Genomic DNA, 57,671 nt, shown 5'->3' with positions numbered 1-57,671 from the left:
TTCTCCATCAATGGCGCTGTTAAAAGGCAACAAAGTCGTGCACTTTGTGCCCCGCGAGCAAATTGAAGGCCAGGATCTCGGTGCGATTATCGCGAATTTAACGACCGCGTTCGATCAGCATTGCCAGTGATTGTCGTCACCACCTCCCAGCGTGCCGATGCCCGCGTGAAGGCAAGGGCAGCGGCGCTCGCTGAGCAATTTGGTGCAGCCTTTATTGAACGAAACAAGCAGCCAGTCAGCAAACTGGCTGCTTTTTACGAGTGTCCGGTGCTGCTCGTATCAAAGGAGCGGCTTGAGCTGCATGATGGAAGCGGGGCGCCTTTTTTCTTTCATCCGGGCTCGGCTATGTTTCGCGTCAAGCGGCTGACCGGGGGCGGAGAAGATGAGCTCGTGAACGTATGCGGCCTTGCGGGCGGCATGTCGTTTTTAGATTGCACGATGGGTCCGGCTGCCGATAGTATTACGGCTTCTGCGGCTGTCGGAGAAGCAGGGCGGGTTCAAGCGGTAGAAGCAAACCCGTTGATCGCGCACATCGTCCGGGAAGGACTTGCCTCCTGGACAGACGGTCCGGCGCCGCTGCTTGAAGCGATGAGGAAAATACAGGTTCAAGCAGCGGATTATCACACGTATTTAAAAGGGGTGCCGGATGCGTCATTTGACGTCGTTTATTTTGATCCCATGTTTGAAACCGCAGTCGATTCAAGCGGAATTGCACCGCTCCGGTCATTCGCTTCCTATACAGACTTAACGATAGAAGCCGTTCGTGAAGCAAAGCGGATTGCGAGGCGCCGCGTGGTGCTGAAGGATCATTTCCGCTCTGAACGGTTTGCGAAGCTCGGTTTTACCCAGCAGATCCGCAAAACGTCGAAGTTTCATTTTGGCACAATTGAACGCTAAAGCGCCGGTTAATGTCATGAACCAATCAACGGACCGATCAAAAGCCCCGCTTTTGTATCGGTCCGTTTTATTATGTGATAAACGAAGATTTGTAAAGACTTGAACCGAAAAAACCTTCTTGGTATGATGCGGAAGGGAAAGAGAAAGCAAGTGAACGATCCACTGAGATCGGAAGGGAGATACAGGTGAGCAGAAGTGAACAGCAATACCTTGATTTGTGCCGGGATATTTTACAAAGCGGCAATAAAAAAGAAGACCGGACCGGTACGGGTACGATCTCCGTATTTGGCCGGCAGATGCGCTTTAATTTAGCGGAAGGGTTTCCGCTTTTAACAACCAAGCGCGTCGCTTTTAAACTGATTGCCTCTGAAATGCTCTGGTTTTTAAAAGGGGACACGAATATCCGCTATTTACTCCAGCACAACAATAATATTTGGAATGAATGGGCCTTCAAGCGCTGGGTGGAAAGTGCGGAATACGAAGGACCGGACATGACCGACTTCGGCCGGCGTGCTCTAGCGGATGAAGCCTTTGCCGTGCAGTACAACGAGCAGATGGCGCTGTTTAAGGAGCGTATCCTCGAAGACAAGGCTTTTGCCGCAGCGTATGGCGAGCTTGGAGATGTATACGGGCGCCAGTGGCGGGCGTGGAAAACGTCACAGGGCGAAACCATTGACCAAATTGGCGATGTGATCGAGATGATCAAAAAAACGCCCGACTCCAGACGCTTGATCGTCTCTGCCTGGAACCCGGAGGATGTGCCGTCCATGGCACTGCCGCCATGCCATACGATGTTTCAATTTTACGTGGCCGATGGAAAACTTTCCTGCCAGCTTTACCAGCGTTAACTTGTGGGCGCCTTTACAGAGAAATCTGTAATGAAAAACTCTGCTAAACAGGGAACCTCTTGAAAAACCAAGACAATCCTGTGCTAAGTTTTATTCCCTTACACAAGGAATAAATAAATGCCAAACGACTATCCCATATGGGAGTAGAATCCAAGCGATAGGGATTCGAAACGCAGAGGGTCTTAAATAGACCGTGATATAGTCTCATCTGCATAGTGATATGCAGCAGTTCCTCACCGGGAACGGGTTAAGGGTAGCGACCTTGGCTGAAGATTTTGTCAGGAGATGTTTTTTTAGGAATTCCATTTAACATTGCCGGCTATTCGCTGCTGACGCACTTGATTGCGAATGAATGCGGCTTGGAAGTGGGCGAATTTGTGCACACGATTGGCGATGCGCACATTTATACGAATCACATCGAGCAGGTCCAGACGCAGCTCTCACGTGAGCCAAAAGTATTGCCAACACTTGACGTAACAAAAGGAAAATCATTGTTTGATATCGAGCTTGATGACATCAAGCTGACAGGATACGAGCCGCATCCAGCGATCAAAGCGCCTGTCGCAGTGTAAAAACCGGCCTCGTGCCGGTTTTTTCATAGTGTTGAAAAACAAAGAAATCGAGGAGAAGCTCATTTTTAAAAAGTTTATGTGGTGTTTTCTTTTTTAGCTTGCTAGAAAGTGGAAAGCCTCCCCTTTTGAAAAACAGCGTCAGTGGACTGCGGGCTGGCGGCTGTGCTTTCCTGTGGGGCAAAGGATGAACCAGCCATCGCTTCGCGCTGTCTGGTTCATCCTGTTCGCTCGTCCCGCAGGAGTCTCCGCCGTTGTATTTCTAAAAAACAATGAGGTTGAAAAAGTTTTTTTGTTACTTGAAGCAAAAATGGGAAAACGTATTGGGTTTTACTAGCTTCTCTTCCTCCCCACAAAGGCGGCAGGCGCGAGGCGTAGACTCCTAAGGGACTAGCGGGACAGGTGAGATCGGCTTTGCCGCGAAGCGGTAAAGACGAGCTCACCGCCTGCCCCTTGGAAAGCGGAGCCCCGCGAATGCCGATCTTCCTATGCTTCGCCTAAGAACGGTCACGCATAGGGATCAAACCAGACCGAAAATGTCCATAAACAAACTTTAATAGAATGGTGAAAACCGGCCCCGTGCCGGTTTTTCTTTGTTTGAGCATTTCCCTGCACGGGTAAGGAAAAGAAATCTTAACCCGAGGAGGGTGATACGATGAGCCAGACACTGCATATTTTAGGAGAGGGACGCAAGGTCATCAAAAAATCAGTGGACGAATTTGCGCCGGATCAAACGGTTTCTACCATTGAATACGATGACGGCACCATTGTCACCATGACGGTAACGGACGGTGATATTAAAATAGCCTGCAATAAACAGCTGGACATTCAACCGGACGGGCAAACGGCTAAAATGATCGAATAAAGCATCCGGGCGGTTGCTTTTTTCATATGATGGATGGAAATATGGTACGATGTGAACGAGAAGGAAACGAAGGAGAGACAAACAATGATTTCATTTATTTGGGCACAGGCGAAGGGCGGCGTCATCGGCCGCGATAACGATCTACCGTGGCGCCTGCCGGAGGATTTGCGCTTTTTTAAACGAACGACGCTTGGATACCCGATTGTGATGGGGAGAAAAACATTCGCGTCTTTTGGAAGCAAGCCGCTGCCAAAGCGGGAAAATATTATACTGACGACGGATTCTGATTTTCACCAGGAAGGAGTTAGTGTTGTTCATTCAAAGGAAGAAGTACTGCAGCGGGCCAAAGACCAGGACATTTTTATTATCGGCGGCGCCAATGTATTCAAGCAGTTTCTTCCAGAAGCAGACCGTTTATATGTAACAAAAATTGAAGCGGAATTCGAAGGGGATACAGTCATTGACTTTATTCCATGGGATGAATTTAAAGAAACCTCCTGTACAAAAGGAGAAAAAAACGAAGAAAATCCATACGATTATTTCTTTTGTGTGTATGACCGGACGACAAGGTAACCTGCCTTGTCGTTTTTTTATGGGCCATTTGTTGCGCAGTATATTTAAAAAATTCTTGCTTTTCTGTTATTATTCGACGATAATAAAAATTAATTTACTACATAAAAGCGTTTTAGCAAAAAAGAGGGGGCATTTTAGGGATGAGTAAATGGAAATGGATGATGACAACGGGTGCAGCGGCCATGATGCTGGCAGCATGCGGGGGTGAAGAAGAAGCCCAAACAGATTCAGGCGGTTCAACAGAAGGGGATACATATAAAGTAGGGATTACACAGTTTGTGGAGCATCCATCGCTCGATAACGCATACAAAGGGTTTCAGGAAGGGCTGGAAGAAGCGGGCGTTTCTGTGGAGTTTGATGAGCAAAATGCACAGGGTGACCAAAATAATAACCAGACGATCGCCCAGAACTTTGTAGCGGATGACGTGGATTTGATTTTCGCTAACTCGACGCCAAGTGCGACAGCGGCGCTGAATGCAACAAAAGATATTCCGATCGTATTCACATCGGTAACCGATGCAGTCGCAGCTGGACTAGTGAAAGATACTGAAGCGCCGGGCGGCAATGTAACGGGGACACTTGATTTGCATCCTGATGCTATTTCCAACACGGTGAAATTCATGAGCGAAGCGGTAGAAGGCAAAAACGTCGGTGTTATTTACAACGCAGGTGAACAAAACTCAGTGGCACAGGCGGAGCAAATTGACTCGATTTTAAAAGAAAATGGTTTGAAAATGACGCCGGTCACGGTTTCCACTTCTTCTGAAGTGAAGCAGGCAGCAGAAAGCCTGGTCGGCAAAGTTGATTCGTTTTATATTTTCACAGACAATACCGTTGTATCAGCACTAGAATCAGTGATTCAAGTAGCCAACGATGAAGATATCCCGCTCTTTGTCGGCGAAAAAGATTCGGTTGTGCGCGGCGGCTTTGCGGCGTACGGCTTTGATTATGAAAATATCGGCAAGGAAGCCGGCAAGATGGCGGCACAAATTTTAAAAGGGGAAGCAAAAGCGGGTGATCTTCCGGTGCTTCCGCCGCAGGATTTAAAGCTTGTGATCAATGAAAAAGCAGCAGCTGAAATGAATATTGACATTAAAGATGAATGGAAGCAGGATGCAGAGATTGTAAAATGAGTGGAAAAGGTGCGCCTTCACCGGGCGCTCTTTTCTTGTATATAGGGGGATTTCTTGATGATGACAGCAATGTTTGGCGCCGTGGAATCGGGCGTCATTTATGCGATTATGGCACTGGGTGTTTATTTGTCATTCCGGGTGCTGGATTTTCCGGACCTGACCGTAGACGGAAGCTTTGTAACAGGCGGAGCGGTTGCTTCTATTATGATTGTGAACGGGAGCGACCCATTTATCGCGACGATCGTGGCCCTGTTCGCCGGTTTTCTGGCGGGGTGTGTCACTGGGATTTTGCATACAAAAGGCGGCATTAATCCGCTTTTGTCCGGTATTTTAATGATGATTGCTCTGTATTCTATTAATCTACGGATTATGGGCAAGCCGAACGTGCCGCTTCTGGCCGAGGAAACGGTGATCACGAAAATCAACGGCTGGTTTGCCTCTGAGTGGAGCATTTTGCTGTTTATGCTCCTCGTGACGCTTGTGATTAAAATCGTAACGGATGTATTCCTGAAAACCGAAGTGGGCCTGAGCCTGCGTGCAGTTGGAGACAACGAAGGCATGGTGCGGAGCTTTTCGGCGAACACAGGCTGGATGAAGGTGCTCGGCCTTGGCCTTTCAAATGCCCTGGTTGCGTTCTCTGGCGCTCTTGTGGCGCAGTACAACGGATTTAACGATGTGGGAATGGGAATTGGGATGATTGTTATTGGCCTTGCTTCGGTTATTATCGGCGAAGCGGTTGTCGGCCATTCCTCGATTGCCCGTGCAACGCTTGCGGTGGTTATCGGGGCGATTTTATACCGGATGATTGTTACGCTGGCTCTCCGGATCGAATTTTTAGATACCGGTGATATGAAGCTCATTACGGCCATTATCGTTATTATCGCTCTTGTGCTGCCAAAAGTCGTCGACCGGCAAAAAGCAGCAGCACGAAAGAAAAAACGGCTCCAGCAGTTGGGAGGCAGCAGCCATGCTTGAAATGAATCAAATCTTTAAAGTGTTTTATGAAGGAACGCCGGATGAAAAGATCGCTTTGAACCGGGTCAGCTTATCGATGAAGCCGGGCGATTTTGTTACTGTCATCGGCTCGAATGGCGCAGGAAAATCCACGCTCATGAATGTGATTTCCGGAAAGCTGACACCGGACATGGGAACGGTCACCATTGACGGAACAAACATGACGTCGCTTGCAGAGCACAAGCGGGCATCCAAAATTGGCCGCGTGTTTCAGGACCCGATGGCAGGAACAGCCCCGACTATGACGATTGAAGAAAACCTGGCTCTTGCCTACAACCGGACGAAAACACGCACGCTTGCTTTTGGCGTCACAAAAAAACGGCGTGATTTTTACCGGGAAAAGCTGGAGATGCTACATCTAGGCTTAGAAAACCGGCTGCAGGCAAAAGTCGGCCTGCTTTCAGGCGGAGAGCGGCAGGCGCTTTCTCTTTTGATGGCGACGTTCACCGATCCGAAAATTTTGCTTTTGGATGAGCATACGGCGGCGCTCGACCCGTCGAGAGCAGAGCTGATTACAAATTTAACAAAAGAAATTGTCGACAAGCTCGGCCTGACAACATTGATGGTTACCCATAATATGCAGCAGGCGCTCGACCTTGGCAACCGGCTGATTATGATGGACAAAGGGCAGATTATTTTCACGGCGAACGAAGCGGAAAAGCGCCGGCTCACAGTGGAAAAGCTGCTGGCAGAATTCCAAAAAATAAAAGGTGGCGGAGGGTTAAGCGACCGGTCGCTGCTATCTTAAAAAGAAGGGGACTTTTGTCTCCTTCTTTTTTGATGAAAAGTGTTAATAATGTGGGAAGAACGGATAAAGAATAGTAAAATAAAGCATAAGCATGTTGAATGGCAGGAAAGAAGGAATGGATATGGGCAGGATTAAAATTGTAACAGACTCGGCACTTGATATGACGAGCAATGAGCTCCAAAAAATGGGCATTACCATGGTGCCGCTTACTGTGTTAATTGATGGAAAAACGTATTTAGATACGGTTGATATTTCGGCGGAGGAGTTTTTAGATAAAATGGCTGCCGCAGCCGAGCTGCCAAAAACATCACAGCCGCCTGTCGGCCAGTTTCTTGAGGTATATAACCAGCTTGGTGCAGACGGAAGCGAGATCATTTCGATTCATATGACGGGATCCATGAGCGGAACCTATCAATCAGCGAAGCAGGCGGCCGAGATGTCTTCGTCCAATGTTACCGTTATAGATTCCCGCTATATTTCAAAAGCGCTTTCCTATCAGGTATTGGAAGCAGCTCGGATGGCTTCTTCCGGCCACAGTGTCACAGAGATTACCGCTCGTCTGGAAGAAGTAAGAGATCAAACAAAGCTGTACATTATGGTCGATACACTGGAAAACCTGATCAAAGGCGGACGGATCGGACGAGCAAAAGGGTTTATCGGCTCTCTTTTAAACATTAAGCCGATCGCCAATTTGGATATTGGCGCGCTGTCACCGGTGACGAAAGTCCGGTCCCATGCGAAAGGGCTGCGTTTTTTCACGGACCAGCTCGCAGAGGAGCTTGCCGGCAAAGAGCTTGTTCATTTTTCGATTATGCACGCCGGCCGCAACAGTGCCGCGTTTTCGGAAAAGCTCAAGGAAGAAGTAGAGAGAATGACAGGCTTTACCGGAGTAGAGGTTGGGGTGACGGCACCTATTATTTCCACCCACGCAGGCCCGGGAGCAGTCGGGATTATGTATCAGGCAAAATAACGCAATAAAAAAACAGGAGCCGGCTTACAAAAAGCGGTTCCTGTTTTTTTTATATGAATCTATCGGTGGATGAAGCGGCAAAGGACGAAGTGTTACTTGAATGCACCGCGGCATTTTGTCATCGGACTGCGCCTGCTTTAAGAAGCGGTACATCGCTTTTCCACCTGCTGAATTGGCTGAATGAATGGTGATCCGCTCCGCGAACAGCTGGTGCTCGACCATAAGCTGAACGAGAAGAAAGCCATTCCTGCTTTTACTGACTAAATCATGATCGAGCGATAAATGGCCGATAGCATGATTTTTTAACAAATCAAAACATTCGTCAATGGTTTCAACGAGTGTATGGTCAGGAGGACATGTGCGGTAGTCGTCGAGAAAAACGTTGATACTCATGGTACCTCATCCTCTTGTTTGACGTACCCAAATTATACCACAGTTAAACCAATTAAACGAGGAAAAGAAAAAAGCGCTTTGTTTAAGCGCCTCATTCTGTTGAAATATGAGGTTGTCGGGCTGCATCATCCTCAGAATCTATGACTGTTCTTGGTCGAAGCATAGAAAGATGGGCATTCACGGGGCTTCGCTTTCCAAGAGGCAGGCGGTGAGCTCGGCTAGTCACTGAGGAGTCTGCGCCCCGCGCCTGCCGCTCTTATGGGGAGGAAAGGAAGTCAGTGAAACCCGGTGTGTTTCCCTTTCTTTGCTAGAAAGAACAGAAATACTCTTTCCTTTCAACCTCCCTATTTTTCAGAAGTACAAAGGGCGGTGGGCTGTCGGCGCAGAATTCCGCTCCTGCTATTAGCGAAGCCGCCAGCCCGCAATCCACTGACGCTGTTTTTCAAAAGAGGGGCTTTCGGACAAGCTACAAAAGAAAAATTTCACATACACTTTCGCTTTTACAAAAGAGCCGGTAAGCGAAGCCTGTTAGACTTCGCGGATAGCATTTTATCACTTTAAAAGACGCCATTCCTATTCATCGTTAATTTTTCCACATCAGAGAAAATATTTTTCATATAATAAGAGAAAGGGGTGACGTTACGTGGCAATAGGGGTAGCACTGGCCATTTCTATTCTCGGCTCAATAGTGGCTTATCAGCTAAGTATAGGAAAGTCGAAAAAAAGAAAATTAATCACCTGGGGCGTCACCACCATGATAGTAATAGCTCCGTTTTTGTCTTTTGCCATCGGTTTAACTGTTGCATTTATTGTTCAAAATGGTTGGGCTGCGTTACTGATGTTATATCTGTTTCCTATCATCTTTCTTGTAGGACTTGTTATGGTATTGGCAGCTGTCTTCAAGGAAAAAGAAAGGGAAACGGTATAGCCACTTCTCTTAAATATGAAAGAAAGACCGCCGTTTATACGGGCGGTCTATTTTCATTACTATTATCGGCTTTATTTACACCGCTTTTTTAAAAGAAAAATATCATCATCGTAACTCGATCATTGGCCTGCAGTCCGAGGCACTTTGTTTAAGCACCTGGAAGGGGAGTTGGAGTTGGTTCTGCGTAGCCTTCGCTGTACGTATGATCAATATAAGACCGAATGTCACTCGGTGATTTTCCTTCTTCGGTCATGGCTGCTGTTGTGGCGGCAATATCAAGGCAAACACCGCAGCGCGTCCCGTGGTCATCCCATGTAATTTCGTCACCGTTTCGCTCGGCGATAAAACAGTTTAAGTTGCTTCGGTGGCCGGCAGATTCACCGCAGCCGCAGTAGCACGGCATTTGATCCAGCACGTCTGCATGTTTGGCAGCCGCTCGGTACACCGCCCGCATGTTGTCGTCTTTATTATCTAAAAAAGACGGTAAAGTGTCAGCCGAAGCTGTTACTTCCTGTAGATCACCGTTTGCGGTTGTGTGCGTATGGGCTGTATGGGAATCGGAATCCTTTGTAGCTTCCTGTCCGCAGGCAGCCGCAAAAGGAATAGACATTCCAAAGATAAGGATTGCTAGTTTCTTTTTCAACTCTTTTTTCTGCCCCTTTCAAAATAGAAGAATACCGAAAAAACTGATATAATCATACATTGAAACCCAATCACTTTCAACTGTGCTGGGAACATGATACGATTTTGAAGAAGAAGAGGTGACCGCGTTGAAATGGAAAGTAGCGGGCATAATTCTGACGGTGCTGCTGGCTGGATGTACAGATGGCGCACAGGAAACAGTTGAAACAAGCGTTCCGCAAGATATAAGCATTGTGTCAATTGGCGATTCCTTGACAGAGGGAGTCGGGGACAGCACAAACTCCGGCGGTTATATTCCGTATTTAGAAGATCAGCTGGAGTCGCTTGATGAAGTAAAGGATGCGTCGTTTGTCAATCACGGCAAACGGGGCAATCGCACAGATCAGCTGATCAAACGGCTGAAAAAAGAAGACATTGGAGCAGATATTCAAAAAGCCGATATGGTCATGGTCACGATCGGCGGCAATGATGTTGTAAAAGTAGTGAAGGAAAACTGGTCACATTTAACGGTTGAGACGTTTGAACGAGAAGAAGAGGGTTACGGGGACCGGATTCGTACGGTGCTTGAGGAAATCAGGTCTATTAACGAGGATGCGGGTATTGTACTGATTGGTATTTACAATCCATTTGGCCGTGTTTTTATAGACACGGAGGACGACGAAGCAATCGTTCAAGCGTGGAACAAGCAGGCGGAGGAAGTGGCCGCTTCATTTGATCGGACTGTTTTTGTAAATGTGGAAACGATTTTTGGCGAAGGCAGTGACGGACTGTTTTTCGAAGATCAGTTTCATCCGAATGATATCGGGTATGAGCAAATGGCAGGCCGCATTTTTGATGAGATCAATGGAGATCCGCTTGAAGAATTGACCAGCCAAAAAATTGTAATGCCAAATGAGGGATCAAATTGACAAAATGGAAAGTGGCCTTTTTTTTACTATTGGGCAGTGTAGCAGCTTTGTTTGCCATTCTTTTTATTCTTATTTTTCTTCCATCAGGTGCGGAAAAACCGGCCATGGTGGAAGTTGAAGGGGAAACGGCTTTTCACGTGACCTCTTCGAAAGCGGAGCTGAACCAGCTCGTAAACTACTATTTAGCGAAAGAAGCCGGCAGTGCGCCGATTGATTACGATGTGTACATTGGCAATGATGTAGAACTGTACGGCTCTTTCCCGGTGTTTGGCACAGACATCGATTATTACATGACGTTCGAGCCGGAAGCGATGGAAAACGGCGATATTGTGCTTCGCCAAAAGGGACTTCGTGTCGGCCTGCTCGACATTCCGGCTTCCTACGTGTTAAAAACGGCTGACAGTGCATACGCGTTCCCGGACTGGGTACATGTTGTGCCCGATGAAGAACGGATATACGTGTCACTGGCCGAAATGCGGCTTGATAACGGCATGAGAGTAAAAGCTGAATCATTTAATTTAGCAAAAGACGATATTCAATTTGCGGTTCTTCTGCCTGAAGGTGCCGCACAATAGGAGGCAGCAGCATGGAAAAAGCGATTTTTGCAGGAGGCTGTTTTTGGTGCATGGTAAAGCCATTCCACGAACAGCCGGGCATTGAGTCTGTCATAAGCGGTTATACAGGGGGATACACGGAAAACCCCACGTATGAAGAAGTATGCAGCGGAGCAACCGGCCATATAGAAGCGGTTGAGATCACGTTTAACCCCGACGTTTTTTCGTATGAAAAGCTGCTGGATGTATTTTGGATGCAGATCGACCCGACAGATGCAACAGGTCAATTTTATGACCGGGGCCGCTCTTATATGCCGGCGATTTTTTACACAACGGAGAAGCAAAAAGGGCTGGCAGAGGAGTCAAAGGAGCGACTGAATGCAAGCGGCCGCTTCCAAAAGCCGATTGTCGTTGACATTTTGCCGGCGGAGCCGTTTTATCCGGCGGAAGAGTATCATCAGGATTACTATAAGAAAAATCCGGCACACTACAATGCGTACCAAACCGGCTCGGGACGGGCTGCTTTTATTCAATCACATTGGAGGGACGTACGATGAACAAAGAAAACTTAAAAGAAACTTTAACGCCTATGCAATACAGCGTCACCCAGGAAAACGGTACAGAACCGCCTTTTCATAACGAGTACTGGAATGAAACGGCTGAAGGCATTTATGTGGACCTGATTTCCGGCAAGCCGCTTTTTTCTTCCAAGGATAAATACGACGCCGGCTGCGGCTGGCCAAGCTTTACCAGACCAATCGAAGCGGCAGAAGTGCTTGAGAAACGGGATTTGTCGCACGGCATGATCCGCACGGAGGTCCGCAGTAAAACGGCTGATTCACACCTTGGCCACGTATTCCCGGACGGCCCGATGGAAGCCGGCGGCCTGCGATACTGCATCAATTCCGCTTCACTTCGCTTTATCCGGAAAGAAGATCTCGAAGCGGAAGGCTACGGCGAGTACAAAAACCTTTTTTAAGATAGTTCAGGCTGTTGAAATATGATGTTGTCCAGCTGCATCATCCTCAGAATCTACATGTTTAGTGACTGTTCTTAGTCGAAGCATAGAAGAAGCGGCATTCGCGGGACTCCGCTTTCCAAGGGGCAGGCGGTGAGCTCGTCTTCACCGCTTCGCGGCAAAGCCGATCTCACAGGGTGAAACAGACAGCGCGAAGCGATGGCTGGTTCGGTTCAGCGTTCGCTCCCTGCTGTTAGCGAAGCCGCTAGTCCGCAGCCCAATGACGCTGTTTTTTTTAAAAGAGGAGGCTCTTGCACTGGACTACCTTAGGATGAGCGAAGTCCGGTAGGCTTCAATTATCAGCTCTTTTTTTTGAAAGAGAAAGATTTTGTCTACACACTGCAAAGACCTTTTTTAAGGTCTTTTTTTTGAAAGGGGGGCAGTAGCATGCACAAATCTTTTTATCATTATTTAATGAAGTACCGGGAAGAGCCGCCGCGGGATGAGCTGGCCGCTTTTGCCAACCACGCCTTTGACGACCATTCGTTTCCGAAAGGAGCCGATTCTTACGATGAGCTGAGCCGGTATTTGGAAATGGATACGGATTATTTGCCGACGATGAGCGTCTTTGACGACGCATGGGAAAAATATACGCAGGATGAGTTAAACCAGTGAAACTTTTTGGATTGTTGTGCGTAAAACAAAGCAACGATAAAGAAATGGAGTGAAGCTGGATGGCATTGTTTAATAAGGCACTAGCGAGTATTGGGATCGGAAATGCAAAGGTGGACACGAAGCTTGAGCGGGCCAGGTACACAGCAGGTGATAGGATGCGCGGCATTGTGGAGGTAAAGGGTGGAAATGTAGCCCAGGAGGTCGACTCCATTTACGTGTCTGTCATGACGACATATGTACGGGAATCCAATGACCGCAAAGTAGTCGATGAAGCCGTTGTGGTGCGGGAAAAGCTAAATGAACCGTTTACGATTAAACCGGGTGAAGTGCGGGAATTTCCACTCGAAATGATGCTTCCGTATGAAACGCCGATTACGCAGGGAAAAACACGTGTCTGGGTGGCGACCGGTCTCGATATCAAGCAGGCGGTTGACCCTTCTGACAAAGACTACATTGAGGTACAGCCTACTGTAATTGCAGAAGAAGTGCTTGATGGCGTGCGGGCACTTGGCTTCCGTCTTCGTGAGGTAGAGTGTGAACATGCCCGTCTAACAAAATATCCATTTGTCCAGGAGTTTGAATTTGTTCCGGTTACCGGCGCTTATGCCGGGAAGCTGGATGAACTCGAAGTAACATTCCTACAGCAGTCAAAAGATGAAGTGGAAGTTCTGCTGCAGGTGGATCGCCGGGCCCGCGGTCTTGGCGGCTTTCTGTCTGAAGCGATGGGTACAGACGAAACCAATGTCCGCCTGCGTATCGGGCGCCAGCAGCTTTCCGGACTGCGCAGGCTGCTAGATGAAACCATCCGCCGCTTTGCTTAAGCATTGATAATTGGATGGGCGCAAGCCGCCGGCACCAAACATGCCGGCGGCTTTCTTGTGCGGTCATTCTTGTACTGCCCGCAAAGGTGGGATAGAATGAGATAGAAGCCATCCAGGCGAGAGAAGGCCCTTTAACGAAAATAGGGGCCGAAAAAAGCCAGTTTAAATGGGAATCTGTCCCACTGGCCTATTTTAATTGATGGAGGAATTAAATATGAGTGTACACATTGGCGCAAAATCAGGCGATATCGCCGAAACAGTCCTGCTTCCGGGAGATCCGCTGCGGGCCAAATACATTGCAGAGACGTTTTTAGAAAATCCAGTTTGCTACAACGAAGTTCGAGGTATGCTCGGCTTTACCGGTACATATAAAGGTAAGAAGGTATCCGTTCAGGGTACCGGCATGGGTGTGCCGTCGATTTCGATTTACGTGAACGAGCTGATTCAAAGCTACGACGTGAAAAATTTGATTCGGGTCGGCACATGCGGAGCCATTCAGCAGGACGTAAAAGTACGTGATGTGATTTTAGCGATGACGTCATCAACGGATTCCAGCATGAACCGCGTGACATTCCCGGGAATCGATTATGCACCGACTGCGGATTGGTCGCTTTTAAAAGCCGCACATGACGCAGGAACCGAAAAAGGCCTGCAGCTCAAAGTGGGCAGTGTTTTTACAGCAGATCAATTTTACAATGACAATGCAGACCATAAAAAATGGGCTCAGTACGGCATTTTGGCTATTGAAATGGAAACGACGGCGCTTTATACGCTGGCTGCTAAATTCGGCCGACGCGCCCTGTCTGTTTTAACGGTAAGCGACCATATTGTGACAGGTGAAGAAACGACATCAGAAGAACGCCAGACGACCTTTAATGAAATGATCGAAGTGGCGCTGGATGCGGCGGTTCAGGCGAAATGAGAAAAACTGCTTTAACGCTGGCAGCGGCATTGATGCTCGCCGGCTGTACGTCTGAAAAAGAAGAACCTGTAAAAGAAAGTGAACAAAACGCACCCCAAGAAGAAACGGTCAAGGAAGAAACCGGTCCGGTGATTGACGCATCGTATTTCAATCAATTGAAAGAGGTGGACGGTGTGCAGGAAATTCAAAACCCGGAAAACATGATGGTGCTTGTGAACAAAGAATTTGCGCTGCCTTCGGATTACAGTCCGCCGGATTTGGTCCGTCCAAATGTGAAATATTCATTCGGTGACCAGGACATTGAAAAAAGCTATATGAGAAGGGAAGCGGCTTCGGCACTTGAAACAATGTTTAAAGGAGCCGAAGAAGACGGGATTTATTTGTTTGCTGTTTCGGGCTACCGCTCCTACAGCCGTCAGGAAGAAATTTTAGCAGCAGGCGCTGCCGCCAGCAGCAGGGAGCAGGCATTAAAATCAATCGCGCCGCCCGGCATGAGTGAGCACCAGTCGGGTCTTGCCATGGATATTTCTTCTGAAAGCAACCAGTTTGAGTTAAATGAAGCCTTTGAAGCGACCGAGGAAGGCCGCTGGCTGAAGGATCACGCGCATGAATACGGTTTTATCCTGCGTTATCCGAAAGGCAAGGAAGACATTACCCAGTACATTTATGAACCGTGGCATTTTCGTTATATCGGCAAAGAAGCCGCAGCTATGATTTATAAAAACGACTGGACATTGGAAGACTACTTTAAACAGGTGAAACCGGCAGAGTAAGCAGCCGGCTTCCTTATTTTGTTATTCTTTAACCGGCGGAATGGTCCGCCGGCTTTTTTTAGTATGTTTTTGTTTTCAAAAAACGACGAAAACTGCTAAAATGAAAAGATCAGTGTACATAGATGATGAAAGCGGGGAACAAAATGGAAGAAGAAAAGCCGGAGCAGGGCCATTACGTCAAAATAAAACGATTTCCGTTTATTATCATGATTTTTGCGCTCGTGTTCATTACGGCGGCAGTGACAACACTTACGCTCGCTTTCGGTGACGAGAAAGCGGTCGAGGTTGGCGCACCGGACCGGTCAGAATTCAGTAAATTATATGAAGCATACGACAAAATTCAAAACACATATTATGAAGAAGTGGATCAGGAAACGCTCGTCAACGGTGCCATTAACGGCATGATTGATTCACTGAAGGACCCTTATTCAGATTATATGGATAAAGAAGAAGCGTCTCAGTTCCATGAAGAAGTATCAAGCTCATTCCAGGGAATCGGCGCCGAGGTGCAGGAGCAGGATGGCTATATTGTCGTCGTCTCACCGATCAAAGGCTCTCCTGCCGAAAAAGCGGGCTTAAAGCCGAACGATATGATTCTTTCCGTGGATGGAAAAAGTATTCAAGGCATGAGTGCATCAGAAGCCGTGCTGTTAATCCGCGGTGAAAAAGGATCAAAGGTGACACTGGAAGTACGAAAAGCCGGAACGGAAAAACCGCAAAAGATGACGATTGTCCGCGACGATATTCCGATTGAAACGGTGTACGCGGAAATGGATAAAAACAAAATTGCCCATATTCAAGTAACGAGCTTTTCCGAGCATACGGCTGAAGAGTTTCAAACAGCCATTGACGACATGGAAAAGAAAGGTATGAAAGGTCTCGTTCTTGACCTTCGCCAGAATCCAGGTGGTTTGCTCGACCAGGCGATCAAAATGACCAATCTTTTCGTACCGGAAGGCGAAAACATTTTGCAAATTGAATCCGGCGGCAAAACGGAGGCGTACAAAGCAGAAGGCGGCGAAAAATTGGATGTGCCAACTGCCGTACTCATTGACAGCGGCAGCGCCAGCGCGGCAGAAATTATGGCCGCAGCCTTGAATGAGTCAGCTGATATTCCACTGATTGGTGAAAAATCCTTCGGAAAAGGAACCGTTCAGTCGGCCGAGGATTTCAGCGACAGCTCCAACTTAAAGCTGACGACAGCCAAATGGCTGACACCGGATGGGACGTGGATTCACAAAAAAGGCATTAAGCCGGATGCGGCCGTAGCACTTCCTGATTATGCGAATTTAATGTATATTAATCCGGAATCGAAGCTGCAGCTTGAAACGATGTCAGACGAAGTAAAAACAGCCGAACAAATGCTGTCAGCCCTTGGCTATGACCCGGGCAAAGCAGACGGTTATTTTGATGAAGAAACAGAAAGTGCTGTAAAAGAATTTCAGCAGTCTGCGAAGCTAGAAGAAACCGGAATTCTAACGGGTGCTTCAACGACGAAGCTGATGGAAAACCTTCGCTTAAAGCTTGAACAAAATGATACGCAGCTGAACCGGGCGATTCAGTCCGTGCAGGCAAAAATCAAATAAGCAAAGCCTCTCCTTTTGAAGGAGAGGCTTTTTTGTACATGCAGGGAGCGAATATGTATTTGCCTCTGGCCAAATAAGGAAAAGAAGCATAAAATAAAAATCGGGTCATAAAGGAGGGTCTTTTTTGGCAGATTGGCATGTATTATATGAAGCGCTATGGAAAGGACGCACATTTACGGATATTGATGAAGCCATAAAAAACGAGCTTGAAGATAAATTAAACCATCCGCGCCTTCGCAGGGAGCCGGAACAAAAATTGATCGAGGCGGTTCGGCGGGTTTGCGCATCATCTTTAACGGATACAGAAAAAGTGACGTTACTTTCAGTTTATTTGGACAGTTTTGACGAAATCAAACAAAAGGATTGATTTTATACCCTGTCGCGTATAAAATAAAGCAGGAAATGGATGGAGGGAAGCAAAGATGGCGGTAGTGATCACGGCCGTGGCAGTGCTTATATTAGCAGAGGTACTGCTCATTGGCTATAAGCGTTATTGGCCGGTGAAAGTAAAACGCATTCTGCCCGAGGAAGCAGACGGGCATCCCGTTATTGATGTTCGGGACTGGCAGGAAGCGAACCGGCTTCCGCTCGAAGGAGCAGAGCTTATTCCATGCGGCTATATTCCGCGCAATGCAGGTAAATTTGGCGGCCAGGAAGTATATATCGCCGCTGCTTCAGCAGTAGAACGGAATTTTTCAGTCCGCCTGTTGAAAAAATACAACATTCGTGTCAAAGGCTTTATTTGCATGGATGGCTCCATTTAAGCTGGTGCTTTTGCACTGGCTTTTTGCATTTGCAAAAAAAAACATCACGCGATTTAGCGTGATGTTTAAGAGTGTAGATAGAGTTAAAAAGCAGCCTGAAGCATCACGTAGCCTGGCGTGATGTTTTTTGGCGCTGAACCATGCGCAGACGCACGGACAGAGTGATGGCACCGCAGGTTAAGCCGGTAATTAAGCCGATCCAATAGCCGTACGCCCCCCAGTCCGTCCAGCGGGCAAGTGCCCAGCCAAGCGGCAGTCCGATGACCCAATAGCTGATCATTGTCATCATAAACGTGACATTCACATCCTTATAGCCGCGAAGCGCTCCCTGCACCGGCGCCTGTACGGCATCCGAAAGCTGAAAAAGAGCCGCATACAGTAAAAAAGAAGCGGTCAGCTTGAGCACCTCGGAGTCGGTTGAATACAAATGAGCAATAGCGTCACGGAATGTAAAGATAATCACCGTGCCGAGTGCTGCAATGCCAACCGCTGTTGTAATGCCAATCACGCTGTAGCGGCGTGCGTCGTGATACCGTCCGGCACCCGCTTCAAAGCCGATCACAATCGTAAGTGCCATCGAAATGCTGAGCGGAATCATATACGTCAGTGAAGCGAAGTTTAGGGCCGCCTGATGGGCTGCAATGACATTGGTGCTGTATTCACTCATTAGCAGTGTCACAGCGGAAAAAATGCTCGTTTCAAAAAAGATCGACAGTCCGATTGGAAGCCCCAGCAGCAAAATTTCCTTCCACTTTGCAAGGGATGCACGCGGAAAACGCGCAAACAGCCTGAAAGCAGAAAACGGCTCCTTGCGCCAGACGATCCAGACCGCCAGCAGGAAGATAAGCCAGTAGCTGATCGCAGATGCGTAGCCGGAGCCAACGCCGCCGAGCTCTGGAAAACCGAATTTCCCGTAAATAAGCAGAAAGTTAAACGCTACATTAACCGGCAAGGTCATGACGGTAATGATCATCGATGTGCGGGTCATCCCCAGTGCATCAATAAACCCGCGCAGGACCGCTGTTAAAAAAAGCGGCAGGATCCCGAATGACAGCCCGATCACGTACTCGTATGCAATACGGCGGACATTATCGGTTAAATTCATCAGCCCAAGCACCGGCTCCAGCAGCACAAAGCCGAGCGCATAGGTAAGAGCTGATATGATCAGCGCCACATAAATCCCCTGCATTACCGAGAATGACGCTTCCTCCCGACGGCTGCTGCCCATCAAATGGCCGACAATGGGCGTAATCGACAGCAAAATACCACTCAGGCCTGTGTAAACCGGCATCCAAAGAGAGGAGCCGACCGCCACACCAGCCAGATCGTCCGCACTGTAATGCCCCGACATGATCGTATCAAAAAATGTCATCGAAAACATGGCAATCTGCGTGACGAGAATAGGAATTAAAATAAATAAAAACTGGCGCACCTTGGCGCGCGTTGTGGCCGTTTCAATCAAGCCGATCATCTCCTTCACCGTCCAATAGTATAGCACAAAGAGGGACCCTTTGTTCCCTTAATCTCGTTTTATTTTCCGGAGGGTTCGGACGGTGCTTTCGTAATAAAAGAGTTCATGAAAACGACACGGCGCTGGAGGGAGAAGGGGGCACCTGGTCTGCCGGCAAACGTGGTGAGGGAGAGGATTTGCAGTCTGATACGCGGCAGAGTTCTCGCCTGCACTCGAACGGGTGTTTATACAGCTTTCATTTCAAAAAATCATATAAGTGTTTTCGTCATGATAAAATCAATTTGTTCTTCCTCACCCATATAAAAAGAGTGGGCTCCAGCTTGAACAAATCCCATTTTCTTATAAAAAGCAATCGCATTTTCATTTTTTTCCCATACACCCAGCCAAATTTTCTTTTTATTGCGCTCCATCGCCTTTTCCATCGCTTTATGGAGCAGATATTTACCAAGCCCGTGTTTTTGAAATCTGCTCTTTATATAAATTCTCTCGATTTCAAGTGATTCCTCACCCATTTCCTCAGACTGCGCATCATTGATATTGACCTTTACATACCCGGCGACTTCATGATGAACATAAACAAAAAAGAATTCCGAGAACATATTGGATAATTCTTTTTCTAATTGTTTTATGTTAAATGCTTTTTCCAAATAGGCATTCATATTTTCGGGTGAATTTTGCTGCCCAAATGTTTCAGTGAATGTTTCAATACTAATTTCCTGAAGCTTGCGTGAATCTTCAAGGGTACACTTTTTTATATTGATCGTCATGTTAATCGGATGCTCCTTTATGTCACCAATCATTTTTTTCTCTACATGCTTTATTCATTTATTATAATACTTTTTGTTGTATTTACAACAAATATAAAAAGAAACTTTGTCTCTTCTCAACGAACCGCCCTTTTTCATTAGGTACATTACTTTACAATATCCTATCAATCTTTATCATAAATAATCAGAATTTGTTTTGGGTGAGTAAACTTTTTAATAAATCTAGACCGCAGCCATATTGCCCCCGTGAAAACGCAAAAAGGAACTGAGTGAATACAAACCAATTTATATGATACAAGACTACTTGCCGCTTCTGTATCAAGCTATTCAACAGGGTATTCAGCCATTAACAGGCATACTGCGTCGTTTGTACAAGCTTTTGGAAAAAAGGACGAAAATCCCGCCGGTATGAGAAAAAACGTTTTTGATATTCTCGGTGTTATATACAAGCGAAGAAGAATGATGAAAATAACTGCATAAGCAAAAAACGCCCAAAACGGTCGTCTATTTATCATACCTATTCTTAAACAAAGGGAGCAATTAACTCATGCAGAAGGCTGCCTGTTACTTGAAGCAGTACTGGATGTAGGAAGAGGGCAGTTTGTTTCCAGATCTTCCCGCACAAAGCTTTTACGGCTATGTATTCACAAAAAAACTCTCATCGCTGAGAGTCTTTCTTTGCCTCAAGTAAAAGGGTAACAGCCATCATGTACGTCAAGTTAATCGACATGGAAGCAAATGCGGCTTTTTCCGAATGTACAGTGGTCATGCAGTGCCAGGCTGAGATTGGGGAAGTACTGCCGTCTTTGGAAGAAGAATAGATTGATGGTTTTGATGATCCTCTCCAAAACGTTAGACAACTTTTTGGCTGCTCTTTTTTACGTTCCATACCCGCTTACTTTTCATCCACGTATGTGATTCCCTGAATATGACAAATGTCTTTTCTTAAATCAGGCGTATCAATAAAAACAAACACCTGATACTTGGGATTGTTGCGGTTTCGCATTGTATGCTCTAAATCATGGCCTTTCCTGATCAAGTCCATGGCAAGTGATTTTTTATAGATGTTTTTTAGTCCCGGTTTTTCTCCGGTTACATCGCTATTTGTTTCCAGCTCCGTTTCTTCTGGTTCTTCCTTCCATGCCGAAATAAATTTTTCATAAACACGTTCCATGGCCTGGGGATTTAAATGTGTGTAAATCCAGCGCCCTTCAACCAAAGGAATATTTTTCTTTTTACTGCCGTTTTTTGCGATGAATAAATCTGACTCGCTTGTGCGGATGCCTGCTTTCTCGATGATTTTAACGGTTTTGTTTACATCATATTTGATGAAGTAATCCCAAAACTTGCGAAAGCAGCCGGCATATGATTTGTCTATGATCACTAATTCGGTGTTGTTTACATCGAATGTATAAGTATGTTCTGTGTGTATCGTGTCTTCCATTATGTATTTCCCTCCTGTTTTATAATGATGATCAATCATTTTACTTTACCAGCTCATCAAGAATCTGCGCTGATTTATAGTCGTATAACTAGAAATAATCAATCAAATACAAGGCTTCCTTTTCCTTTAATACGTCTGCCAGGGTCTGCAAATCTCTTAATATGTATGAAGTGCAGTCCGGATCACAAAGCCCATCAAGAAAAACCGACAATTCGAAATGATCGCCAATTCTTGCTTTTTCATGATAGCCCATTAAGACAGTGATCGCACTTTTAACCCAATCTCTGTTCATGCTTCCAGCTCCTATATTTCGTGATAATTCCATTTTAATACAGAGAAAATGGGCAGCCCAGACTTTTTTAAAATAAAAATGCTGAACTCCTATCATTTTGATTGATGATGGAATGTACCGGACAAACTGCCAGTGGAAAGAGCGCTTCTCTAGGTAAAAAGGTGCATTTTCGGGATAAGTGAAACATTTTTCCATTTTCTTCGTAAAGAAAAAAGAAGGAAATAGGAGAGATGCACCCGATAAATTCGGCCTCAATTCCTCATTCTTGCGAAGGGAAAGGAGCGATTTTTGTTGATGTCATGGCTGTCTTTGCTGCTGGCGGTGTTGATCGCTGCACTTCCATTGACGATTTACCGAAGGAGAAAATATGGTGTAACGGGCTGGAAAAGCTGGCTGGCACCGGTTTGCTTTTTTTCAGCCGGACTAGTCGGTTTGATCCAGCTCTGGCTTCCTGTATTCGGCATATATGCGTGGCTGATTCAACTCATTTTACTGATTGCTGGAAGCTACTTCACGAAGTATATGCTGCCTGCGCAAAAGGAGCAACGGACCGAATGAAATACTACATAAAAAGAGGAGATATAACCGCCCTGGAGGACCTCATCAATAGGCGGCTGGTCCTGCGAAAAGAAGGCGGAGAAACAGTGGAGGAAAACGAAGAAACAAGCTGGCAGATAGCGAAAGCGGACGGATAAACCACCTCCATCAGCTGGCTTGTTTCGTTTGAGCGGCCGTGAAGCATATGTAAGAAACATGTACACACGGACGGAGCATCGAAGACAATGATGGAAAAGGTAATAAAGTTTTTAAAAATGAAGAAACTACACAGCTTCAGTTTTTTTCATGCAGCTAATTCTGTAAAAGCTTACGTTTATCCAGCTCCTTTAAGATCGATGCTTTTTTTCCTCGTCCATTCTTATAGTTTGTTAACTGAATGTGATAGTAATTTACATATTCAATCAGGGCAAAGCCATAAACGAAGACAGCCAGGAAAGCCTGGAAAGGGGAGAGCTGCCCAATCAAAATATTGAGTATCAATATAATAGGAAAGCAGGCGAGAAGCACACCATTTATCTTTTTGAATACGCTTAGAACGTTGCCGAGGTTAGGAAAAACGTTTCTTTTCGTTCTTATTCTCTTCCATTTTATAAACCAGTAAAAACTGGCCTGCAGCAAGATAAAATTCAACAGGAAAAACAGCGCGAAAAGTAAAGCAAAATGATTCATTGGATGAACCGAATGATACAAATACAAAAAAGAAAAAACCACTGCTGAAAAAAACTCTCCTGTACACAAATATAAAAGCCTTTTTTCTAATTCTGCCAAAGCTGTTCACCCATTCTGATATCATTTCTCATTCTTGTGGCCGGGTCGAGAGCACTTGATACCAAGCTTTCCTGAATTTGTGTACCCAGCATATAATCCCTAACATAAATAGCACCTATACGTTTCTATTATTTATCGAAACACCTCGACCACTTTGTTCCGAAATGCCTCGTCGCGGATCAGCCGCAGTTGGAACTCATTTAAGCCGTTTGACAGCCGCGCTCCGTCCAGCATGGTTAAACCATCTGCGAAAAGAGCCAGCTCCAGCTGCCGTCCGTCCTTTGTGGTCGCATAAAGGGCTTCCGTGCGGACAAATGCAGTCGACCCGCCTTTTTTTCCGGCATGGGCCAGCCATTCCCGGTTTTCGGGTGATTCCATCAGCTGCTCCAGCACCGGGGATAAAAACGAATAAACCGATTCCGGCAGAAGGGAGCGGCTGTTGAGCTTTGCCATAATCGATACATACTCTTCTGTGGTCGAGCGTGCCAGCCGGTCTGACCAGATGCGCTGATTGGGAACGCTCATCAAGCGGTACAGTGCTTTTTTCTCTGCTTTTGTCGGCGGGCTGGACGCGAACCGCTCATGAAGTGCCGTGGCGCGCTGCCGGTAATCAGAAAGACTCATTCTTTTAAGCGCCTGTATCGCCTGCTTTCGATTGCCTCCATGCTCATGAACGAGCTGGACCGGCACAAACAGCGAGCCCGCCAGCGGATAAATCGGTTCATGCCGGTCGAGGCCAAACAAAGCAAGAACACCGTTTATCTCTTCAAGCCCAAGCAGTGCCAGCAGGAAATCAGTATTGGCGTTGGAGCTATACGCGATCATGCCGCGTGCCACTTCACGAAGCGGCACCGACTCACCGTAACCTATTTTTTCGACAGAGCCCAGCCAGGCTGCATGGGCACCACCGTCCGTTCTCGGAACGTAATAACGCTCAAGCGCCTGAAGCGTCACCCGTTCCTCCGGATCAATTCGTCCTTCAGCTGCCTGGCGAGCATACTCAACCGCCACAATGATTTTTATCGTACTCGCCAGCGGCAGACTCACATCCCCGTTCACATTCACCACCGTTTCCCCGTCCAGCCGCACCGTTAAAGCCGCTCGTTTCTCCGCGGCGTGATCACGGACAAGCTGCCACACGTCATCCGGCCCCGCTTGTTTTACCTTGCGCGAGAACACAGTACTCAAAATGAAAAAAATGAAAACGAGGATGAGTACTGATCCCCCCAGGCTCCATAACAAGAAATTCATTGTCCTTCACTCCCCGATGTTTGCTTTCTTTTCCTTACGCAAGGGAATGAAAAAAGTTTCATGGGATGAATTCTTTAAGAAAATAAGAAGCCTGCAAATTATCCAAAAAGCGACAATTCTTCATGGGTATTTGCTAAAATAGTTTCATAGGCAATAAAAGGAAGAAACCTTGATAGAAAAGAAGAGTTTTGCAGAAAATCTCAAAGCTGAATATCTGACGAAAAAACGGCGAGCATTACAGCAGGATATCAGTTTATCTATTGAAAGGATCTGTGAAAAATGAAGAACTGTAAAATACCTGACTGCGAGCAGGAGCACTACGCACGCGGCTTTTGTGAACAACACTACAATGAAGTTGTAGAAAATGGGGAATCAGAGCGGCTTCCCGTTGTACCGCGTGGTGGGGAGAATCAAAATCTTTCCTTCAAGCTGAATGAGGCTTTGATCAATAAACTTTACGACGAGACCGTTAGAACGATGCACAAACCATTGTATAAGGGAATTAATGGACCAGTCCTGAATCAGCTTTTAACGCTGGCCATTAATCTGGCCGGCTGTCATTCCGCCAGTCGTTTATTTATGGCAGAAATGATTGATGATTTAAGAGGGCTGGCAGAAGCAAAGAACAAGGTTCGTTTTCTGGAAACGCTGGAAAACTGGCAGCAAAAACACACAGATTTCGAGGGGACCAGTAAAAATACGACGCGGGAAAATATATTTACATTAAAGTAGTCAGAGCGTTGCCTGTATGTTTAAGTTCTTATTATAACGATAGCATTCAATGACTAGGAAACTATGATTCAGGCCATTTCAGTACACACTTTATAAATATGATAATAATTCCTGTTTTCTCAGAACCCTATTACAAAACTTCAAATTTACAGATATAATCAGTTTAGTAAACTAGGGGGAGAAAATATATGAAAAGGCCATTTGCTTTATTAGCCAGTGTAGTTTTTACGCTTGGCATTGCAGCACCATTTGCTCAGGCAGCATCATTTAAGGATGTTTCCGAAAGCTACAGATTTCATGAGGATATTGATTATTTATCAGACATAGGAATTATTTCTGGTTTTCTGGATGGCCGGTTCATACCGGATACGCAGGTAACTCGTGCACAGGCAGCGATTATGATTGGCCGTGCATTTGACGTAGATGGTACAAAGCGATCGACGGTGTTTAATGATGTAAGTCCATCAAGTGTGGCATCCGGATATATTGCACAAGCGGTAGAGGGAGGCATTGTTAGTGGCTTTCCAGATGGAACATTCCGTCCTAATGAGCCGGTTACTCGGGGACAGCTGGCGATCTTGCTGACACGTGCTTATGAACTGACGGAGACAGCTCCGGTATCATTTAAAGACGTATCAAAGGATTCGGCAGCTTATTCATACATTGGTAAGATGATTGCGGCTGGTATCACATCTGGTTATACAGACAATACATATCGCCCTAACATAGCTGTAACACGCGGTCAATTTGCCGCGTTTATGTCGCGTGCTATTGATGCGGTAGATACTTCTGAGCCGTTGCCGGATGGACCTACCTTATATGTAGATTTCTTAAATGTCGGCCAGGGGGATGCCATTCTGCTTTGGTTCCCAGATGGGCAGACGATGATGGTCGATGCCGGCCGGTCGGATGCTGATATTAGAGAAGCAGTTAACGGATTTGGTCCAGGCTTTACCGTTGATACTTTTGTGGCGACACATCCAGATGCTGACCATATTGGTGGGGCCGATGCTGTGATTAAAGATTTTGGTGTTAAAACCGTCATTGATTCCGGCCAGGATCATACAACGAACACGTACCTGGATTATCTGGCAGCCATCCAGGCATCAGACGCATCTTTTAAAGTAGCAAAAGAAGGACAGGATATCTCGCCAGATCCGTCTGTTTCAGTAAAAGTGCTGCACGCAGACAGCCAGGCAGCGGATTTAAATGAAGGTTCAATTGTTCTTAAAGTGAGTTATGGTGATTCGGATTATTTGTTAACTGGCGACGCCGGTATTGAAGTAGAAAACGAGATCATGGCTAAATATGATTTGGATGCAGAAGTATTAAAGGTTTCACATCATGGTTCTTCTACGGGCACATCAGCAGCCTTTTTAGCTGAGGTTAGCCCTAGTGATGCGATTTTATCTTATGAAGAAGGGAACACATATGGCCATCCTCATTCTGAAGTGCTGAAGCGCCTGCTTGATTATGGCGTTAATGTATGGAAAACGCCAGAAGGCAACATCGGAACTTGGACAGACGGCCAGGAGATTCATTTCACACAGGGGATTGACGAACCGCCGACGGTAGAAGAGCCGGTGGAAGGAAGCAGTCCAGTTGAAGTTGCCAGCAAAGATTTAACCGGAGAAACAGTTGGCATCAAGAATAGTGGCGCTAGCAGTGTAGATTTGTCCGGCTGGAAGCTTGTAAGCGTTCAAGGAAACCAAACGTACACATTTCCTGACGGCTACGTCTTGGGGGCAGGAAAGACTGTTTATGTCACCTCAGGGCCGAACGCAAAAGAGCAGCAGCCAACGTATCTGAAATGGACAACCTCTAACATGTGGGCCAATATCGGAGATCCAGCACAGTTATTTGATTCAAACTGGGAAATCGTAAGTGTGATGGATTGATGAAAAACGGTATATATACAATCGAGTCTATTGAAAAAGGCCAGGCGAAGCTGTTATGGCGTGAAGATGAATCGATTGAAGAGCTGGTAGAAGTCGAAAAGCTCGGGGCTAATGTGAAGGAAGGGGACTTGATTAAAATTGAGTCTCTTCCAAAAGGGCTCCAAATTGACCTTTTAGAAAAGGAAACGGAAAGTATTAAGGAAAAGGCTAGAACCATTAAAGAGCAGCTGCTTAAGAGAAGGGAAGAAAACAACTGAAAACAGCCGTATCAGTCAGTAGCTGGTACGGCTGTTTATCTTTTAAAAGGGCTTCTTTTTAAAAGACATGAATATAATGAATGGAGTACTCTTGCGCTTCATTAAAATCAAAAGCTTTTCAAAGGGAGTTATACCGTTATGCAGCGGATTAAATTCATGATCAAACAATTCTTAATGGAGCCTTTGTGGTTTAAAACATTAATCTCTGTCACTTTACTTAGCTCAATTATTTTTAGCAGTTCATTTTTTTCGTATAATGCCTATTACCAAGGGGTTTCTAAATTAGCTGCAGCTATCTTTTTCTGTGCGTATGGCATTAAAATGCGGAGAAATCGCAGGAATTCTGCAATCTTATTTACTGCGGCCATTATATGTTTTTATCTATCAATTCTGGCACAGTATCAATAAGGCTTTTCTTTTCTGCTTATCTAGGAAGTTCAAACTAACCTGATCAAGCGTAATCAATGAGCAAAAGCCGTATCAGTTATTATCCTGATACGGCTTAACTTTATCAAAAACAAAGGAAGAAAATCTCACTAATTTGAAAGTTTAAAATTTGCTTTATGGTAATGTATAAATGTTCCTTAGATAATTTAATGGAAAGGAGAGGCGTATTCTTTGTACTTTTACTCGGCACCTACTTTATTAAATTAAAAGGGGGTTAATTAATTGTGACGAATGGATTAAAGAATGGAATTATGAAAAAATGCACCAAAGAAAAAACCTCTACACTTCAGCTCACCTCAGAAAAACAAATAAGTCCCTCAACATCTAGATATTTCAGAAAAAAATCTTCATGGATTCTCTCAAGTCTGCTTACTTTAGGTTCATTAACCACTGGCATAGCGACAGGTAATCCTGTCTCAGCTGTCACAAACGTACCTGCCAGTAATAACGCTACATGGCAAATTCAAGATGCCGCCCCGCCTGGTCTTGATACTGGTAGTATACGAGCTTTAAGCCAATCTCAAGTTCAAGGGTTTGGCAACATTTTTGTAAAGGTATCGACCACGCCGGAACCGCGTCTCAATGGAGAAATGATGAGAGGTTTTGGGCTTCAATTTGATGGGAAGGACACCTTTGAAACTACACAGGCTGTGAACCTTGGTGGTATACATATTACACGAGAAGTCAAGGTCGCCACTGGTAGCAACTGGACAAGATTTTTTGATACATTTACCAACACTAGTAAGAAAGCTGTTATAGTCGATGTTTCATTTGGAGGTGCTCTTGGTTATGGCGCGGGGTCTAACCATGCCGCAATAAAAAGTACATCTGATGGAAACCAGAACATTGATAAAGATGATACCTGGTCATTAATGGCGACTTCGGATACAAGACAGCGCCCAGTAGGAGTGGTCATAGGAAAGTCTGGATCGCTTGAACGTATGGGTAACCAAGAACGTAATCCCTTTGATACACCCATGGCAGAAAGCGGGAATGAATCTAACTTTTTTGGATTTGTTGACAGCTTAACGATTAAACCAGGAGAAACGAAGTCGCTTGCTCGATTTGTGCTCGCCGGGACGACTGGTGCAACAGCGGAAGAGAAAGCTGTTAAAGAACTTATCAGCCTTTCATCAAATCCGGATTTCTCAGATTTATCAACAGAGGAGATTTGTTCTTTGGATAACTGGAATGTGTCGAAGCTTTCAGGTTTGGAAGCTAAAGCTTGTCCGTCGGTTAACCATTTAAATACCCCTCCTCCTGGTAAAACCGTTGAACCTTACACTACCTCCCGTTACGACGTCGTCAATAAGTCTATTGCAGAAATGCAGCGGGATATGGAAAAGGGAGTTACGACTTCAGAAGAAATTACACGAGCCTATTTAGATCGAATTGCTGTATACGACTCTGGACAATTTGGCTTTAACGCATTTATTCATGTTGCCGATGACGCAATTAAACAAGCGAAAGCAGCAGACCGGGCAAGAAAGAAAGGTGAAAATGGAGAACTTCTAGGTATTCCCATTGCTATCAAAGATTTGTTCGATACAAAAGATATGCCAACTACTGGTGGAACGTTAGCACTCGAAGGCTGGCAGCCAGATTCAGATGCTTATCAGGTTGCAAAGCTTCGAGAAAGCGGGGCTGTTTTAATCGGAAAGACTAACCTTTCGGAATTTGCTAATTCGGGCGGTTACAGTGAAAGTGGTTGGGGGCAAGTTTGGAATGCACTTTACCCGTCTAAAACTTCTTTTGGTTCAAGTGGAGGGTCTGCCGTTGCGGTTGCTGCTAGTATGGCTGCAGGCTCTCTTGGCACCCAAACAGGGGTATCTTTATACGCGCCAAGCGTAGGCGCCAGCTTGACTACGTTCCGTGGTACAGATGGTATGGCAAGCACAAGCGGAGTGATTCCTCTGACGTGGGGACAGGATTATGCTGGTCCGATTGCACGTACAGTTACAGATCTTGCCTATTTACTCAATGCGACTACAGGAACGGACCCGTTAGATATGTTAACGACAGAGGCTGATTCACACCGGCCGGATGATTGGACGGCTTACCTAGATGAGAATTCTTTGGCAGGAAAGCGTATTGGTTATATTCCAAGCTCTTTTGTTTCATCATATGCCGATGACGGTACTGGAGAAGCAGCAATGGAGCACTTTGCTGATATAGAAGCAGCCGGAGGAACTATGGTGGAAATGAAATCTCCACCTGGTGGAGGAAGCAGCCCGGGAGGAAGTCGGAACATAGAAGGATGGGCACGGTATATTGAGTTACACAATGATTTTCCTTATAAAGATGGAAATACCGTTTTAGCTTCTCCGCGTGTACTTCCATATAATCAGCAGCAATTGCGTGACACACCGCGCATGACTTCAAGTCAAGTCGATGCATGGCTTCAATATCGGGCTAATTATAAGCAGGTTATTGCCCAATGGATGGCTGACTACGATGTTGATGCAGTAGTTTATCCAGGCTTTATAAGCGATATGTATAACAACGATGGTGCTAGCAACCAACATACAGCTGACCGAGCAACTGGTGTTTTAACGTCAAATGTAGGTTTACCAACGGTAGTTGTCCCGGTGGGTACAAACTCGCATGGCTACTCTATTTCTATGCAGCTAGTGGGTACGGCTTGGAATGACGCACAAATACTTGGGATGGGTTATGCGTTAGAGCAGCAGGCACAAGGCCAGCAGCTTTCTAATTTTGCGCCTCGGCTTGAATATCAGTCTAAACGTCCGCAGCATTCATATGAAAAAGGGCGTCCAAGTCATTCATACCAAACAGGTCGACCAGCTCATGCGAATTCCACTGGAAGACTTTCAGAAAAGGAATATAATGAATAAGGTAAGAGGTCGAAAGTTAGCTTCATTCTAAAAATAAAAGAAGCCGTATCAGTTATCATGCTGATACGGCTTTTGCTAATTAATTATCCCTCTCCAACAACAGATACTTCTAAGCCAGCTGGAGAAACTCTGCTGTCTATATATAGGCTGTTTCCATTTGAGAAATCATATGATTCAACAAGCGGATAAGGCGATTCATAATGATGTGTCCATTGCTCTGTAGGCTGAAGGCTTTTTAAGTATTCGAATGCTACACTATAATCTGCAGTAAACGCTGGAGTAATATGGGTAACGATTGCAACTGGTTCATTGTCTTTAATACGATAATTCCCATTACTGTCGAGGGTGAAGTATCTAAAGCCAGCCCAAAAATTATCTGATATAGCTACATACACAAGGGCTGAACCTTGAGAAACCATTGATTCTTGGGATACCGGAATTTCAGCTTTTTGCTTAAGCGTGGCAAAGGTATCGTCTAAGGTAACATTGGTTCCTTTTAATCTTCCATTTTTTGCATCCGCAAAAATGGTGTCGTAGAGAGGAGAATTTGTTCTGTAAAATTCATACCCACCAACGGTTTTTGTATTGAAAGGTTCATATTCATAAAATAGATCATTTAATAACCATTTTCCGGATTGAAGCACCAGCTCATATTTAGCATAAAAAATACCCTGACTAAATTTATAATGGTCTTTAGTAATTGATTCAAAAACAATCTTTGTATCTGTTTGACTAAGGATTCTAAAACGTTGCTCTACTTCGGCGCGAGGGTATAAATTATAAGTACTTGGATTTACAGGAGCATAATAATATTTAGCCTCGTTTTGAATATAGGAAGTAGTGGCATAAGCCGCTAGTTTCTTTTCTATGTTAGCAAAAGGTTTAGCCACTCCTTTTTTCAAATCCATGTTTCCAAGCATAATCTTTTGCATGCCTGCAAGAATTTCATTTGTACGCTTTTTAATGGCATCTTCTTTTAAGGATTGTTCCGTCACTTTAAAACGATCATCCATTACACGTGCAAAAAAAGCAGCAAACTGCGCGCGCGTGACGGGTTCATTTTCACGGAAAGTTCCATCTGCGTATTTAGCTGTAACCCCGTTCGATTGTAGGGCAGCAATCGCATTATAACGAGTATGAGTAGATGGAATATCTTTAAAAGAAGGTGCGCCACTAACTTTTAAATTGAAAGCCCGCTGCAGGTAAACAGCCATTTCTCCCCGTGTTAACACAGCATTTGGTTTAAAATATTCTCCCTTTAAGATAACCCCTTGTTCAACCAAAGCGGCAATATCTTTGTAGCCAGCAGTTTTTGTATTTACATCCTTGAATCCAGGATTCGGAGCACTCATTTGGCCAAGGTCTAATGCGCGTCCGAGCATAATAGCCATCTGATGCCGTTTGATTGTGTCATTTGCTCCGAATTTTCCGTTACTATAACCGCTTATGACACCTTCGTTTGATAAAAAGTAAATTTCTTCACGTGCCCAATGATCTTGTCGCAAATCACTAAATGCATTTGTTGCAAAAGCTTGCTGGGTTCCGGCAAGAACTAGCAAAGAAAAAAGCAAAGCTGCCAAACATTTTTTCATTGTAAACCTCCAACCTGTTATTCTTAGAACGATCTTTCGCATGCGAGCCCACATAGCTCATTTAATATTCACACCCAACACCATCTCCATCGCGATCCAGATGAGGGCCGTAACCAGGATCACCAGCATACACAGGAGCAGCACCAGCTGCTTGTGCTGCAGAACAATTATCATAGAATTCATAGGTAGTAGAAGTAGAAGGTTCAGAAGAAGCTACACTCTCTGTTTCATCAAAAGAAGCTGATGATGAACTACTAGCATTAGCCGCTATAGTACTGTTTAAACTCGCGACTTCCTCAGTAAGGCTGTCTCGCTCAGCTGTAACCGTTTTATTTTCTTCCGTTAAGCGGGATACTTCTTCTTCAAGCGTAGCAACTTTACTGCCTAGAGAATCTTTTTCAGCTATAGCTGCTGCTTGCGCTTTTTCCAGCTCCTCAGTGTACTCTTCAGTATCCGTTACTTTTTGTGTTAATGATTCAACCTCTTCTTTTAATTCGGCTATTTCATTCGTAAGGTTAGTGTTTTCAGCAGTTGTTTCTTCAAGCTTTTGAGCAGCGTTAGTATCATCTATAACCATTGCACCTACGAAAAGGATGATACCGCCGATCAGGGAAGGATAGAAAATTCGCCAGGACAAATAATATTTGGTGCTGAATAAGCTTCTGAGAAAATGAAAAATAAGGTACAAAACAGCAAAAATAATTAGACCTAGACCTAACAAACCTAATGCAGCCATTTAAATTACACCTCCTTTATGAATTTTCTTGGTAGTTAGTTACTTGAGGGTAATAAAATCAACTGAGTCTATTATCCTGCGTGATAAAGGTAATTACTACTATTTTTTGTCGACAAATTACTACGAAAAATGTCATATTTACATAGTGTTGATCTGTTTTGATGAAATCCCGAACGTTAAGCTCCCCAACTTAGAGAGAATAGGCCATGAAATACATGCAAATGATTGGCAGACGATCATTCACAAGATTTCAACGCACAACTTCCTAAAAAAATAAAAAAAGGGCTGCACACCGGATGATCCGCTGCAGCCCTTTTTATTGATTACAGCTTTTTCTTTCCATCCCGCCGCGCAATCTCCTCTGTAACGATAAAAGCAAGATCATCATTGCCAAAAAGAGACAGCACTCCGAGCAGTGTTTCATCCGGCACCTCGCCGGCTTCTTCTTTCGGTACTGTTAAAGCCAGCGCGTCTTTTAACGCCTGATTCTCCGCTTGATCCGGATAGGCTTTTAAGTATACGGCTTCCGGGTCCAGGTCGTGATTGATGCACCATTGCGCAAACACGAGAATCATCATATTCTCTTCTTTATGGTAGCTCTGCACAATAAATTCTTCCATTTCCTTTGACATTTCATCTCTCCTCACACGTATTGCTTTGCTTCATTGTATCGGGATCACCTTCCGCACTCAAGCACCACACTTGTTTTAGGAAAAAAGTTCCACCTCAATCTGTTCTATCATTGGAGATTTTAAGCTGGAAGTCAACAAATTTTCACAGGCATTTGTTAAAATCATAGGAAACAAATAAAGGAAGTGTCTAAGGATGCCAGTCCATAACAAGCTCGTCCGTGATCGTATTTTAGAAGTGATCGAAAAAGCGGGCAAGACCTATACATCGCGTATCTTGGATGAAAAAGAATACATACAAGAAGTGAAAACAAAAATGCACGAGGAATTAGCCGAATATGAAGGTGCCGAAAATGATCAGGATGCAGTGGAGGAGCTGGCTGATTTATTGGAGCTGATTCATGCAGCGGCAGCGATCCACGGAGCGACAGCCGAAGAGCTAGAAGCAGTGCGCCGTGAAAAAGCAGAAAAGCGTGGGGGATTCAGTGACCGCATTTATTTAATTGAGGTAGAGGATGACTAAGCTACAGCTGATCACCTCGCAATTATTGGACGTCATTAACCGTCTTGCTGATGAAGCAACAGAGATTGATATTTTAACCTCCTTTGTTATGAAGTCCGGCGTGAAAAAATTGGTTCCCGCCTTGCAAAGGGCAGCGGCACGGGGAGCGGAAATTCGGATTGGAACGGGTGATTACCTGCATATTACCCAGCCGGATGCGCTGCAAATGCTGGTTGAAGAAGTGCCGGAAGCAGAAATACGTCTTTACAAAAGCGGCGGCCGTTCGTTTCATCCAAAAGCGTATTTGTTCCGCCTTGGTGAAAAGGGACATGTGATTATCGGGTCCTCTAATATGTCGGCATCTGCTTTAACCGGCGGCGTCGAGTGGAATGTGGCGGCCCAAAATGACCGTTTGTTTGAAGAGGCGCTTGCTGCGTTCGAAGCCATTTTTTATCACGAACAAACTGTTCCGGTGAACCAGGAAACCGTTCATGACTACCGCGGCCGTTACACAAAGTTTCATGAAAAAAACGCGCTTCGTGCAGAATGGACGGAAGCAGAAGAAGTCGATGCCATGTTTTCTGAGCCAGCCGGACAGGAATCGATGGTGGCAGAACAAGGAGAAACGTATACGGTTTTATCGCCCCGGCCTGCCCAGGAAGCGGCTCTTGCGGCACTGGAGCAGACGATGGAGGAGGAATATGAGCGGGCGCTTGTTGTGATGGCGACCGGGCTTGGCAAAACGTATCTGGCCGCTTTTTTTGCAAGGCACTTTAAGCGGGTGCTGTTTGTCGCTCACCGCGTTGAAATATTGGAGCAGGCAAAAAAATCCTTCCTGCATGTGCATCCGGACCGAACAGCGGGAATTTTAAATGGTACCACAAAGGAAAAAGAAGCGGATATGATTTTCGCCTCCGTTTTTACGATTAGCTTGAAGCATCATCTGCATACGTTTGAGCGGGATGCTTTTGATTTAGTTGTTATTGATGAGTTTCACCATGCTGCCAGTCAGTCGTATCAAAAAGTACGCGACTACTTTACACCAACATTTTTCCTTGGCATTACCGCGACGCCGGACCGGATGGATAACAAGGATGTATATGGCATCTGTGATGGAAACGTCGCCTACCGGATTCATTTTATGGAAGCGATCCAAAAGCAATGGCTCGCGCCGTTTCATTATTACGGTGTGTATGATGACACTGATTATTCGGCACTGACGTGGCTTGGCAGCCGCTACGATGAAGAAGAATTGTTAGCGGTGCAGCTGCGCGCCGATATGGCAGAAAAAATCATCAACGCCTGGCGCACGCACAAGCAGACGAGAACCATTGCATTCTGCTCCTCTATTCGGCAGGCAGAATTTTTAAGCCGGTATTTCAATGAAAACGGCTTTCGTACGATTGCGCTTCATTCCGGTACAAAAGAGATCTCGCGTCCAGCGGCGATTTCGATGCTGGATCAAGGGGAGCTGGATGTGATTTTTACTGTTGATTTATTCAATGAAGGGACGGATATCCCTTCTGTTGATACGATTTTATTTGTGCGCCCGACTGAATCGTTAACGGTGTTCACCCAGCAGATCGGCCGCGGCCTGCGGACAGCACCAGGGAAAACACACTGCGTACTGATTGACCTGATTGGCAATTACCGTAATGCCGATGTGAAAATGCGCGTGTTTGATACCGAGCCGGACCGCAAAACAAGAGACGTCGTTCCGGCTGTGCCGGCATCCTGCATCATCGACTTTGATTTAAAAGCGGTTGAATTGCTCGAGGAGATGAACCAAAAGCGCAACCCGCGAAAAGAACAGCTGCATATCGCTTATGAAGCGTTAAAAAAAGAACTGGGCCGCCGTCCATCTTATCTGGAGCTGCACTTGCACGGGGCGGTCGACAGTAAAATGGTGAAGGAATTTTATGGTTCTTATCCTGCTTTTTTAGCAGCAGTCGATCAACTGACCGAAGCAGAAAGCGGGGCATTTGAAGCCTTTGCACACTGGTTTGCGGAAGTAGAAAAAACAGGTATGAACAAAAGCTATAAAATGGTCGTGCTCCGCTACATGCTTTCAAAAGGTGCAGAACACTGGCTCGACCCGATCACGCCAGCAGAAGCAGCGCCTTATTTTCATCAGTACCTGACCGCTAAAGAATACCGAAAGCGAATTGATTTCTCCGACCGGCAGGGAAAAAAGCTGGAGCAGTATAACGAAAAAGCAGTGGCTGATTTGATCGCTAAAATGCCGATGACAAAATGGAGCGGAAGCAGCAAAGGGCTGATTGGATTTGAAAACGGCCAATTTCACATTCAGCTTGAAGCGGCAGGGAATGAAGAAGTGTTCGAGTGGACGAAGGACATTTGTGAGTACAGACTGCATGCGTATTTTGAGAGGAAAGAAAAGAAGTAACGACAGGACGCATTTCAATTGTATAGATGCTTATTGTATGAACGAAGCAGGTTAGTGAAAGAAAGCCTTAAGGCTACAAAACGGTGCACAGAATGTCGGACGGACATATTCAGCTCCTGATATTCTATTGATGAAAGGAGGTCAAAAAATGGATTTGCTTAAGAGCATGAATGATGCAATGAGGTATATCGAAAATAACCTCACTAACGAAATAGATTTCAAAGCGGTGGCAAGGATCGCTCATTGTTCCGAATATCATTTTAAAAGGATGTTTTCTTTTCTTGCAGGTATTACCTTATCAGAATACATCCGCCGTAGACGACTTAGCCTGGCCGCATTTGAGCTTACCAATAGTAATATAAAAGTAATTGATGTTGCGATGAAATATGGATACAGCTCACCGGACTCTTTTACGAGAGCCTTTCAGCATTTACACGGTGTAACGCCATCAGAAGCAAGACACGATGGACAGCAATTAAAAGCCTATCCACTCATGACCTTTCAACTATCAATTAGGGGAGGAAATGAAATGAATTACCGAATCGAACAAAAAGAGGCATTTAATATAGTGGGTATCATGAAAAGAGTTCCCATTATTTTTGAAGGAGAAAACCCGGAAATCACAGAAATGTGGAAGTCCTTGACTATGGAAAAAATAGACGAATTAAAGAAACTTTCTAATGTTGAGCCTAAGGGGATGATTCAAGCATCTGCAAATTTTTCAGAAGGACGCATGGAAGAGAAAGGAGAGCTTGATCAGTATATAGGAGTGGCAACGACACAAGCATGCCCTGAAAAATTTTCAAAGCTTAAAGTTCCTGCTTTAACGTGGGCGATATTTGAATCAACTGGACCTTTTCCTGGTGCGGTACAGGAAATCTGGGGAAGGATTTATTCTGAGTGGTTTCCATCTTCCAATTATCAAGTAACAGAAGGACCTGAAATTTTGACAATTAAAAGTAAAGATTTAACCTCACCATCGGTAAAAAGTGAAATTTGGATTCCAGTATTAAAAAAATAAATGTAATTTTAGATCACTGAGCTGTTTCGTCAGCTCTTTTTTTATTTTTACTATTCTTAACAGATAGGATGAATGTGAATGTTTTCAATTAAATTATCGGGGCTTTTGTTCAATATCTAACGTTATTAATAAGCCGAAAATATGCAAATTTTTAATCATTTCTTGCATGTTTTCGGGCTTTTTCTATTTAAAAAAACATACTGCCATAAACAGCATTTTGGATTGTCAAATGCAACGAACTCCCATAAATCGGGTAATTCTTCAATCAGTTCTTCTGGAGAATCAGCTATTCCTTTGGAGAAGGTATAGAAATTGACTGTTATTTGATTTAAAAAAACTGAATTTTGTATTAAATGCACATAAGGGCTTTCATATAATCAAATAGAGTATTGAAAGGATCAAAGATTATTGTTAGGGATGAATTCTAATATTGGAGGTACTTACATGCAAACAAAAAACAGGGATGAAATAAAGGAAGGTTCTTTTAACATTGAATATAAGGAAGACCTGTATATAAGTTCATTAATGCATAAGGATGATCCATATAAAATGAATTGGGTGGAAGGAACTCAACTCTGGGGAACCATTAGAGCTCCAAAAGGAATAGATACAGAGGTTACTCGGAGTTTTACTAATAACAACACCCTTCGAGAGGTTTACACGTTTACAAACAAAACAGAATTTGATATTTTTTCGAAATTAGGAGACATCTCGATATACACAACATTTAATGATGATTATGAATCAGCCGATGTCTGTTTAACAAATAAATGTCATGCACATATTTGGTGTGGTGGAGCTGTTAGTTATATTATGGGGCTAAGAATGGGAGGAGAAGGTCCGCATTTAGGGTTATTTTTAACGAAAGGAAGCTTAAAATCTTATAGTGTTGAACGTGATTTATCATTAATAAGTAATGATCGCGGAGACTTTTTAGTACATGTAGCTCCATTAGCATTGGTTCCAGGCGAGTCTTATGTAATTGAATGGGAACTATTTTGGCATGATGGTAAAGAGGACTTTTATAAAAAGTTAGAAACATATCCAAATTATTTAAACATAAAAGCAGAAAATTACACTGTGTTTGAAAACGAAGAAATTAATATTGAGATTTCCCTTCATAATAGCTTGATTGACAAACAAATAAATATTACAAGAAATTCACAGGCAATTCCATATACTAAGGAAGAAAATATTGTAAAAATCAATGAAGCGGATTTAATGATTGGAGAGTATAGCTATATAGTAAATATAAGTGACATTTCTACTGAGGTAAAAATTCTTGTTCTGCCTGGTGTATCAAAACTCGTGAGAAGCAGATGTGAATTTATTGTTAATAAACAACAGTATCAAAATAGGGACAGTCACTTAGACGGTGCTTTCTTAATTTATGATAATGAAGACCAGCATATATATTATTCTCATTATCACGATCATAATGGGGGCAGGGAAAGGGTCGGAATGGGCGTATTGCTTGCTCGTTTTCTTAGGAATAATAAGGATGAAAAAATAGAGAAAAGTTTAAAAAAGTATGTGAGTTATATCAGAAGAGAGCTTTACGATGAAGATACAGGCATGGTCTTTAATGATATAAAAAGAAATAACGATATTCACCGTTTATATAACTATTCCTGGCTGGCGGTCCTGTTTAAAGAGTTATATCTTACGTATAAGAGCAAAGCATTTTTAAAGGACATGTCTAAAGTGCTGTTGTCCTACTATAAGCAAGGTGGTGCTGATTTTTATCCTATTGAGCTGCCAATGTTTGAAATGCTTACATTGCTGAAAGAAGCAAATTTTATCATCGAAAAAGACGAAATTTTTAGTCACTTTGAAAAGCATGTGAATACTATTATTAGTTATGGAGTAAATTATCCTAAATCAGAAGTGAATTTTGAACAAACTATTGTTGCCCCGGCTGCAGACTGTTTACTAGAAATGTATAAGTTAACGGATGATAGTAAATATCTTGATGAAGCAAAAAAACATATAAAAATTTTAGAGCTATTCAATGGTCTTCAACCTGATTATCACATGTACGAAACGGCAATAAGACACTGGGATGGGTACTGGTTTGGTAAACATAGATTGTATGGTGATACATTCCCGCATTATTGGAGTTCCTTAACTGGACGTGTTTATCAAAACATAGCAGAGATAACGAAAGATGCTGAGTATTATAAGAAAGCAGCAAGCTCTTACCGCGGAGTGTTAAATTTGTTCAATGAAGACGGCAGTGCATCTTGTGCAAAGCTTACACCTCACACAGTTAATGGAATAAAAGCGGGATTTTATGATCCGTGGGCAAATGACCAGGATTGGGGTCTATATTACATGTTTAATTATATTGATTAATCTTTATTACAGCTATTGAGAGGGAAAGAAGGACACAATAATATAAGAAGGTGCTTGTTCAACTAACTGGGGCTTATCTTGAAGAAGGATAAGTCCTTTTTTTTGTGGAAGTTATTATGATAACGGGTAAGGTTTGTTGAACAGAATTAAACGAATGAAGAAGGTATGGAGGTTCAATGAAAATAGAAGAAACCGATACAGCAGCAATTTAGGAGGGCCTGGGGCAGTGGAATGTATGTCAAAAATGAATATAAAGCTAGCGTTTATTACACTTTCTCGGTCTTTGAATCATATGTTAGAAATAAACTGTTTTTGGGCGGACAAAACATATAATCTACCAAAAACAATGGAGGGAGTGCCGCCATTACCACTTTGGCTTCCTGGATAATAATAGTGATTGCTGGAGTATAAATTTGTTTTATTCAAGTTAAAATGGTAAAAAGTGAGGTTACACTAATGTTCACTGTTACGATTGCAAAACTACTTCGTCTCCTGCCTAATCAAGCAAAAAAAACACCTATGATTCCCTTTCAGCCAGTGAAAATGAAAAAAGATGTGGAAGTTGAAACATCTGTAGAACCTACTAACATTTCCCTGTACTATCCCTTGGAAGCAAGACAGAAAAAGTTCCCTGTCTATATTAATTTTCATGGTGGAGCGTTCATCATGCATGAAAAGGAGATGGATGATCCTTATTGCCGCTACCTGGCCAATCAGGCAGAATGTGTAGTTGTTAATGTTGATTATGCGAAAGCACCAGAGTACCCTTTTCCCAGGCCGATTGAACAGGGGTATGAAATTTTTCAATGGATAAAGAGAAGAGCCAACGATTTGAATATTGATGCGGAAAAAATGATGGTTGGCGGACAGAGTTCAGGGGCAAATATAGCGGCAGCTCTCTGTCTCTACCTGGAAGAGAAAGGGGAAAATCAGCCACTGCTCCAAGTGCTGACATGCCCGATGCTGGATTTTGCCACCCCGCATGCAGATAAACCGGAACCGGATAAGTGGCGTGCCCGGTATCCTCAAGCAGCAAATTTTTTAAACATGTGCTACGTACCTGACAAAGGACAAGCGGAGCATCCTCTCGCTTCCCCTGTTCGTGCTGTAGTGAGTGACCGATTAGCTTCTGCCCTTATTCTCATAGCGGAGTATGACGCCTTTAGGCCGGAAGCAGAATGTTATGCTGAGAGACTAAAAGCATCTGGGGTAAAGGTTCAAGAGAAGATATTCAGAGACTGTAAACATGCTTTTACCCATCTAGGCCCAAAAGAAAGGGCAGAGGAGGCCTGGAAGCTTGTCGCATGGAAAATTAGAGAAGCGGCCGAATCTCATGGAAATTGAAGCACTTCCTTCGATGTTCCTTCCTTCTAACATGTGTTTTGCAGAACACTCAAGTTTGTTTTAGGAGAGAACTAGCATATAGAATGATGTAAGGATGCATGCCGACTTAAAGCAGCAGCGAAAAAGGAATAAAAATCCAATCGACAATTTATGATATTTCAATGATCTGGAAATAGATCTAAAAGGAGATGGATGTGGATATGGAAACGGAGAAAAAGCAAGCGGATTTTAAGTATTGTGAAACAATGATAAAACAACACTCCAAAAGCTTTTACTATGCATTTTCACAACTTCCTGATGAAAAAGCAAATGCCGTTTATGCGATCTATGCTTTTTGCAGAACTGCAGATGAGTGTGCAGATGGAGAGCATTCGTTCGAGGAGAAGGCCAGGCTGTTAAGACACTTAAAGAAAGAACTAGATTTGTTCAATGATGGAGCTGAAGTGGACAAACCACTATGGCGCGCACTCAGACATGTATTTAATACATATGACATGGATATCGGCCTCTTTTATGACCAGCTGACTGGGCAATCCATGGATTTAGCTTTTACAACCCCGAACACAATGAAAGAATTGGAAAGATACAGTTACTATGTAGCGGGGTCTGTCGGTTTAATGCTTTTGCCGATCATTGCCTCGAAATCTTCGGCGGGTTTGCGTTTAGCTGCAGCTGATCTTGGTGTAGCCATGCAAATTACGAATATACTGCGTGATATTGGCGAAGATTACCATGAGAAAAATCGCATCTATCTGCCCGTAGAAGAACTGAGTCATTTTCACTATTCACAGAATGATTTACATGAAAGCTTGATTAATGATAACTTCATCAATCTATGGGAAAAACTTGCTGCACGTGCCGAATCATTATATGAAGGGTTTTTAGTAAACATAGAGCTGCTGGATGCTGATAGTCGATTACCCGTTTATCTGTCTGCTCATATATACAGAGGCATACTTGATGCTGTACGGAAAAATGGCTACCAATGTTTAACGAAACGGAACTATGTGACAAAAGATAAAATGGTCCAAATCAATACTGCAGTGAACAGAATTTTTGATTTACGGGAAGGAGGGGCAATAACAGGTGAAAATTAAAAATAAAAACGTACTGGTTATCGGAGGCGGACTCGGAGGACTATCGGCTGCGATTTCACTGGCACAGGCAGGATACGATGTCTCATTATATGAAAAAAATGATCACATTGGGGGGAAGCTGAACCGGTTGGATCAGGATGGTTTCGGTTTTGATTTGGGCCCATCCATCCTTACGATGCCCCAAATCTTCGAAAATTTGTTTGCTGCCAGTGGCAAATCCATGAAGGACTACGTCCCAATTGAAAAGCTGGATCATCAATGGCGCTCCTTTTTCCCTGACGGAAATATCATAGACTTATATGAAGATTTGAAGGAAATGCAAGAGAAGAACCAATCTCTGAGTGAAAAGGATATGCGTGAGTATCAGGATTTGCTTCACTATTCAAAAAGACTTTATGATATAACGGATAAAACCTATTTTAAGCATGGCGTTGATAAGACGAGAGAAATTATGAAACATACGGGCCTGTTCACTGCTTTAAAGAACTTTGATCTTTTTTCTACCGTTCATGGAGCCATTGATAAACGGATAAGTAATAAACAGTTCCGCGATATGCTATCCTACTTTATCAAGTATGTGGGTTCGTCCCCTTACGATGCACCGGCCGTTTTGAACATGATGATTTACATGCAGCATGACCAGGGTGTATGGTATGTACCCGGTGGCTTGAATAAACTAGCGGACGGTTTGGTGAAGCTAGCTGATGAAGTGGGAGTTCACTTCCACCTCGGTAAAAAGATCGTCAAGCTTGAAAAAAAGAACGGTGAAATCACAGGAGCCGTTTTGGAAGACGGAACAAAGCTGACAGCAGATTATTATGTTTCTAATATGGAAGTCATACCGGTTTACGAACGATTACTGGAGGAAGACAGCCATTTTGTGAACAAATTAAAGAAGAAATTCGAACCGGCCAGCTCCGGTCTCGTCATGCATTTGGGCGTGAAAAGAAGCTATCCGCAGCTTCGCCATCATAATTTCTTTTTCGCAGAAAATATGAAGCAGCAAATGCAATCCATCTTCCATCGTCATGAACTGCCGAATGATCCGGTTATTTATTTAGTCAACGTCAATAAAACAGATCCGTCGCAGGCTCCTGCAGGACATGAAAATATAAAAGTACTGCCCCATATTCCTTATATTCAGGATCAGAAACCTTTCACCCAGCAGGAATATGAACAATTTGCTGAGCGGACCCTGATCAAATTAGAGAAAATGGGTTTGCACGATTTGCGGGCTAATATCGTTACAAAAGATGTATGGACACCGGAAGATATCAGGCGGATGTATGGCTCTGACCGGGGTGCCATTTATGGAACAGTATCAGACCGCAAGAAAAATAAAGGATTCAAGCATCCGAAACAGAGTGAACGCTATAACAATCTATATTTTGTGGGGGGAACCGTAAACCCAGGAGGCGGAATGCCTATGGTCACTTTAAGCGGCCAGCTTGTAAGCGAGAAAATAGTTCAGAGGGATTTTTCCCATGCCTGACAATGAAAGTCATTTTCTGAAGACATTACCGGAAAGGCAGAGGGAGGAGCTGTTGTCCACGGGAAGCCCTTCAATTGAAGTACGTAAAAAGCAGCTTTTAAAGCTGAAAGCTATTCTTTTGGAGCGCGAAGAGGCATTTATCAAGGCTCTTTATTCAGATTTGGGAAAGCCGGCCTTCGAATCCTTTTCATCTGAGATTGCCGTTCTATTGAATGAAATTGATTATGTATGCAAGCATATAGCAAAATGGAACCGGCCTGTCCGCTCTCGGCACCTTAAATTGGGATATGTGGAAGCGCTCAAAAAAAAGAGGCATCCATATGGGAGCGTACTCATCATCGGTTCGTGGAATTATCCAGTCCAGCTTACCTTGATGCCTGCTATTGGTGCAATTGCCAGCGGAAACTTCTGCGTAATCAAACCATCTGAACATGCACCGGCAACGGCTGAACTGCTAAAAGAAATCATCAATCACGCCTTTCCTCCCGAACAATTACATGTTGTGACAGGAGATGCACAAACCGCCAGCCTGTTGACTTCAGCCCCTTTTGATCTGATCTTTTTTACAGGCAGCGGACAGACTGGGAAAGCTGTGGCAGAGCAGGCAGCTGGGCAACTTACACCGGTGATACTGGAACTCGGCGGGAAAAACCCATGTATCATTGATGAAACAGGCTTTTCAAAAGCAGCCATTAGAGAAATCGTCTGGGGTAAATTCCTTAATGCTGGACAAACCTGTATTGCACCGGATACCCTTTTTGTCCATCATTCTATTTATGAAAAAACGCTGGATGAGATTTCCGCTTCGGTTTCCGCTTTCTACGGAGAGCAACCTCAGGCAAGCGGGGATTATGGCAGGATCTGTACCGATGCACATTTTCAAAAGATGGTTGAGTTTATCGGGCAGGGCAATGTCCGGCATGGAGGTGCGTATGATCGATTCGATCGGTTCATCGCCCCAACCGTGTTAACAGATATCAAACCGGGAAGTCCGATTCTGCAGGAGGAAATTTTCGGTCCGGTCCTTCCTGTCATTCCCTATACGAACTTAAAAACGTTATTATCCAGTGGCAGGCTTCAGCGCGATACACTTACGGGGTATATATTCAGTAAAAATAGAAATCAAATTCAACTGTTCAACGAATACATGCGTTCATCAACTATCAGTGTCAATCAAGTGATACATCATGCCGCGAGCCCCCATATCGCATTTGGAGGGGTTGGAAGAAGCGGATACGGTGCTTATCACGGCAAAGCTGGTTTTCTAGCTTTTAGTTATGAAAAAACAGATTACCAAACGTATCATTACCTGCGTTTTCAAGGTAAATTCCCGCCATATTCTGACCGAAACATGAAAGCATTGAAAAAGTTAAGAAAGTGGCTGCTGTAATAGAATGATTGAGCAAAGTTGTGTCTTTTATACATAAGCATTGTTTAAATGGCACGATTTTTTCTTAAAAAAGGATACAGTAAAAAAAGACGGAATGGCATCGGATCGAGAGACTTAACTCGCTTTCCAGGGAAATAAAACAAGGGAATTAACACAGTGGCCTGCTCCGCTATTCTTCTTTTTGGAATGTAGCAAGGGGAGGCTGGATGATGATCCTGTATGCCCTTGGCTTAACCTCCCGTTATCGTTGTTCAACGCTGCAAGCGGGGGCGTATGACGGCTATTACTTCAGGACTTGTTAAAAGATGAAGCAAATATTATTTGGAAATGAGGGAATTTACATGAGCAAGAAGGTCATTGTCGTTGGAGCGGGTGTAGCAGGGCTTGCCAGTGCCATAAGGCTGCAGTATGCGGGCTATCAGGTGGAAATATATGAAAAAGGGTTAACACCCGGAGGCAAAATGAATCGTATTGAACTGGATGGGGGGTACAAATTTGATTTGGGGCCAAGCATCGTGATGATGCCGGAATTATATCGGGAACTATTTGAACTATGCGGCCGCAACCCGGATGATTACATTCCAATGGAAAAATTGGATCCGATATATCGGGCTTATTTTAGTGATATTCCCGACCAGCCTTTTGATATTTCCTCTGACCTTACCAAGCTGACAAAGACGATCGAATCAATCAGCGAAGAGGACACAGCAGGCTTTTTTCAATATATGCATGAAATTAACAAACGATTTGTTATTGCAAAGCATCACGTTCTTCAAAGACCTTTCCGCAAAAGAGCTGATTTTTATAACCTCCCGATGCTGAAGAAAGTATTGAAGCTGAAACCTTACGACACTGCGGATAAGTTTATCAGTAAATATATTAAGAATGAACGGCTGAAACAGCTGATTAGTTTTCAAACGTTATACATAGGTATTTCCCCTCTGAAAAGTCCTTCTTTTTATACCATGATTCCTATGATTCAATTTCTATATGGAGTGTGGTTTATGAAGGGCGGTATGTATACGATGGCTTTGGCAATGGAAAGGCTCTTCAAGGAGCTTGGAGGGACGATTCATTATGGAAAGGATGTACAGGAGATCGCCATTCAAAACCGCAAAGCGGAAGGGATTTTAGTGGATGGACAGAAAATTTCTTCAGATTATGTAGTTTGTAATGCAGACTTCCCCTATGCGATGAAGCACTTAGTAAAAGACAAGCCTGCCAAAGGAAAATATACCGATGAGAAAATCGACAGTATGAAATACTCTTGTTCATGTTTTCTATTATATCTCGGTATGGACCGAAAATATGAAGAAATTGACCATGTACATAATTTTATTTTCAATGAAAATCTTGATCAGAATCTTAAGGATATTTTTGACGGGAAGAAACTGACGAATGCCTCCTTTTATGTATACATCGCTTCAAAAATGGATTCTTCCCTGGCGCCTGAGGGAAAGGATGGATTGTATATCCTGATGCCCGTTTCGGATATAGCTACAGCAAACTATGAATGGGACGAGGAAACTATTTCTTATTATCGCAGTTACATTTTAAATGAATTAAAGAAAATCCGTGGCTTTGAAAACATTGAAAATGAGATTGTCACCGAAACGCATACCACACCATTGGATTTCAGGTCGAAATTCAATGCGTATAATGGTGCTACATTTGGTTTGCAGCCAATCCTGAAACAAAGCAACCACTATCGTCCGCAAAGCAAGGCGAGCCATTGTGAAAACTTGTACTTTACCGGAAGCAGTACCCATCCCGGCGCCGGCGTCCCCATTGTGCTGTTATCTGCCAGAATTACCGCACAGGAATTGATACAAGACGATACAGGCAATCTGTTCGATTATTCAGCGAAATAAAGGTTTGTCAGGAATCATAAAAGCTGTGTGCTTACATGCAGAGGAAGGAGGCTGGTTTTATGACGGCTTTAGAAGTAATGAATCTCGCGATTGGATTTGTGGCAGTTATGATTGGCGTCCTCATGTTCTGGTCTTTACCGGTTCCCGTTTCCTCCTCCAGGCCTGCGACCGGTCTTCCGTTTCTGTCCATTATTATTCCAGCCAGGAATGAAGAGAGCAGGATCTCACCGTTATTGCAATCATTGCAGGAGCAGCGTTTCAGACAATTTGAAATTCTGGTTGTTGATGACGATTCATCTGACAATACTGCGGCTGTTGCAAAAAGCTACGGTGCAAAGGTTCTGCAGAATGCAGGGGCAGGAAAATCATCAGCCTGCTGGCATGGCGCCGACCAGGCCAAAGGGAGCTGGTTATTATTTTTAGACGCTGATACAAGATTCACCAGTGTGGATGGGTTAAGCAATCTGCTGCATTTCTATCAGGGAAAGGGAGCCAAAGGTATTACAGCATTACAGCCATTTCATACAGTTGAGCGCTTGTATGAACACATCTCCGTTGTATTTAACATCATCGTCGTGGTAGGGATGAATCTTTTTACGGTTTGGGGACCACGGTTTAAAACTGCCGGTTCGTTCGGTCCATGCATTCTATGTAATCGAGACGATTACTTTTTGTCTGGAGGTCATAAAAAAATCGAGGGAGCCATCATGGATGATCTGGCCCTGGGAGAGGCATTTCTTGAACATGATCTCCCCGTTCGCTGCCTGGGCGGCAAAGGTATTATGTCGTTGCGCATGTACCCGGAAGGAGTAGGAAGCCTTATCGAGGGCTGGTGCAAAAGTTTTGCCGTCGGCTCCAAATCAACTCATCCAGTTATCATGCTGATGGTTATCTTCTGGATTTCCGGCAGTTTCATTGCTGCGGGAGCATTGATCTCTTCTATTACTGAATGGAATCCTGCGGCAATCATGTTCAGTGGGATATTGTATATCCTGTATATGATTCAAACGGCATGGTTTGCCAGGAGGGTTGGTAATTTCAGATGGGCGGTTTTCCCTTTTTATCCGATATTGTTTTTGTTTTTTGCAGGAATCTATCTGTATTCCTTCATCAGGGTGAATATTTTCCATTCTGTGAATTGGAAGGGTCGTAAAATTAAGGTCTGAATACTCTTAATTCCTGTGTGAACGATCGTCGATTTTGCACAGGGTAATAAAATATCTAATAGAGAAGCGCGGGGATGGATCTCGGGCTTCTTTGCATGCAGGACAAAAATCCCTGCTCTATTAAATAGCAGGAATTTTTATAATGAGACCTAAACGAGTAGATATTAAAAGAGTTTCATATCCAAAGTTATCAAAAGCCGAAAATATACAAGTTTTTATTCGTCCCTTGTATGTTTTTGGCTTTCTTACATTCAAAAAACACACTGCTGTAAACATCATTTTTAATGGCCAAATACACAAAAGAAAGGGGCTCCCACTTCGTTCGAACAAAGGACGGAACGGCAAACGGGTAAAGCTGTATCCGGCGTGTACGGAGTACGGAGAACGGCGCGCGTTTGGGCGGCGATAAAGAAGCGAAGAAGGCAGCCAAAAGCTGTCTTCTTTTTCTTTTTTTCCTCTTCAGGTATCGATTTTTCCTTCTTCTTTGTACATAAAAAGCGAAAGGGGAGGAAAACGGATGAAAACGAAGATGACGATCAAGGAAGCGGCGGCGTTTTTAGGGGTATATCCGGGGACACTGTATCGGTATGTGCAGGCCGGGGCGGTGCCGCATTACCGGGTGGGGCGGCGGATTTTTTTCTCGCAGGAAACGCTGGCGGACTGGATCAATCGGCAGGAGGGAATGTAAATAGCGAAGTATCGGTTTGTGTATGCGAATTTTTGGAGTGACAATAAAGTGATGGATATGTCGGCGGCGGAGAAGCTTTGTTTTTTGTATATGCTGACAAACAGCCAGACGACGCAGATTGGCATTTATCCGCTGAACAGGCGCAAGGCGGCGTTTGATACGGGATTGGCGCTGTCAAAGGTAGAGGAGTGTTTTCGGTCGCTTGAAGAAATGGGCCTGGTGCGGTTTAGTGAGGACGAGGGAGAAATGGCGATCCGGCACTGGGGACGCTATAATTTCACCCGGGGCGGCAAGCCGGTCGAGGATTGTGTGGAAAAAGAGCTGTCTTTGGTAAAAGACGCGTCGCTCATTGCGTTTGTGGCGGCGCATATTCCACCTGGCCGCATTCGGTCCTTGTACGATACGTGGACGATACGGCACCAAAAAGAAAACGGAACGAAACAAAACGGAAAGAAAACGGAACGGAACCGAACCGAAAGCCGGCCGGCGGTGGTGCAGTTCTGAGAAAGGTTATTTGGGCCGGCCTCGCAGGCAGTGGAGCAGGGTCTTCTGGATTGGTGCTCGGCGCTCAGTGAAGACATGGTGACAGAAGCGATGAAGCGGTCTAGTGAAGCAGACAAGCCGTATGCGTACGTGCAGAAGGTGTTGAGCATCTGGCAGGCAGAAGGCCGGACGTCGCTTCGGGAGGTTCAGGCAAAAAAGGAAAAAACGGAAGCGGCATCGCTGTATAAGCCGCTTGTGCTCGACATCGAAGCCGGGGAGGGAATCGGATGAAAGCGGAGATGGCCATTTTAGGCACGTGCCTGTACGACAGCCGGATCGCGCTTGATACCCAAATGGTACCGGGTTACTTTGAATCGGCGCTGCACCGGGAGCTGTTTGCACACATCCAGACGGAAGCACAGGCGGGACGGATTGTCGATGTGGTGACGCTGTCGGTCGGCGGGCTGATCGAGTCATTTGGAGGCGCGCCGTATATCAACGATCTGGTGGCCCATGCGAGTATCGACCGGTTTTCGCATTACGAAGCGCTTGTGATCGAAGCGTGGCAAAAGCGGGAGGTCCGTTCGATGTGCATCCAGGCATCGGCGGAGGAGTGGCCGGCGGAGCGGGTGATGGAAGCAGCAGCGCGCATTGGGAGCGTCCGTATTCAAACGGCGCAGTCGACAGCCGAGCTTGTGGAGCCGCTCCGGGAAGCGCCATTTGTGGAAGAAAAGCAGGTGCCGCGTGCAATGACGGGCATCCAGGGGCTCGATGAAACGCTCGGCGGCTTTCAGGAAGGCGAGCTGACGGTGATGGGCGCCCGCCCGTCGATGGGAAAAACGGATGTGATGCTGCATATGGCGCGGATGGCGGCAGGGAGCGGCTGCCTGCCGATTATCTTTTCCCTGGAAATGCCGGCTGCCACACTCACCAAGCGACTGCTGGCGATGGCGGGCCGGTTCAACCGGACGAAAATGCGCAATCCGTACGAGCTGCTGACAGAGACGCAAAAGAAAAACTGGCCGCATATGATCCGTGAAGTAGCTGAGCTCGGCATCTATGTGATTGATCAGCCGGCCGTGACGGTATCTGATATACGGTCATCACTCAGACGGCTGCTGATGGACCATCCGGATGCCCGTCCTATCGTGTTCGTTGATTACCTGGGGCTCATTACGCCGCCGCATTTTTTCGACGGGAATGTGGCGGCGCAAATCGGGGCGGTATCACGCGGGTTAAAAGCGATGGCTAAAGACTTTTTCTGCCCGGTGATCTGCCTTGCCCAGCTGTCACGCGCTGTGGAGGCGCGTGCGGACAAGCGGCCGATGCTGTCTGATGTGCGGGATTCCGGGTCGGTGGAGCAGGACGCGGATGTGATGCTGTTTTTGTACCGGGAAGCCTACTACTCCAGGGATGCAACTGATAAGCGAATGGAAATCATTGTGGCAAAAAACCGGAACGGGCAAACGGGCTTTGTGACGGTCACGTACATAAAAGAAACAGGGATTTTAGTGGATCATGACCATCCGGGACCTGTTTAAAAAAGCGTTTGGCGAGCAGGAGGATACACTTGTTTATGGGCTGCTTGATTTACTGCAGCGCGGGGTCGTCGATATGGAAATGGATGAAGAGAGCATTCCCTTTGAGGAGATGGATAATGACGCTATTCGGCAAATGAAGGGGCGAAATGCGCTCGGCTTTCAACCTGCTTTTGTGTATGCCATCACAGCCAACCGGACACTATGGCTGCTCGTTGCGGCCCATACAAAGGAACAGGCCATTCAAAGGGCACGGCAGGAGCTGAAAGAGACGATCTGCGCGGTAGCATGCTGCAGTCCTGGCTACACAGTAGAGCGAAACGGCCGGGCAATTACCATGCGTGATATGCTGCGGGAATGTGAGTCTCTGCCTGCACTCGTTGGGGTCGTTGATGTGAAAAAGGAAAAACAGCAGAATAAGCGGATAGATGAACAGGAAAGGAAAACTTTTTAGCAGGGGACATCATATTGAATGTTTTCTGCTGTTTTTGTGTTAAGTTTTTCCATAAAAATTACACGTGTCACGGCGCCTTTCTTTTGATATGATTGTAGTATAGGTCTAAAGAATTATTTGTGAGATATTTCGACATCAAAGGAGCAAAAGGTATGGCTTACATTGGCAGAATCGGAACGCCATTATTTGCGAACTTTTCTTATTTTTTTTGGACAATGAAGCTCGATTATAGTCAGTTTTACAATGGGTATCATCTTTTGTCCTTACTCTTTTTTTCTGCGGTAGCCTGGTGGATCGGCGGCCAGTATGACCATAAGCGTCAGGTAAATGAAAAATTAAAAGAAAAAAGGAACGAGCTGCAAAGCCTGCTGGACAATGTAGATGCAGCCCTCTGGTCGCTTGATTACCGGACAAACCGTTTCTCGCTGTCAAAAGGATTTGAGAGAATTCTTGGTATTCATATTGAAAACGCTTACGACTGGGAAGCGATCTGGAAAAAATATATTTACCATGAAGACTTCAAAAAAATGGCCGATTTTTTGGAGCAGTATCGAGCGGATGAGAAAAAATTGGTGAACACAATTGAATGCCGGATTTCAGACGGCCAGCAGATCAAGTGGGTTGAAATCAAATTGTCTCCTGTACGGAACGAAAAGGGCGAGCTGATTAAAACGAACGGCATTATTTTAGATATCACCGACAGAAAAGAATCAGATGAGCAAATTAAAGCGCTGGCATACACGGATACATTAACAGGACTGCCGAACCGGACGGCTTTGTTTTGGGATTTGAATGAGCGAATGCGGGCCGGGAAGGAAACAGCTCTATTGATCATTGATCTCGACCGCTTTAAAATGGTTAATGATTCATTCGGGCATCGGGCCGGGGATGTGCTGCTGAAGGAAGCGGCCGGCCGGTTTGAAAGCGTTTTACGAGAAGGAGAGGGCGCCATTTACCGGTATGGCGGTGATGAGTTCTGGCTTATCGGGTACGATACAAACAAAGTGCGAATGACGCTTCTCGCGGAAGCGCTTCTCGAGACGCTGACAGCTCCTTTTGAGATCCAGGGTCATGATATTGTCATTACCCCCTCAATCGGCATTAGTACATCGCCGGCAGACGCCGAAAAGCTCGACACATTGCTTATGTATGCCGTGTCAGCGATGCGGATTGCCAAAGAAAAAGGCCGTAATAACTATCAGTTTTTTGATTCTGTTTTGTACAACCGGCTTCAGCGGAAAGCGGCGCTTGAAAAAGAGCTGCAGCGGGCGATATGGAAGAGCGAGCTTTTTCTGGCCTATCAGCCTCAGGTGGATTTAGTGACAGGTAACATCACCGGATTTGAAGCATTGATCAGGTGGAAAAGCAGCGTGTTTGGCAATGTGTCTCCAGCCGAATTTATTCCCGTCGCAGAAGAGTCGGGCCTGATCACCTCGATTGGGGAATGGGTGCTGAGAGAAGCCTGCCTGCAGAGCAATCGCTGGTACAAGAAAGGCTACGGGCGGCTTGGCATGAGTGTCAATATTTCGGTACAGCAGTTTCAAAACAGACACTTTGTTGAAACCTTTCAAGCGATCATTCAGGAAACGGAAATGGACCCGGCATTTTTGCAAATTGAAATCACTGAAAGCATGATGCAGAACACGCAGGAAACGAAGTGGATTTTGGATCAGTTGAAAGGGGTGGGCGTAAAGGTTTCGATTGACGACTTCGGCACCGGTTATTCGTCACTGAGTGTGATCAAAGAGCTGCCGCTCGACTGCTTGAAAATTGACCAGTCGTTTGTACGGGATGTAACCACCTCGAAAAAAGAAGCGGCCATCGTCAAAAACATTATCGACCTGGCCGATAATCTCGAGCTGAATGTAGTGGCAGAAGGTATTGAATCCGCCGACCAGCTGGACATGCTGCGGCAGCTCGGCTGTCAGACCGGCCAGGGGTACTGGTTCAGCAGGCCGCTGCCGGAGTGTGACGCAGATAAGCTATTGGAAGCACAGCCGAAAGGGACGCTGCTGGATAAAATGGAAGCATAAAAAAAGCCCGGTCATAAGGGGCTTTGAGAGTGTAGACAAACGATTGATAACCGTGTACATGAATGGGATAGATTGGGCGCGTCCAGGCAGCTCCGCTTTCCATGGGACAGGCGCTGAGCCCGGCGGCTTCTCCGGCTCAGCTGCCCGCTCGTCCCATAGGAGTCTGCGCCGCCCTCCCGCCGCCAAGTGGCTTGCAACAAGATTGTATAGGGCTAATGGGTCGTATTTTTCTTTTTGGAAAAGAGAAAATGTTTATTCAGCCTCTGCTTATTGATTTTCAACACCACTTATCGGCTCTTTTTTTGAAAAAGAAAGACTTTATCTACACACTGAAGCCCGCGGTAAGCGGGCTTCTTTTTTTAGCCTTTTAAAAAAGCAATCATCATAAAGATGAACCAGGTAAAAAACGGAATCATCATTGCGATGAGGACGTGCTTGTAAGCATAGCGCTCGCGCCATTTGTGTAGCAGGCGGTCGATCAAGAAGAAAAACAGCGCCGCAGGCAGTGTATACCAGAGTAAAACGAGACCGAAGATCAAATGGAAGATAAGAGAATAAAGCCATTCAAGCCGGCCGTTTTTCCGGCGCGTCAGGTAGCGTGCCGCTCTGTCACTGATCAAGGATGTAATCACAAAATAAATAATGGCTGTCGGCGTAATATACATCATATAAACCGGAAGCGCGTTGGCAAAGCGCTGAAGATAATTGGGCCAGCTCGAAGCCGGTGTATCTACTGGCAGCGGCTGAATCAGCACCACCAACAGGAAAAAAAGTGTACCGGCCAGGGCGCCGGCGATTAATTTACGCTCATAATAACCTGGACGTTTTCTAACAGGCATAAGCAATCTCCTTTCGCCTCATTCCATTGTATGCTCAAGCTGTCTGGCTGCTTGATGCGGGAGTGAGTATGTAAATTTAACCAACCTATCTACATCTTTAACCTTTCTGGGCAGTAGTTTAAACATTTGAAGGCGAGAAAATGTGCTGCCGCCCTAAAATGGGCAGAAAAAGTACCGTTTTGTTAATGCTTCTTTGCCCATAGTGTACCCGTTACGATTGGGAAAATAGCTGCTTTTCGTAAAATGCGTGAAAAAGGGGGAAGAGGAAAGGATAAAAAGAAACCGAAAAAAGCAGCGGGCTCGTAAGGCCTGCTGCTTTTGTTACGCGAAAAATTCATCTGGTGGCACGGGACGCCCGAGCAAATACCCTTGTGCGGCGTCGCACCGATATTCTTTTAAGATCGAAAGCTGTTCGTTCGTTTCTACGCCTTCAGCGACAACATGAAGGCCGAGATGATGGGCCATGACAATAATCGTGGTCGCAATTTTTTTAGCGCTTTCGTTGGTCGCAATATCCCGGACAAAGGATTGGTCAATTTTAAGTGTATCGAGCGGCAGCTTCTGCAAATAACTAAGCGAGCTGTAGCCCGTTCCAAAGTCATCGATAGAAATAAACACACCGATGCTTTTCAGCTGCTGCAGCACAGCGGCGGCATTATCGGTGTCCATCGTCATGCTTTCGGTAATTTCACACGTTACATGAGCCGGATCTAGGCCCGTTTCCTCTAGAATGGACGAAATCGTGTCGGCCAGCGGCGATCGATAAAACTGGGATATAGATAAATTAACGGACATGCACGTAAGCGAACGGCCTTCTTCCTGCCACGCCTTCAGCTGGCGGCAGGCGGTGCGGATCACCCATTCACCGATCGGGATAATCAAGCCGGTTTCTTCCGCGATGGGAATAAATTCAACGGGTGATACAAAGCCAAAGTGCCGGCTGTTCCAGCGAATCAGCGCTTCAGCTCCATATATTTCACCTGTGCATAAATTTTGAATGGGCTGGTAAACAAGACTGAGCTCTTCTCTAGCGAGCGCCGAGCGAAGCTCACTTTCCATTTTTAATTTTTTTAGCGACTGACGGTCCAGCATATTTGTGTAAAATTGAAACGAATTTTGATTGTCTTTTTTCGCTTCATACATTGCAATATCTGCTTTGCGAAACAGCTCCTGCTCCTGCAGTCCATCATGCGGATACAAGCTGATGCCAATGCTTGCAGTCATAAACAATTCGTTTCCTTGAAGGGAAAACGGCTCACGAAATGTATCCAAAATCGTGTTGGCCATACGGGCAGCATCCTGGCCGCTTGTTTTCTCAAGCCATATTGTAAATTCATCCCCGCCTTCACGGGAAAAAAGAATGGAGCCGTCAAGCCGAGCTTGAATGCGGTCGACAATCATGGTTAACAGATCATCTCCGGTTTTATGGCCAAAGGAATCATTAATAAATTTAAAACGATCCAAATCAATAAAAAACAGGGCATGCGTATCGTCCGGATACCGCGTGATCGTTTGCTCGAGTGTTTGCCGGAACTGGCGGCGGTTGGGTAGTCCGGTTAAATGGTCATGGTAGGCAAGCTTTTGTATTTGTTCTTTTGCCCGGTAATGCTGAATAGCCAGGCTTGTCAGCCGGGTTGCTTCCCGAAGCAGCCTTTTATCTGCCTCGGTAGGCGCGGCCACCTGATGGGCATACATTGCAAAAGTGGCAATAATCTGCTGATCATTATCAAAAACAGGAGTGGACCAGCAGGCTTTCAGCTGGTGCTTAAGCGCTGCATCACGGTAAAGGGCCCAGCGCCGATCAGTGGCGATGTTTGTTGCAATAACCGGTGCTTTTAAAAAAGCAGCCGTTCCGCATGATCCTTGATTGTCCGCGACAGGAATCCCGTCGATTGCTTGAATATAGTCATCAGGCAGATGAGGGGCTGTAAGGTGAAAAAGGGAGTCTTTTTCTTCATTCAGCACCATAATCGCACATGGGTGACCGGGTGAAATCCGCTCGATCGTCGTTACAATGCGATGAAGCACTTCACAGAAGGGAGCGCCCATGGCAATCATCTGCAGCACCCGATTCTGCCCGTTTAACAGCTCGCTTGTATATTGTTCATTTGTCCGCACACGACCGACGCCAAAAGCACCCTGTACAGCCCCGTCGTTATAAACAGGAACCGCATTTATGGATAAGTAAACCGTATAGCCGTCTTTGTGCTGGAACATCATTCGAAAAGAGGCTTTATTTCCTTTCAGAATATGGGAGAAATAAGCTTCCACATCCGCCACATGATCTGCTGGAATAATTTGTTTATAATCCATCTCGTTGAATTCAGCCGCCGTATAACCGAGCAGGGACGTAGCGGCTTCGTTCATGAGCTGAATGTTTCCTTCGGTGTCTACCGCAAATGAAATCTCGTCATCCTGTTCAAATAACGATTGGTATACTTCGAGCAGTGACGAAGACGAAAAAATATTTTCCATGACATCTGCCTCTCTTTTTATAGGCTTTTTCTATTATTTTACTAAAAAATTGTCGAATGAGCTATGTGAAATAAACGAAAAACCCGCAGTTCGACAAGAAGCGCCAAGCCACGCGACGCTTCTCTTTTCTGTTCCCTTTTGAAAGGGGCACGCAAACAAGGGTTTTCACAGAGGAAAAAATTGTTTATACTGTAAATTATGAAAAGTGAAAAAGTAAAGGGGCTGATGTCATGGTGTTTCAAGATCAAATGCGGACGTTTTTAGACGCTCGGTTTAAGGATGAATTATTTTTAGCGGACTTATTTCTCGATTTGTACGGAACTTTGGAAGCATTTGACGATTCATTAGAGAAATATGTGGCAGTCGGCCTGGATGTAGCATTTGAAGCCGCGGAAAATGCGGCGGCACTTCGGATTGAAGACCGGTTTCTCCGTTTTGATGTTGTCTTTGACGAAACCGAGCCGTTCATCCAGGTAACCGCCGGAAAAACGACCGAGGATGAACCGGATATCATTGATAACATTTACGCAGACAAGGCGTCCTATCCTGACAGCTTATACTGGCAGCACGGCCAGGAAAAAGCGTTTGATGCGTACTTAAAATCCGCTTTTACTCGTTTGTTGTAAAAGAAAAGAACCAGCTCCCTATGCAGCTGGTTCTTTTCTTAGTGTTGAAAAACAAAGAAGTCAAGAAGAAGTTCATTTTTTAAAAAGTTTATATGGTGCTTCTCTTTCTTAGCTTGCCTGTAAGCCTTCCCTTTCGAAAAACAGCGTCAGGGAGCTCCGGACTGGCGGCTGCGCTTTCCTGTGGGGCGAACGCTGAACCAGCCACCGCTTCGCGCTGTCTGTGTCAGCCTGTCCGCTCGTCCCGCGGGAGTCTGCGCCGGCAGCCCTCCGCCCGTTGTGTTTCTGGAAAACAGGAGAGTAAAAGATTTTTTCTGTTCTTTCCAGCAAAGAAAGGGAAACAGACTGGGTTTTACTGGCTTCCTTTTCTCCCTACAAAGGCGGCAGGCGCGGGGCGAAGACTCCTAAGGGACTAGCGGGACAGGTGAGATTGGCTTTGCCGTGAAGCGGTGAAGGCGAGCTCACCGCCTGCCCCTTGGAAAGCGGAGCCCCGCGAATGCCGCTTCTTCTATGCTTCGCCTAAGAATGGTCACACAGGGGATCAAGACAAACCCAAAATGTCTATAAACATTTAGAATCTGAAGTTGATTTAGATTGACAACATCATATTTCAACAGAATGAAAAGAACCAGCTACCTATGCAGCTGGTTCTTTT

General features: G+C 45.0%; 55 protein-coding genes and 3 pseudogenes (1 of these 58 running past the window's edge). 46 read left to right on the top strand and 12 right to left on the bottom strand.

Annotated elements, in window-relative coordinates; translation table 11 throughout:
• The 10 genes and pseudogenes from VP97_RS05345 to VP97_RS05300 form a co-directional block, all read left to right on the top strand.
• Nucleotides 1–130, top strand: partial view of a BrxA/BrxB family bacilliredoxin gene (locus VP97_RS05345; RefSeq protein ID WP_050180661.1) — the end only. 302 nt of this gene lie to the left of the window's left edge; only the last 130 of its 432 coding nucleotides appear in the window; the start codon falls outside the window, past its left edge; its stop codon occupies nt 128–130.
• Nucleotides 127–897, top strand: coding sequence for a class I SAM-dependent methyltransferase (locus VP97_RS05340; RefSeq protein ID WP_050180660.1), 771 nt, complete (start codon nt 127–129; stop codon nt 895–897). The genes VP97_RS05345 and VP97_RS05340 overlap by 4 nt, the downstream gene beginning before the upstream one ends.
• A 185-nt stretch (nt 898–1,082) precedes the next feature.
• Nucleotides 1,083–1,742, top strand: a pseudogene (locus tag VP97_RS05335) (thymidylate synthase); the annotation flags it as partial.
• 278 nt (nt 1,743–2,020) lie between these two features.
• Nucleotides 2,021–2,317: a thymidylate synthase gene (gene thyA, locus VP97_RS05330; RefSeq protein WP_050180659.1), complete on the top strand. Its 297-nt coding sequence runs from the start codon at nt 2,021–2,023 to the stop codon at nt 2,315–2,317.
• A 652-nt stretch (nt 2,318–2,969) separates the two neighbouring features.
• Nucleotides 2,970–3,179 (top strand): hypothetical protein, encoded by a 210-nt coding sequence (locus VP97_RS05325; protein ID WP_050180658.1) that lies wholly within the window; start codon nt 2,970–2,972, stop codon nt 3,177–3,179.
• Nucleotides 3,180–3,263: 84 nt separating this feature from the next.
• A complete protein-coding gene (locus tag VP97_RS05320) occupies nt 3,264–3,752 on the top strand; it encodes a dihydrofolate reductase (protein ID WP_050180657.1) in 489 nt (162 codons plus the stop codon).
• 140 nt (nt 3,753–3,892) lie between these two features.
• The gene (locus tag VP97_RS05315) at nt 3,893–4,885 is read left to right on the top strand and encodes an ABC transporter substrate-binding protein (RefSeq protein WP_050180656.1); all 993 of its coding nucleotides are present in this window, start codon (nt 3,893–3,895) and stop codon (nt 4,883–4,885) included.
• A gap of 57 nt (nt 4,886–4,942) precedes the next feature.
• Nucleotides 4,943–5,860: an ABC transporter permease gene (locus tag VP97_RS05310; RefSeq protein WP_050180655.1), complete on the top strand. Its 918-nt coding sequence runs from the start codon at nt 4,943–4,945 to the stop codon at nt 5,858–5,860.
• Nucleotides 5,853–6,647: an ABC transporter ATP-binding protein gene (locus VP97_RS05305; protein WP_050180654.1), complete on the top strand. Its 795-nt coding sequence runs from the start codon at nt 5,853–5,855 to the stop codon at nt 6,645–6,647. Before VP97_RS05310 ends, VP97_RS05305 begins: the two co-directional genes overlap by 8 nt.
• Before the next feature lie 121 nt (nt 6,648–6,768).
• Nucleotides 6,769–7,617 (top strand): DegV family protein, encoded by an 849-nt coding sequence (locus VP97_RS05300; RefSeq protein ID WP_050180653.1) that lies wholly within the window; start codon nt 6,769–6,771, stop codon nt 7,615–7,617.
• A 24-nt stretch (nt 7,618–7,641) separates the two neighbouring features.
• On the opposite strand, the gene VP97_RS05295 is transcribed toward VP97_RS05300, so the two are convergent.
• A complete protein-coding gene (locus VP97_RS05295; RefSeq protein WP_050180652.1) occupies nt 7,642–8,010 on the bottom strand; it encodes a cyclic-phosphate processing receiver domain-containing protein in 369 nt (122 codons plus the stop codon).
• A gap of 643 nt (nt 8,011–8,653) precedes the next feature.
• Between VP97_RS05295 and VP97_RS05285 the strand changes: the two genes are divergently transcribed.
• Nucleotides 8,654–8,938: a hypothetical protein gene (locus tag VP97_RS05285; RefSeq protein WP_050180650.1), complete on the top strand. Its 285-nt coding sequence runs from the start codon at nt 8,654–8,656 to the stop codon at nt 8,936–8,938.
• A gap of 148 nt (nt 8,939–9,086) precedes the next feature.
• Here VP97_RS05285 and VP97_RS05280 read toward each other — a convergent pair whose 3' ends face one another.
• Complete coding sequence (locus VP97_RS05280) at nt 9,087–9,581, bottom strand: PCYCGC motif-containing (lipo)protein (protein WP_050180649.1); 495 nt, start codon at nt 9,579–9,581, stop codon at nt 9,087–9,089.
• Between the two features lie 127 nt (nt 9,582–9,708).
• Here VP97_RS05280 and VP97_RS05275 point away from each other — a divergent pair, with 127 nt between their 5' ends.
• The 11 genes from VP97_RS05275 to VP97_RS05225 all read left to right on the top strand — a co-directional run bounded on the left by VP97_RS05275 (nt 9,709) and on the right by VP97_RS05225 (nt 17,541).
• On the top strand, nt 9,709–10,488 hold the full coding sequence (locus tag VP97_RS05275; protein ID WP_050180648.1) for an SGNH/GDSL hydrolase family protein: 780 nt from the start codon (nt 9,709–9,711) through the stop codon (nt 10,486–10,488).
• Nucleotides 10,485–11,063 carry a YpmS family protein gene (locus VP97_RS05270; RefSeq protein WP_050180647.1) on the top strand — a complete coding sequence of 193 codons (579 nt, stop codon included), beginning with the start codon at nt 10,485–10,487 and terminating at the stop codon, nt 11,061–11,063. The genes VP97_RS05275 and VP97_RS05270 overlap by 4 nt, the downstream gene beginning before the upstream one ends.
• Before the next feature lie 11 nt (nt 11,064–11,074).
• Nucleotides 11,075–11,599 carry a peptide-methionine (S)-S-oxide reductase MsrA gene (gene msrA, locus VP97_RS05265; protein WP_050180646.1) on the top strand — a complete coding sequence of 175 codons (525 nt, stop codon included), beginning with the start codon at nt 11,075–11,077 and terminating at the stop codon, nt 11,597–11,599.
• Entirely contained in the window at nt 11,596–12,021 is a 426-nt protein-coding gene (gene msrB, locus VP97_RS05260; protein WP_050180645.1) for a peptide-methionine (R)-S-oxide reductase MsrB, read from the top strand. Before msrA ends, msrB begins: the two co-directional genes overlap by 4 nt.
• Nucleotides 12,022–12,447: 426 nt before the next feature.
• Entirely contained in the window at nt 12,448–12,675 is a 228-nt protein-coding gene (locus VP97_RS05255) for a YozE family protein (RefSeq protein WP_050180644.1), read from the top strand.
• Nucleotides 12,676–12,734: 59 nt separating this feature from the next.
• The gene (locus VP97_RS05250) at nt 12,735–13,496 is read left to right on the top strand and encodes a sporulation protein (protein ID WP_050180643.1); all 762 of its coding nucleotides are present in this window, start codon (nt 12,735–12,737) and stop codon (nt 13,494–13,496) included.
• 214 nt (nt 13,497–13,710) lie between these two features.
• Complete coding sequence (gene deoD / locus VP97_RS05245) at nt 13,711–14,418, top strand: purine-nucleoside phosphorylase (RefSeq protein WP_050180642.1); 708 nt, start codon at nt 13,711–13,713, stop codon at nt 14,416–14,418.
• Nucleotides 14,415–15,191 carry a M15 family metallopeptidase gene (locus tag VP97_RS05240; RefSeq protein WP_050180641.1) on the top strand — a complete coding sequence of 259 codons (777 nt, stop codon included), beginning with the start codon at nt 14,415–14,417 and terminating at the stop codon, nt 15,189–15,191. The genes deoD and VP97_RS05240 overlap by 4 nt, the downstream gene beginning before the upstream one ends.
• Nucleotides 15,192–15,334: 143 nt before the next feature.
• Nucleotides 15,335–16,777, top strand: a complete 1,443-nt coding sequence (locus VP97_RS05235) for a lmo1851 family serine protease (protein WP_245629842.1) — start codon at nt 15,335–15,337, stop codon at nt 16,775–16,777.
• 124 nt (nt 16,778–16,901) lie between these two features.
• Entirely contained in the window at nt 16,902–17,144 is a 243-nt protein-coding gene (locus tag VP97_RS05230; RefSeq protein WP_050180640.1) for a hypothetical protein, read from the top strand.
• A gap of 55 nt (nt 17,145–17,199) precedes the next feature.
• Nucleotides 17,200–17,541 (top strand): hypothetical protein, encoded by a 342-nt coding sequence (locus tag VP97_RS05225; protein ID WP_050180639.1) that lies wholly within the window; start codon nt 17,200–17,202, stop codon nt 17,539–17,541.
• A 103-nt stretch (nt 17,542–17,644) separates the two neighbouring features.
• Here VP97_RS05225 and VP97_RS05220 read toward each other — a convergent pair whose 3' ends face one another.
• Together VP97_RS05220 and paiA are read right to left on the bottom strand one after the other, a co-directional pair.
• Nucleotides 17,645–19,003, bottom strand: coding sequence for an MATE family efflux transporter (locus VP97_RS05220; RefSeq protein WP_050180638.1), 1,359 nt, complete (start codon nt 19,001–19,003; stop codon nt 17,645–17,647).
• A 257-nt stretch (nt 19,004–19,260) separates the two neighbouring features.
• The gene (gene paiA / locus VP97_RS05215) at nt 19,261–19,779 is read right to left on the bottom strand and encodes a spermidine/spermine N(1)-acetyltransferase (RefSeq protein WP_050180637.1); all 519 of its coding nucleotides are present in this window, start codon (nt 19,777–19,779) and stop codon (nt 19,261–19,263) included.
• 250 nt (nt 19,780–20,029) lie between these two features.
• Here paiA and VP97_RS24455 point away from each other — a divergent pair.
• A pseudogene (locus tag VP97_RS24455) lies at nt 20,030–20,259 on the top strand (IS4 family transposase); the annotation flags it as partial.
• A 415-nt stretch (nt 20,260–20,674) separates the two neighbouring features.
• On the opposite strand, the gene VP97_RS05210 reads toward VP97_RS24455, so the two are convergent.
• Together VP97_RS05210 and VP97_RS05205 are read right to left on the bottom strand one after the other, a co-directional pair.
• Nucleotides 20,675–21,223, bottom strand: coding sequence for a hypothetical protein (locus VP97_RS05210; protein WP_050180636.1), 549 nt, complete (start codon nt 21,221–21,223; stop codon nt 20,675–20,677).
• 88 nt (nt 21,224–21,311) lie between these two features.
• Nucleotides 21,312–21,515, bottom strand: coding sequence for a hypothetical protein (locus tag VP97_RS05205; RefSeq protein ID WP_050180635.1), 204 nt, complete (start codon nt 21,513–21,515; stop codon nt 21,312–21,314).
• A gap of 291 nt (nt 21,516–21,806) precedes the next feature.
• Between VP97_RS05205 and VP97_RS05200 the strand changes: the two genes are divergently transcribed.
• On the top strand, nt 21,807–22,073 hold the full coding sequence (locus VP97_RS05200; RefSeq protein WP_156153424.1) for a hypothetical protein: 267 nt from the start codon (nt 21,807–21,809) through the stop codon (nt 22,071–22,073).
• Complete coding sequence (locus tag VP97_RS23725; RefSeq protein WP_156153423.1) at nt 22,070–22,210, top strand: hypothetical protein; 141 nt, start codon at nt 22,070–22,072, stop codon at nt 22,208–22,210. Before VP97_RS05200 ends, VP97_RS23725 begins: the two co-directional genes overlap by 4 nt.
• A gap of 763 nt (nt 22,211–22,973) precedes the next feature.
• Here the strand turns inward: VP97_RS23725 and VP97_RS05190 are convergent.
• On the bottom strand, nt 22,974–24,092 hold the full coding sequence (locus VP97_RS05190) for a serine hydrolase (protein WP_050180632.1): 1,119 nt from the start codon (nt 24,090–24,092) through the stop codon (nt 22,974–22,976).
• Nucleotides 24,093–24,371: 279 nt separating this feature from the next.
• Between VP97_RS05190 and VP97_RS05185 the strand changes: the two genes are divergently transcribed.
• From VP97_RS05185 to VP97_RS05165, 4 genes are all read left to right on the top strand, one after another.
• On the top strand, nt 24,372–24,824 hold the full coding sequence (locus tag VP97_RS05185; RefSeq protein WP_050180631.1) for a hypothetical protein: 453 nt from the start codon (nt 24,372–24,374) through the stop codon (nt 24,822–24,824).
• A gap of 188 nt (nt 24,825–25,012) precedes the next feature.
• Nucleotides 25,013–26,722: an S-layer homology domain-containing protein gene (locus VP97_RS05180; protein WP_050180630.1), complete on the top strand. Its 1,710-nt coding sequence runs from the start codon at nt 25,013–25,015 to the stop codon at nt 26,720–26,722.
• The gene (locus tag VP97_RS05175) at nt 26,722–26,979 is read left to right on the top strand and encodes a DUF3006 family protein (RefSeq protein ID WP_050180629.1); all 258 of its coding nucleotides are present in this window, start codon (nt 26,722–26,724) and stop codon (nt 26,977–26,979) included. Before VP97_RS05180 ends, VP97_RS05175 begins: the two co-directional genes overlap by 1 nt.
• A 671-nt stretch (nt 26,980–27,650) precedes the next feature.
• Nucleotides 27,651–30,281 (top strand): amidase, encoded by a 2,631-nt coding sequence (locus VP97_RS05165; RefSeq protein WP_050180627.1) that lies wholly within the window; start codon nt 27,651–27,653, stop codon nt 30,279–30,281.
• An 83-nt stretch (nt 30,282–30,364) separates the two neighbouring features.
• Here the strand turns inward: VP97_RS05165 and VP97_RS05160 are convergent, their stop codons facing one another.
• The 3 genes from VP97_RS05160 to VP97_RS05150 all read right to left on the bottom strand — a co-directional run bounded on the left by VP97_RS05160 (nt 30,365) and on the right by VP97_RS05150 (nt 33,241).
• Nucleotides 30,365–31,873 (bottom strand): S-layer homology domain-containing protein, encoded by a 1,509-nt coding sequence (locus tag VP97_RS05160; RefSeq protein WP_050180626.1) that lies wholly within the window; start codon nt 31,871–31,873, stop codon nt 30,365–30,367.
• A 61-nt stretch (nt 31,874–31,934) separates the two neighbouring features.
• Entirely contained in the window at nt 31,935–32,609 is a 675-nt protein-coding gene (locus VP97_RS24340; RefSeq protein ID WP_216594918.1) for an excalibur calcium-binding domain-containing protein, read from the bottom strand.
• Between the two features lie 323 nt (nt 32,610–32,932).
• The gene (locus tag VP97_RS05150; protein WP_050180625.1) at nt 32,933–33,241 is read right to left on the bottom strand and encodes a hypothetical protein; all 309 of its coding nucleotides are present in this window, start codon (nt 33,239–33,241) and stop codon (nt 32,933–32,935) included.
• Between the two features lie 193 nt (nt 33,242–33,434).
• On the opposite strand from VP97_RS05150, the gene VP97_RS05145 reads away from it, so the two are divergent.
• The 16 genes and pseudogenes from VP97_RS05145 (at nt 33,435) to VP97_RS05070 (ending at nt 53,079) form a co-directional block, all read left to right on the top strand.
• Complete coding sequence (locus tag VP97_RS05145; RefSeq protein ID WP_050180624.1) at nt 33,435–33,761, top strand: nucleoside triphosphate pyrophosphohydrolase; 327 nt, start codon at nt 33,435–33,437, stop codon at nt 33,759–33,761.
• Nucleotides 33,754–36,147: a DEAD/DEAH box helicase family protein gene (locus VP97_RS05140; RefSeq protein WP_050180623.1), complete on the top strand. Its 2,394-nt coding sequence runs from the start codon at nt 33,754–33,756 to the stop codon at nt 36,145–36,147. The genes VP97_RS05145 and VP97_RS05140 overlap by 8 nt, the downstream gene beginning before the upstream one ends.
• A 148-nt stretch (nt 36,148–36,295) precedes the next feature.
• Nucleotides 36,296–37,168 carry an AraC family transcriptional regulator gene (locus VP97_RS05135; RefSeq protein WP_050180622.1) on the top strand — a complete coding sequence of 291 codons (873 nt, stop codon included), beginning with the start codon at nt 36,296–36,298 and terminating at the stop codon, nt 37,166–37,168.
• A 444-nt stretch (nt 37,169–37,612) separates the two neighbouring features.
• Entirely contained in the window at nt 37,613–39,523 is a 1,911-nt protein-coding gene (locus VP97_RS05130; RefSeq protein ID WP_050180621.1) for a hypothetical protein, read from the top strand.
• A gap of 456 nt (nt 39,524–39,979) precedes the next feature.
• Nucleotides 39,980–40,867: an alpha/beta hydrolase gene (locus tag VP97_RS05125; protein ID WP_050180620.1), complete on the top strand. Its 888-nt coding sequence runs from the start codon at nt 39,980–39,982 to the stop codon at nt 40,865–40,867.
• 200 nt (nt 40,868–41,067) lie between these two features.
• Nucleotides 41,068–41,964 carry a phytoene/squalene synthase family protein gene (locus VP97_RS05120; protein WP_050180619.1) on the top strand — a complete coding sequence of 299 codons (897 nt, stop codon included), beginning with the start codon at nt 41,068–41,070 and terminating at the stop codon, nt 41,962–41,964.
• The gene (locus VP97_RS05115; RefSeq protein WP_050180618.1) at nt 41,954–43,456 is read left to right on the top strand and encodes a phytoene desaturase family protein; all 1,503 of its coding nucleotides are present in this window, start codon (nt 41,954–41,956) and stop codon (nt 43,454–43,456) included. The genes VP97_RS05120 and VP97_RS05115 overlap by 11 nt, the downstream gene beginning before the upstream one ends.
• 52 nt (nt 43,457–43,508) lie before the next feature.
• Nucleotides 43,509–44,846: an aldehyde dehydrogenase family protein gene (locus VP97_RS05110; RefSeq protein WP_245629841.1), complete on the top strand. Its 1,338-nt coding sequence runs from the start codon at nt 43,509–43,511 to the stop codon at nt 44,844–44,846.
• A gap of 341 nt (nt 44,847–45,187) precedes the next feature.
• A complete protein-coding gene (locus tag VP97_RS05105; RefSeq protein WP_050180616.1) occupies nt 45,188–46,717 on the top strand; it encodes a phytoene desaturase family protein in 1,530 nt (509 codons plus the stop codon).
• Nucleotides 46,718–46,776: 59 nt separating this feature from the next.
• A complete protein-coding gene (locus tag VP97_RS05100) occupies nt 46,777–47,883 on the top strand; it encodes a glycosyltransferase (RefSeq protein ID WP_050180615.1) in 1,107 nt (368 codons plus the stop codon).
• 517 nt (nt 47,884–48,400) lie between these two features.
• The gene (locus VP97_RS23185; RefSeq protein ID WP_082220238.1) at nt 48,401–48,571 is read left to right on the top strand and encodes a helix-turn-helix domain-containing protein; all 171 of its coding nucleotides are present in this window, start codon (nt 48,401–48,403) and stop codon (nt 48,569–48,571) included.
• A 48-nt stretch (nt 48,572–48,619) separates the two neighbouring features.
• Complete coding sequence (locus tag VP97_RS05090; RefSeq protein ID WP_156153421.1) at nt 48,620–49,075, top strand: hypothetical protein; 456 nt, start codon at nt 48,620–48,622, stop codon at nt 49,073–49,075.
• Nucleotides 49,076–49,087: 12 nt separating this feature from the next.
• Nucleotides 49,088–49,345, top strand: a pseudogene (locus VP97_RS05085) (DnaD domain protein); the annotation flags it as partial.
• The gene (locus VP97_RS05080) at nt 49,342–50,595 is read left to right on the top strand and encodes a DnaB-like helicase C-terminal domain-containing protein (protein ID WP_050180611.1); all 1,254 of its coding nucleotides are present in this window, start codon (nt 49,342–49,344) and stop codon (nt 50,593–50,595) included. The pseudogene VP97_RS05085 and the gene VP97_RS05080, both read left to right, overlap by 4 nt.
• Complete coding sequence (locus VP97_RS05075; protein ID WP_050180610.1) at nt 50,573–51,046, top strand: hypothetical protein; 474 nt, start codon at nt 50,573–50,575, stop codon at nt 51,044–51,046. Before VP97_RS05080 ends, VP97_RS05075 begins: the two co-directional genes overlap by 23 nt.
• Before the next feature lie 152 nt (nt 51,047–51,198).
• Nucleotides 51,199–53,079, top strand: a complete 1,881-nt coding sequence (locus tag VP97_RS05070; RefSeq protein WP_050180609.1) for a putative bifunctional diguanylate cyclase/phosphodiesterase — start codon at nt 51,199–51,201, stop codon at nt 53,077–53,079.
• 359 nt (nt 53,080–53,438) lie between these two features.
• On the opposite strand, the gene VP97_RS05060 is transcribed toward VP97_RS05070, so the two are convergent.
• Complete coding sequence (locus VP97_RS05060; RefSeq protein ID WP_050180607.1) at nt 53,439–53,918, bottom strand: hypothetical protein; 480 nt, start codon at nt 53,916–53,918, stop codon at nt 53,439–53,441.
• Between the two features lie 321 nt (nt 53,919–54,239).
• Complete coding sequence (locus tag VP97_RS05055; RefSeq protein ID WP_050180606.1) at nt 54,240–56,393, bottom strand: bifunctional diguanylate cyclase/phosphodiesterase; 2,154 nt, start codon at nt 56,391–56,393, stop codon at nt 54,240–54,242.
• A 230-nt stretch (nt 56,394–56,623) separates the two neighbouring features.
• Here VP97_RS05055 and VP97_RS05050 point away from each other — a divergent pair, with 230 nt between their 5' ends.
• On the top strand, nt 56,624–57,019 hold the full coding sequence (locus VP97_RS05050; protein ID WP_050180605.1) for a hypothetical protein: 396 nt from the start codon (nt 56,624–56,626) through the stop codon (nt 57,017–57,019).
• The last annotated feature ends 652 nt before the right edge of the window (nt 57,020–57,671 follow it).

This window comes from Domibacillus robiginosus, assembly GCF_000966195.1.
GTDB classification, from domain to species: domain Bacteria; phylum Bacillota; class Bacilli; order Bacillales; family Domibacillaceae; genus Domibacillus; species Domibacillus robiginosus.
Note: the sequence above shows the minus strand (reverse complement) of the source record. Positions and strands in the feature narration are given on the sequence as shown.

Bases quoted from the DNA above. Each gene is read 5' to 3' on its own strand.
- VP97_RS05325 (WP_050180658.1), top strand. From the start codon at position 2,970: ATGAGCCAGACACTGCATATTTTAGGAGAGGGACGCAAGGTCATCAAA.
- VP97_RS05320 (WP_050180657.1), top strand. From the start codon at position 3,264: ATGATTTCATTTATTTGGGCACAGGCGAAGGGCGGCGTCATCGGCCGC.
- VP97_RS05315 (WP_050180656.1), top strand. From the start codon at position 3,893: ATGAGTAAATGGAAATGGATGATGACAACGGGTGCAGCGGCCATGATG.
- VP97_RS05310 (WP_050180655.1), top strand. From the start codon at position 4,943: ATGATGACAGCAATGTTTGGCGCCGTGGAATCGGGCGTCATTTATGCG.
- VP97_RS05305 (WP_050180654.1), top strand. From the start codon at position 5,853: ATGCTTGAAATGAATCAAATCTTTAAAGTGTTTTATGAAGGAACGCCG.
- VP97_RS05300 (WP_050180653.1), top strand. From the start codon at position 6,769: ATGGGCAGGATTAAAATTGTAACAGACTCGGCACTTGATATGACGAGC.
- VP97_RS05295 (WP_050180652.1), bottom strand. From the start codon at position 8,010: ATGAGTATCAACGTTTTTCTCGACGACTACCGCACATGTCCTCCTGAC.
- msrA (WP_050180646.1), top strand. From the start codon at position 11,075: ATGGAAAAAGCGATTTTTGCAGGAGGCTGTTTTTGGTGCATGGTAAAG.
- msrB (WP_050180645.1), top strand. From the start codon at position 11,596: ATGAACAAAGAAAACTTAAAAGAAACTTTAACGCCTATGCAATACAGC.
- VP97_RS05255 (WP_050180644.1), top strand. From the start codon at position 12,448: ATGCACAAATCTTTTTATCATTATTTAATGAAGTACCGGGAAGAGCCG.
- VP97_RS05250 (WP_050180643.1), top strand. From the start codon at position 12,735: ATGGCATTGTTTAATAAGGCACTAGCGAGTATTGGGATCGGAAATGCA.
- deoD (WP_050180642.1), top strand. From the start codon at position 13,711: ATGAGTGTACACATTGGCGCAAAATCAGGCGATATCGCCGAAACAGTC.
- VP97_RS05240 (WP_050180641.1), top strand. From the start codon at position 14,415: ATGAGAAAAACTGCTTTAACGCTGGCAGCGGCATTGATGCTCGCCGGC.
- VP97_RS05235 (WP_245629842.1), top strand. From the start codon at position 15,335: ATGGAAGAAGAAAAGCCGGAGCAGGGCCATTACGTCAAAATAAAACGA.
- VP97_RS05225 (WP_050180639.1), top strand. From the start codon at position 17,200: ATGGCGGTAGTGATCACGGCCGTGGCAGTGCTTATATTAGCAGAGGTA.
- paiA (WP_050180637.1), bottom strand. From the start codon at position 19,779: ATGACGATCAATATAAAAAAGTGTACCCTTGAAGATTCACGCAAGCTT.
- VP97_RS05210 (WP_050180636.1), bottom strand. From the start codon at position 21,223: ATGGAAGACACGATACACACAGAACATACTTATACATTCGATGTAAAC.
- VP97_RS05205 (WP_050180635.1), bottom strand. From the start codon at position 21,515: ATGAACAGAGATTGGGTTAAAAGTGCGATCACTGTCTTAATGGGCTAT.
- VP97_RS23725 (WP_156153423.1), top strand. From the start codon at position 22,070: ATGAAATACTACATAAAAAGAGGAGATATAACCGCCCTGGAGGACCTC.
- VP97_RS05190 (WP_050180632.1), bottom strand. From the start codon at position 24,092: ATGAATTTCTTGTTATGGAGCCTGGGGGGATCAGTACTCATCCTCGTT.
- VP97_RS05185 (WP_050180631.1), top strand. From the start codon at position 24,372: ATGAAGAACTGTAAAATACCTGACTGCGAGCAGGAGCACTACGCACGC.
- VP97_RS05180 (WP_050180630.1), top strand. From the start codon at position 25,013: ATGAAAAGGCCATTTGCTTTATTAGCCAGTGTAGTTTTTACGCTTGGC.
- VP97_RS05175 (WP_050180629.1), top strand. From the start codon at position 26,722: ATGAAAAACGGTATATATACAATCGAGTCTATTGAAAAAGGCCAGGCG.
- VP97_RS05160 (WP_050180626.1), bottom strand. From the start codon at position 31,873: ATGAAAAAATGTTTGGCAGCTTTGCTTTTTTCTTTGCTAGTTCTTGCC.
- VP97_RS24340 (WP_216594918.1), bottom strand. From the start codon at position 32,609: ATGGCTGCATTAGGTTTGTTAGGTCTAGGTCTAATTATTTTTGCTGTT.
- VP97_RS05150 (WP_050180625.1), bottom strand. From the start codon at position 33,241: ATGTCAAAGGAAATGGAAGAATTTATTGTGCAGAGCTACCATAAAGAA.
- VP97_RS05145 (WP_050180624.1), top strand. From the start codon at position 33,435: ATGCCAGTCCATAACAAGCTCGTCCGTGATCGTATTTTAGAAGTGATC.
- VP97_RS05140 (WP_050180623.1), top strand. From the start codon at position 33,754: ATGACTAAGCTACAGCTGATCACCTCGCAATTATTGGACGTCATTAAC.
- VP97_RS05135 (WP_050180622.1), top strand. From the start codon at position 36,296: ATGGATTTGCTTAAGAGCATGAATGATGCAATGAGGTATATCGAAAAT.
- VP97_RS05130 (WP_050180621.1), top strand. From the start codon at position 37,613: ATGCAAACAAAAAACAGGGATGAAATAAAGGAAGGTTCTTTTAACATT.
- VP97_RS05125 (WP_050180620.1), top strand. From the start codon at position 39,980: ATGTTCACTGTTACGATTGCAAAACTACTTCGTCTCCTGCCTAATCAA.
- VP97_RS05120 (WP_050180619.1), top strand. From the start codon at position 41,068: ATGGAAACGGAGAAAAAGCAAGCGGATTTTAAGTATTGTGAAACAATG.
- VP97_RS05105 (WP_050180616.1), top strand. From the start codon at position 45,188: ATGAGCAAGAAGGTCATTGTCGTTGGAGCGGGTGTAGCAGGGCTTGCC.
- VP97_RS05100 (WP_050180615.1), top strand. From the start codon at position 46,777: ATGACGGCTTTAGAAGTAATGAATCTCGCGATTGGATTTGTGGCAGTT.
- VP97_RS23185 (WP_082220238.1), top strand. From the start codon at position 48,401: ATGAAAACGAAGATGACGATCAAGGAAGCGGCGGCGTTTTTAGGGGTA.
- VP97_RS05080 (WP_050180611.1), top strand. From the start codon at position 49,342: ATGAAAGCGGAGATGGCCATTTTAGGCACGTGCCTGTACGACAGCCGG.
- VP97_RS05075 (WP_050180610.1), top strand. From the start codon at position 50,573: ATGACCATCCGGGACCTGTTTAAAAAAGCGTTTGGCGAGCAGGAGGAT.
- VP97_RS05070 (WP_050180609.1), top strand. From the start codon at position 51,199: ATGGCTTACATTGGCAGAATCGGAACGCCATTATTTGCGAACTTTTCT.
- VP97_RS05060 (WP_050180607.1), bottom strand. From the start codon at position 53,918: ATGCCTGTTAGAAAACGTCCAGGTTATTATGAGCGTAAATTAATCGCC.
- VP97_RS05055 (WP_050180606.1), bottom strand. From the start codon at position 56,393: ATGGAAAATATTTTTTCGTCTTCGTCACTGCTCGAAGTATACCAATCG.
- VP97_RS05050 (WP_050180605.1), top strand. From the start codon at position 56,624: ATGGTGTTTCAAGATCAAATGCGGACGTTTTTAGACGCTCGGTTTAAG.